Source organism: Clostridium lamae (genome assembly GCF_033043255.1).
Lineage (GTDB): Bacteria > Bacillota > Clostridia > Clostridiales > Clostridiaceae > Clostridium > Clostridium lamae.
Genome location: NZ_JASCQJ010000005.1, coordinates 1 through 57,671 on the forward strand (window position 1 = coordinate 1; position 57,671 = coordinate 57,671).

Below are 57,671 nucleotides of genomic sequence, written 5' to 3' on the forward strand. Positions count from 1 at the left end.
TAGTAATTAAATGTTATTATATATTGTAAATTTCTCTTATTATAGACAATATAATATTATTAGTAGTATAATTATATAAGTCATTACTAGGTTATATAATATTATCTTTTAGGAGCGAGTAGGATGAGTAAGATTAAGACTTTTATATTAGTAATAATAGATATTTTTATTATTAATATGGCATATTTAATAGCTATTAATATAACTTTTTTTGATAGATTTACTGAAATTGCAACTATTTATCAAAAAGATATGATAGTTGTAATATTAATCTATATAATATGTTTTGCGTTTTTCAAAATGTATAGTTCACTATGGCATTTAACAGGAACAGATGAATTTTTATTAGGTGCAGGTGGTGGAATATTAGCTGGAGCAATTGTTATTTTATATACTAGAAATTATGGTGCTACTATACCTTTAAATGTATCTGTAATTGGTACTATGTTAGTATGTATATTTACACTAGGATATAGAATTTTATATAGAGTTTATAGAAGAGCATTATTATATATGCCATATAAATATGCAAATGATCAAGAACGAGTTATGATTATTGGAGCAGGATCTGCTGGTACCATGATTATTAATGAAATGCTTTCTAGAAGAAATCTGAAATTAAATCCTATTTTATTAATTGATGATAGAGAGTTTAAACAAGGAAAGCGTATAAGCGGAATTAAGGTTGAAGGTAAGAGAGAAGATATTGTAAGATTAGCAGAAGAAAAAGAAATAGATACCATTATTTTAGCTATACCTTCTATTGATAATGAAAATAAGAGAGAAATTCTTGATATATGTAAAAAAACTAATTGTAAGGTTAAGATAATCCCAGGAATCTATGAAATAATAAGTGGAGAGGCTACAGTTAGTAAAATTAAAGATGTTGAATTAGAAGATTTATTAGGAAGAGATCCTGTGGTTTTAGATAACAAGGGAATTTCTAACTATTTAAATAATAAAGTTGTTCTAGTAACTGGAGCAGGTGGATCTATTGGTTCAGAATTATGTAGGCAAATAATTCCTTTTGGTCCAAGAAAATTAATTTTATTTGATATATATGAAAATACTGTTTATGATATTCAAAATGAACTTAAATCTAAATATCCAGATATAAATATGTCGGTTTTAATAGGGTCTATAAGAGATAAAGAAAGATTAGATGAAGTATTTAATAAATATAAAGTTGATGTAGTATTTCATGCAGCTGCACATAAGCATGTTCCTTTAATGGAAGATAGTCCAAAAGAGGCTATTAAAAATAATGTGTTTGGTACTTTAAATCTAGTAAAAACTGCTCATGAAAATAAAATAGATAGGTTAGTATTAATATCTACAGATAAAGCTGTAAATCCAACTAATATAATGGGTGCCACTAAGAGACTTTGTGAGATGATTATACAATCATATAACATTATAAGTGATACTGAGTTTGTTGCTGTGAGATTTGGTAATGTATTAGGTAGTAACGGATCTGTTATTCCATTGTTTAAGAAACAAATACAAAACGGAGGACCAGTAACTGTTACTCATAAAAATATAACTAGATATTTCATGCTTATTCCAGAAGCGGCACAATTAGTGCTTCAAGCTGGATGTTTTGCACAAGGTGGAGAAATTTTTGTTCTTGATATGGGTAAGCCTGTGAGAATTTATGATTTAGCAATAGATTTAATTAAACTATCTGGATTAGAGCCAAATAGAGATATAAAAATAAAAATTACAGGTTTAAGACCAGGTGAAAAATTATATGAAGAATTGCTTATGAGTGAAGAGGGTTTAACAAATACTGGGCATAATAAAATATATATAGGAAAGCCAACATTTGAAAGTATTGATAGCTTAAATAAGAAGTTGGAAGAACTAAGAGAATTATTAAAAGAAAATAATGATAAGTTAATAAGAAAAAAAATGAAGCAAATAGTACCAACATATAAGGAACCCTCAGAAGTAAATGAAGTAGCAATAACTAAGGAGTAAATTATAATTAATCTTATATAGAAATAGAGGATAAATAATGAGTAAAACAAATCAATTAGTAAAGAGAGTTTTTGATTTCATAATATCTTTATTTGGAATAATAATATTGTCGCCAGTATTTATAATAGTAAGTATAGTAATAAAGTTAGACTCAAAAGGAAAGGTATTATTCTTACAAAAAAGAGTTGGTAGATACGGTAAGGAATTTAATATATATAAATTTAGGACAATGGTAAGTGATGCTGAAAAGCTTGGAAAGCAAATAACTGTAGGAAGAGATAATAGGATAACTAATGTTGGAGCTTTTTTAAGGAAATTTAAAATAGATGAATTACCACAATTATTCAATGTTATTAAAGGGGATATGAGCCTAGTTGGTCCAAGACCGGAGGTGCCTAAATATGTAGAGTTATATAATGAAGAACAAAGAAAAGTATTAAGTGTTAGACCAGGTATAACAGATATGGCATCATTAAGATATAAGGATGAAAATGATATACTTGGGAAAGTGGATAATCCTGAAGAATACTATATTAATGTTATCATGAAAGATAAATTAAGTTTGAATATTGAATATATTGAAAAGTCTAACATATTTTTTGATATATATTTAATTATAAAAACAATAATAAAATGTATTTAAGTTATTTTTAGAATTTTTGAGTTAAGAAAAAATTAAGATAAAAATAATTGTATAAATACAGATAATTCCATATAATACTAAGTGTACTACACATTATAGTACACTTAGTATTTTTTTTTATTCTTTAGGAGGAATATATATGAAAAGGTCAACGTTCTTAGCTATTGCTGGTGTTATTTTAGCTTTTTTTATAGTATCTGCTTTTGGCAATAGACAAAAATTATATGAAAAGAAAGATACCTTTAATAGGCCAGAGGATGCAATAGTTAATTTCATAGGATATATAAATACATTTGAAACAGTTAAAGATGATAATGGGTATTATGATGTTCCTTCAATAGAGTTTTTAGAAAGTATATCAAAAAGGTACAGGTTATATGTAGGGCTAGATAATTCATATAAATTTATATCTGAAAGTGTACCTGTATTATTTAGCTATGAAATGAAAGAAGTAGATTATGATTCTTTAATAAATCTTAAAAATAATTATGAGGATTCTTTTAAGAATATCTCTAAATATAATAGAAGCGATAATCCGAGGGTATATAGACTAGATGGATATGGTAGCTATAATATGACTGTTAAAAAGTCTTATTCTAATGAAGATGGAACAACTAAAAATGCGTATGAAGATGAAGAGATTCCAATAACTATATATTTAATAGTTATAGATGAAGGAGAAGGGTTTGTAGTTGATTATTATTCAGTAATATATCAATAGCCTAATATAGAGGTGATTTTATGCTAAAAATAGATCCACGGGTTAGCACTCCAATTTATGAGCAAGTTATAATTGGAATTAAGGAACTTATATTTAAGGGAGTTCTTAAAGTAGGTGACAAATTACCATCTGTTAGAGAGCTTTCTATACTTCTAACTATAAATCCTAATACTGTTAGTAAAGCATATACAGAACTTGAAAAAGAAAAAATCGTTGAAGTTATAAAAGGGAAGGGAACTTTTATAAGTAATGAATATAAAAATAATATTTCCGGGGAAAAGTTAAATAAGTTAATGATAGATTTTAAAAGAATTATATTAGAAGCTAATTACTTAGGCCTAGAAGAAAAGGACTTAATTTCATTGTTAAGTCATGAATATAGGAAAATTAGGGGTGAAATATAAATGTTGGAGCTAAAAAATTATTCCTTGAACTATGGAGATTACAAGATATTAGATAATATAAATTTTTCATTAGATAAGGGAAAGGTATTAGGAATAGTTGGACCGAGTGGAGTAGGGAAAACTTCATTAATAAAAGGAATAGTTGGAATTTATAAAGGAACAGAGGGGAGTTTGATATACAATGGTGAAGAAATTTACGATAATCCAAATATTAAGAAAAAAATAGCCTTTGTTCCAGATGAGCATAATAGTTTTTATTTAATTACTTTAAGAGAAATAGTTAATTTTTATAAAGGCTTGTATCCCAATTTTAGTGAAGAAAAGTTTTATAAGATAAATAGGATATTTAAGATTCCATTAAATAAAAGGTTTTTACAGCTATCTAAAGGAATGAAGATGAGAGTCAATTTAATGATAGCCTTTTCCTTAAATGCAGAATTATTAGTTTTAGATGAACCTACTTCAGGCCTTGATCCAATTTTAAAAGAGAAGGTACTTAAGATAATATTAGAAGAAGTATCAAAGGGAGATAAATCAGTTATTATTAGTTCACATAACTTAATAGAGTTAGAAAGAATATGTGATGATATTTTGATATTAAATGAAGGAAAAGTTGAATATCATAATAGTTTAGATAATATAAAGCGTAATATTAAGAAAATACAAATAGCTTTTGACATGCCTATATATGAGGAAGATTTGAATTTCCCAGGAATATTTAATATTTCTCAAGTTGGAAGAGTATTTACTATAGTAATAGAAGACAATGAGAATGATTTTATAGAATTTGTTCAAAAATTCAATCCATTATTTGTAGAGGAAATAGATTTAAGCCTAGAAGAGGTGTTTATAAATAGAATAGAGGGGAAGGATAGCAATGAAGAAGTATTTAAATAATAATTTGTTCTATCAAGGGGATGCTAATATCTTTCTTCTATTATGCATAGTTTATGTAGCTAGTTTTATGGTTACTTTAATAATAACAGACGGATATTTTAATTGGGAAATAAAATATTATATTTATAATCAGGAAGATGTAAGATTTATATTTTCAGATGAAGGTGTATTATCTTTAATTGCTTATATATCAATTGTATATTCTATAACTGTCGGAATTTTTAAACGGAAGAAGTGGTCTACATTATTATCAGGACCATTCTCAAGAAGAGATATTAGAATAAGAGAACTAATTATAGTAGTGATTTCTGTTATCATATATATAGCAATATTTTTATCTGTAATATTAAAATATTATATTCAATATTATGACCTCTTAATATATATTGATAATTTTCCTAAAACAGTAATATTAGATGTTGTTAGAATAATTAGTATGTCGGTATTAGGAATAGGTGTTTTAGCCATACTAGATAGTATTTTTTCTAACCTATATTACTTAGTTGGAGCAGTAATAGTTAGCCTTATATATTTAGTATTTCTTACTTATGATTTCAGCCCAATACTTAGTTATCATTTCTTTGATAAAGTATATGGATTAACATATGTTTATAATGGATTAATTGAGTATCTAAGTGGTTCAACCATAGGGAATAGCATTTCTATATTGCAGATTGTAGGTATGTCAGGTTTCTTCATTTTTATAGGGATAGTTTTACTTTACATCTCAAAAATATTAACAAATAAAATGTTAGTAGAAAATATGAATGAAGGGATAATACTTGAGTTTCCTAAAAAAGTGGCAAGCTTTATGCTAATAACCTCTGGAGGTATAGTAAGTGCACCTTACATAAGTAACTTGATAGATGACATTTATTTTAAGTACTCATTAGGAGAGTATCAATTAGTAGTTATACGGTTTGTAATAATTATAGTAGTAAGTATGATATCTTATTTTGCATTTAAAAGCTTTAAGAAAGTTAAAAAAGATGAATACTATTAGGGAATGAAAAATGTAAAATGTAAAATGTAGAATTATGGAAAAAACTCCTTGCGGAGTTTCTGAAATTAATTTATTTACAGTAATTCTTTTTGAAAGATAAATACTATTATAAACAATAAAAAGGTGAATAGCACGATGAATAATGAAAAAATAGAATACTACCATTAATGTAATATTTTTATAGAGGTATAATCTATAATTAATTGATTATACAAATGTATCATAAGAACAAATTTATTGTGATGTGAGGACATAGATATTATATTCTGGCGACTTGGAGCTTGCGACGGAGCAAGCAATATATTACTTCACTATTTAGGGATTTATAAAAAGATTATCACATGAATAACTTTCATAATTCCGAATGGAATGAGGAATTATTACCTTTAGTTTAAAATAGGAAACTATCATATGAGTGCGACTTGGATAAATTCCAAGTAATAAGAAAAGCGATAATGATACTTTTATAAATTCCTTTCCTTTAGTACACGAAGAGGTAGATATTATGTTCTGGCGACTTGGAGCTTGCGACGGAGCAAGCAATATATTACTTTACTATTTAGGGATTTATAAAAAGATTATCACATGAATAACTTTCATAATTCTGAATGAAATGAGGAATTATTACCTTTAATTTAAAAATAGGAAACTATCATATGAGTGCGACTTGGATAAATTCCAAGTAATAAGAAAAGCGATAAAGATACTTTTATATAATTTAAGGAATTTATAAAATATTACCCTGTAAATAATTTTTTATAAATTCCTTTCCTTCAGCTTCAAAGTGGATATATGTAGTTTGCGTTGACTTGGAACTTGCGACGAAATTATAAATATATTATTTGTGCAGTTGGTAATTTATAGAATATTATTCCGTAAATAACTTTCATAATTCCGAATGAAACGAGGAATTATTTCCTTTATTACACGAAGAGGTAGATATTATGTTCTGGCGACTTGGAGCTTGCGACGGAGCAAAGAATATAATATCTACCTCTTATTTTTATTCTGGTTGAACTCCTTCATTATAGTTAGGAGGTAATTTAATATATCCACATATAATGGCTATTAGTGTTGGAATTACCCAACCAAAGCCCATATCTGCTAGTGGAATAAAGTTTAAATTAATACCTGGAATTGCAAATAATATTCCAAAGACTAATGATGTATAAACACCAGCTCTAATTGCTTTTATATTTTTAATATATTTTGATAAAAGTGTCGTTGCAATAAGAGTAATTGAAACTGGATAAAGTACATTTAAAATAGGTACTGATAAAACTACTATATTGTCAACTCCAAGGGTAGCAATACCTAAACTTATTATTGATATTATTATTGCATTAAGTTTAAAAGATAGCTTACCATTAGATGTTTTTTCAAAGAAGTTTGCACCTGCAGTTATTAAACCTATTGATGTAGTTAAGCAAGCAAGTCCCATTGCTATTCCAATAAGAGTAGGTCCTATATTTCCTAAAATGTTTTTAGAAATTAATATTAGTAATCCAGTCTTTCCTATTTCAGATGATGCTAAACCAACAGTTTGAGCACCTATATATGTTAATCCACCATAAACAAAGGCTAATCCTATCACTGCTATTAAACTTGATTTTAAAATCATAGTTGGCATTTCTTTACCTTTATATCCTTTAGATTTTAAAGATGTTGTTATCATTCCTGCAAATAAAAGAGCTGCTATAGCATCCATAGTTTGATAACCTTCTAATAGAGAATTAGGAAATACATTTATTGCATTAGTTTCATTAATAGTACCAATCGGCATAAATAATCCTTTAGCTATTAAAACAAAAAGTAATACCATAAGTGCAGGTGTTAAATATTTTCCAATACTATCAATTATTGATGTTTTACTTAAAACAAAGAATAAATTGATTAAAAAGTACACAGCCATAGCTACAAAAGGAGATATTCCTTGAAAAAATGGGTTAATTGCTAATTCAAAAGTAGTTGCGGCAGTTCTAGGTATAGCAAGCATAGGGCCTATAGCAATAAATAAAATTGCAGTAAGAATTACTGAAAATTTTGGACCTATCTTCCTTGAAATAGATTTAAATGTTCCATCACCCTTAGCGCATGCAAGTATTGCTAAGAGTGGTAGACCTACTCCTGTTAATATGAAACCAATAATTCCTAGAATATACTGATCTCCTATTGTATTTCCTAAATATGCAGGAAATATTAAGTTACCTGCTCCAAAAAACATAGAAAATAGAGCAAATCCGACTATAATAGAATCTTTAGTGCTTTTTTTCATCATTTCCTCCTTAGTTTTTACATATATTTTATAATTATTAAAATAAATTTAATGTTTCTATGTAAATATTAAATAATACTAAGATATATTAACATAATGATAGAGATGCTTCAATAAATATTAACTTAAATATTTGAGCAATAACCGTGATAAATATATGTATTGATTACCAATATTTTATATTGATAACTAAAGTAGTAAATTAATAAGAAGATTATATTATTACAATAAAAAATTAATGGACTTAATAAAGAGTATTATATAGAATTGTTTTATGATAAATAATATGTTACAATTAATTTGTTATATTATGTAAAATGAGTTTAGATGTGAGGGATATATATGAAAGTAAGAAAAGCAATTATACCAGCAGCGGGACTTGGGACTAGATTTTTACCCGCAACAAAGGCTCAACCAAAGGAAATGCTTCCAATAGTTGATAAGCCTACTATTCAATATATAATTGAAGAAGCTGTTGCTTCAGGTATTGAGGAAATATTAATAATCACGGGAAGAAACAAAAAGTGTATAGAAGATCACTTTGATAAATCAGTAGAACTAGAAATGGAGCTTGAAAAGAATCATAAGGATGAATTACTTGAAATGGTAAGAAATATATCAGATATGGTAGATATCCATTATATAAGGCAAAAAGAACCTAAAGGATTAGGGCACGCTATTTTATGTGCAAGAGCTTTTGTAGGTAATGAGCCTTTTGCAGTATTATTAGGGGATGATGTGGTTGATTCTCAAGTTCCTTGCTTAAAGCAATTAATGGATTGTTATAAGGAGTATAAGACATCAATATTAGGAGTTCAAACCGTAGCAAAAGAAGATGTTAATAAGTATGGTATAGTTGATGGAATTCATATAGAAGATAGAGTTTATAAAGTCAAAAAGCTAGTTGAAAAACCTGCTATAGAAGAGTCTCCAAGTAATGTGGCTATCTTAGGTAGATATATAATAACACCTCAAATATTTGATGTGTTGCAAAATACAAAGCCTGGCAAGGGTGGAGAAATACAACTTACAGATGCATTACAAACTCTAATTGAGAGTGAAGCTATGTATGCATATAACTTTGAAGGAAGAAGATACGATGTTGGAGATAAGCTTGGTTTCTTACAAGCAACTATAGAGTTTGCGTTAAAGAGAGATGAGCTAAGAGAGCCATTCATAGATTATTTAAATAGTAAAAGTTGGGAAAAATAATAGTTTCAGGTTTGGATAACTATTAATAAAATAAAAAGAGAGTTCACTTTAAGTTCGTGGATTCTCTTTTTTTGTAAAATAATATCTAATTGTTTAATAAGTTAGAAAATATTGTTGAAAAAATTGTAAAAATATTATATACTAAAATAAGTTCAAAAAATGAACAAAGGAGGGAGCTTATGGAGGGAAAATTTGAAGTCTTAAGTATTCTTATTGAAAATCCTAATTTAAGTCAAAGATCTTTATCAAAGAAGAGTGGAATTTCTTTAGGAAAGATAAATGCTATTTTAAAGGAATGTATTCAAATGAATTATCTTACTAAATGTAATGATAGTGAAGGAATTAAATATTTTGTGACAGAAAAGGGTGAATTGCATTTAAGAGAGAAGTTAGAAGAAATGAAGGATACAAAACTTATAATAAATGATAATGTTAATTATCATGTTAAGGAAGCAGTAATTCTTGCAGCTGGCAAAATAGAGGATTTTGATGTTCCTATAGCAACCTTAAAAATTAATGAAGTTACACTTATTAAAAGAACTATAGATATATTGAGGTCCAATGGAATAGAGAAAATTATTGTGGTTACTGGATATTCAGATAAGTATTTAAAGGATACTTTAAAAAATGAGAAAAATATATTCTTTGTTACTAATAATAAATACAAATGGACAGGAACTATGTATTCATTGGCTTTAGCACAAGAATATATTACTGATGATTTTGTTCTAGTCGAAAGTGATTTGATTTTTGAAAATCAAGCAATTAGTGAAGTAGTAAAGCATAAATCTAGAGATTGTATTTTAATAACTAATGAAAGTGGTTCTGGAGACGAAGCATTTGTTCAATTAAAAGATGGGTTTTTATTTAAAATGGCTAAAGATATCCATCAATTTAATAGAATTGATGGAGAGATGATAGGAATAAGTAAAATATCACGAAAGTTATATAATATGATGATAAATGAGTTTAAAAATAATATTAATCCATATTTAAATTATGAATATATGTTATTAGACATATCTAGAGATTATAAGGTATCATGTTTAAAAATAGATGATTTAATTTGGGGAGAAATCGATAATATTAAGCAATATAACTATACAAAAGATTATTTGTATAAAAGAATTAAACGAAAAGATCATGAACTAGAGGTGGGTTATATAAAAAGTATTATTAGTGAGTACATAGTTTTATCAGGAGATGAAAGTATAGATGTGATTCCAGCTGGAGGAATGACAAACAATAATTATAAAGTAACTATAGATAAAGAAGAGTATATATTGAGAGTGCCTGGTGCCGGTACTGAGAATATGATTAGTAGAAAAAATGAAATGATAAATTCTAAATTATCTGCAAGTATAGGACTAAATGTAGATGTTGTTAACTTTGATGAAAAGACTGGTATAAAAATATCAAAATTTATAAGTGGCGCAGAAACACTAACTTCTAGATCAGCTAAAAAAGAAGAAAATATGATTTTAGTTGCAGATTTATTACGAAGATTACATAATTCTAATTTAGATATAAAAAATACATTTGATGTATTTGAAGAAATTTGTAGATATGAAAATATTTTAAGAAAACATAATATTAAATATTACGATGATTATGATTTAGTTAGGTCAAAAGTAATGGATTTAAAAGATAAGATACATAATTATTCATATAAAATTGTTCCATCTCATAATGATACAGTTCCAGAAAATTTTATTAAAGATAATACGGGAAGAATGTATCTAATAGATTGGGAATATAGTGGTCTTAATGATGAAATGTGGGATTTAGCTGCATTCTCATTAGAATGTGGTTTTAATGAAGAGGATGATGAGTTATTTTTCAGATTATATTTTGAAGGAGAGATAGAAAAGAATAATAAAGTTAAAATTTTAATGAATAAAATTTTTCAGGATTTTCTATGGTCTATATGGACATTAATAAAAGAGGCAGAGGGGGATGATTTCGGAACATATGGTATAGAAAGATATAATAGAGCAAGGAAGAATATTGAAATCTTATACAAAATTATTTAAAAAACGGAGGGTATCATGAATATTGAGAAAAATAAAGGGGTTTACTATGGAGTAGTATCAGCTTTAACTTGGGGAATAGATACTGTGTTAGTTGGTATAATCTTAGGAGCAACTCCATTTATAAGCGATTCAAATGCAATGTTATTAGCACCATTAGTAAGTACATTTCTACATGACTTTTTTTCTACAATTTGGACGTTTATTTATTTAGCAGCAAAAGGACAAGTTGGTAGATTAGTTAAGTCATTTAAAACTAAAAGCGCAAGATATGTAGTGTTGGGAGCTTTGTTGGGTGGTCCAATAGGTATGACTGGATATTTATTATCAATAAAATATTTAGGTGCATCATATACGGCTTCATTTTCTTCAATATACCCAGCAGTGGGTGCTATATTAGCAGCTATAATATTAAAAGAGAAGCTTCATAAAAAAGCATATATAGGATTAGCACTAAGCATATTGGGGATAGTAGCAATGGGTTATACAAAAGGATCGGATGGGGCAAGTATTCTAGGATTTATTTTTGTTTCATTATGTATAATTGGATGGGGATCAGAAGCTGTTATTTGTGCATATGGTATGAAAGATGATGAAGTAGACTCAGAAAGCGCATTACAAATTAGACAATTAACATCAGCAGTAGTATATGGATTTATCATAATACCTATAATTAAAGCATTTCCTCTAATTATGAATACTTTACAAAATAATGTAATTTATTTAATAGCTGTTACTGCTTTATTTGGAACTATATCATATTTATGTTATTATGCAGCTATTTACAAAATTGGCGCAACGAAAGCTATGGGACTTAATATAACATATGTTGTTTGGGCTATATTATTTGATTTAATCTTATTAAAGAATCCTATATCTATTAAAACTATTATATTTGGTTCAATAATTATGATTGGATCATATTTGGTAGCTAAAGATTATAATGAATAATAAACATTAATAAAAGAGTTGTTGTAAGTGAAATTAAGTCATTTTACAACAGCTCTTTTGTAAATTTTTCATTATCTAGGAATTAATCCAATCTTCTTTTGCATTTTTCTAAGAGTTTTCATAGAAACATAGCTAGCCTTTTCAGAACCCAGCTTATATATTTCCTCTAAAGTCTTTTTATCTTTAAGGATTTCATTAACCTTATTTTGAATTGGTTCTAATTCAGATACAATAGCATCAGATACATCCTTCTTTAAATCTGCATAGCCTTTACCTTTATAATATTCTACTAGCTCTTCGGCTGTAGTTTTATTAATTGCAATTAATATATCTAATAGGTTTTTAACACCTGGTTGTTCATCAGTATAATTAATGATTCCAATACTGTCAGTTACCGCTCTAGAAACCTTCTTTCTAATTACATCAGGAGGATCCATAATTAATATATAAGCATTAGGATTATCATCTGACTTAGACATCTTTTTAGTTGGTTCTTGAAGACTCATAATCTTTGCACCTATCTTTGGAATATATGGATCAGGTATTTTGAAAGTAGGGCTATATACATTGTTAAATCTATTTGCTATATCTCTAGCTAATTCTAAATGTTGTTTTTGGTCTTGGCCAACAGGAACTAAATCAGCATTATATAGAAGGATATCAGCTGCCATTAAAACTGGATAGGTAAATAAGCCAGCCCCTATGGAATCCCCATATCTTTGAGATTTATCTTTGTATTGAGTCATTCTAGCTAGTTCACCCATATAAGAATTACATGTTAGTAACCACGCTGCTTCGCTGTGTGATGGTACATGGGATTGAATAAACAAAGTATTCTTTTTAGGATCTATACCAGCAGCGATATAAATAGCTAGAACCTCTAAAGTTCTTTGTCTTAAATCCTTTGGTTCTTGTCTAACTGTGATTGCATGTAAATCTACTACACAAAAATAACAATCAAATTCATCTTGTAGGTTAACCCAGTTTTTTATAGCACCCAGATAATTCCCTAATGTTAATTGACCAGAAGGTTGGATACCGCTAAATATAACCTTCTTTTTTTCTATATTATTTTCCAAGTTAAGCACTCCTTTCACCTGTGCATAATTAGCATAAATAACCTTTAACTATATTCTTATATTATAGATTTGGAAAATTATCATGTCAATAATAATGGAGATATGTACTAATTTGAAATAAAAAGAAGAAATCATTTTATTGTTTAAAATGATTTCTTCTTTGTGTTAGATAAAACATCTATTAATAATGTAGCAATTGATAGCAAAATAATAATATTAATTATCCAAAAAGGATATTTAAAAATAAATGTAATTAAAACTATCAAAACCAATAAAGTAAATGATATTTTTAAAAACCTCAAATTTTTACCCTCCTAATCTTTTGTTAAATATAGCATATGCAAAATTAATAAATAAATTCTGGAAAATAAATGAAATGCAAATAATAAAGACTGTATTAAGAAATCTTAATACAGTCTTCATTTAGTAATAACAGATATTATCTTCTGTTATTTTGTGCTTTTCTAGCTCTTCTACAATCAGGACATCTTACAGGATCATTGTCAAATCCTTTTTCCTTGTAGAATTCTTGTTCTCCAACTGTGAAAATAAATTCCTTTCCACAATCTTTACAAAGTATTTTCTTATCTTCCATTTTAAAAATTCCTCCTTAAAATTCATAGGTACAAACTGATAATATCTTCCTTAAGGCAATCTATGAACTTTAAGGGGACAGATGTATCGAATTTTTTCCTAATCATTTAAATATTCATCTTAATTATATCATAAAGTAATAATAATGCAAGGAATATTACAAAAATTGAGAAAAATTATTTTTTATGCTTTTCTGCTAATTTTTTTCTTCTAAATCTAAGATTATATATATTAAATACTAACAAAGGTATTACAATAAATGCTATTAGATTCACGATTTGTATATACTTAAGAATTGTATATAGATAAATATTATTCATACCCAAGAAATTTGATAAAACATACACTATAAAGGTATATATACCAATAAATAGAGGTTTATTTTTCAAGTATCTATCTAATATTATTATAATAGCATAGGTTGATAAGACATATTTTACAAAGAAACCAATAACTGTTTGAATTATGAAGAATAATTCACCCATTTCTAAAAATCCAGCGACTTCAATTCTTTGACTTAGTACAAACTCAGGATAAAATATATTGGCTGCTCTAAGAGGACCAAAAGCAGTTATAGCACCTACAAATGAAATTACTATAAAAGCAATAACGATTGTACCAGCATAGAAACTATGTTTATTGATATGTTCACTCTTATCAATAAATTTTATAAATGGTATTGCTATCATAAAGGAAGATAATCCCCCTAAAATCATTAAAGCCGTAATAAAAAACTTAGATGATATTCCAGAACCGAATACTGGCAGTAAATAGTTTATGTCTTTATATGATTGTGAAAAAATGAAAAAAGCAAACCCATTTGCTATAAATATAGATACACTTACTAGTATAAAGATTAATATTGTTCGAATACTCTTATTGAAAATAAATAGAGTTGGAGCTATGAAAAATATTAATGCATACCAAACTGGAGTATCAATAAATAAAGTTGTATGAAGTACATTAGCTTCAACAGCTGCTGCCTCTATAGAATTTATAAATAAGGCTAATATGAATATAAATAGAAAAATTAATGCAAAAGGCTTTGGTAGTGCTTTAAAATAGATTTCATTTATATCAGAAGCATTAGTAGATTTATAAATCTTAGTTATGCATAATAAACAACCAATGAAAACAATACTTGCTAATAAAGAAGAAAGCCATGTATCTCTTCCCCCTACGTCTATAAATATTGACATATAAGTTTTAACTGAAACAATGGATACACCAAGTATAAATAAAACAAAATGTTTACTAGAAATTTTTTTCATAATAAATCCCTTTCATTTGTAATTATTAAAATTTAATAAAAAGTAATTCTTTACTTTACATTCTTTTAAAAGTATTAACAAAAATCTTCAAATATATGAATAAATACTAAAATTAGTTTTTAATTACTTATATTAAGCACCTCAAATAAATAAAAAATAATTCCGAGCTCCGAGGAATTATCACCTTCAATTTGAGTAAAGGAAATTATGTTTTTCGGCGACTTGGAGCTTGCGACGGAGCAAGCAGCATAATATTTACTTTACTAGTATTAGCAAAAAAATGAATATTAAACAGTATTGGTACAAATAATACAAAGAGGTGATGTGTATGAATAATTTAGAATATATAAAGGGAAAAATGAAAAATTCCTTTGATGTAAAATATAGGCCAGTTAATACTGTGCTAGGCAAAGCAACTATAGTATTTATAGATGATTTATGTAATGCTATCATGATAAGCGAATATGTAGTAGCACCATTAAGAGAAGCAGAGGTCTTACAACCCGAAAATGGTAAATCTGCTACATTGCAAGAAATCATAGAAAATACATTAGATATAAATGCAGCAGGAATAGCAAAAGATGTAGATGATGCTATAATGCATGTATTGTCAGGAGATCCAGCAGTTGTCTTCGAAAATTATAAAGAAATAATGTTTGTAGAAACAAAAGGATTTCCAGTAAGGGGAGTTGGTACTCCAGAAACTGAATCGGTTTTAAAGGGACCGAGAGAAGGGTTTAATGAATTAATAGTTAATAATGTAGCACTAATTAGAAGGCGTATAAAAAATCCAGACTTAAAGTTTGAAGCTATAGTAGTGGGGGAGAAATCTCAAACATCTGTAGCTGTATGCTATTTAGACGGGGTTGCCCCTAAGAAGTTAATAGAAAAAATAAAAAATCAGATTAAGGATTTAGATTTAAGATTTATATTAGATACTAATTACATAGAAGATGCTTTAAAAAACAAAAAAAGTTTTTTTGATACTATTGGATATACTGAAAAGCCAGATGAGGTTTGTGCAAAACTTTTGGAAGGACGAGTAGGAGTAATAGTTGATGGAACTCCTTTTGTAATTACAGCACCATATTTCTTCTTAGAAAATTTCCAAATGCCAGATGATTACTATTTAAATAAGTATTATAGTAACTTTAACAGAATGTTAAGATGGATAGCTTTTTTTATAGCAACTTTAGTACCGGCATTATATGTAGCAGTAATAACATATCATTTTTCAATGATACCATCTTTATTTATGTTTAGATTAGCTGTTTCAAGGGCTGGGGTTCCATTTCCAACATTTATTGAAGTACTTTTAATGATGTTAGCTTTTCAATTTATAAAAGAAGCTGGACTTAGGTTGCCTCAACCAATTGGTGGTGCAATGAGTATAGTTTCAGCATTAATATTAGGTGATGCTGCAGTAAGTGCTGGAATAGCTTCAAGAATTACTATTATAGTAGTGGCATTAAGCACGTTATCTTATTTTTTAATACCAAAACTCTATGGAGCTTTATCATTCTGGGCAATAATATTAGTTTGTTTTGCTTCTGCATTTGGAATACCAGGATTTTTATCTGGAAGCTTATTAATGTTAGTACAATTAGCTGAATTAGATTCTGTAGGATATCAATTCTTATTCCCACTTGGAAGTATAAGTGAGTATAAATTCAAGGATGTAGTATTGAGAGGTCCATTACAGAGAATATCAAAAGATTTTATAAAGAGGAGAGATAAAGATGAAGAATAAGAGGGTTATAAAAGTTCTTTCCATTGCATTTCTTCCTTTATTATTAGTAGGATGTTTTAATTATAGGGATATTAATAAAGTTAGTTTTGCAACTAGTATTATTTTTGATACTGATGATTTTGGAAGAGCAGTAATTTATGTTGATAGTGTAAAGCCTTATAGAAGCACAAATGAGAGCTCAGATAAAGGGAAAAGGATAATATATAAGGGAATGGGTAAGACAGTGCTAGAAGCATTAAGAGATATAAATTTAGCATCTAGTTATGAAATTAATTATTCTCAAAATAGATCTTACATATTTACAGAGAGAGCTTCTAAGGAAGGAATAAGTAGGTTTACAGATTTAATAGATAATAACCAAGAGTTTCAAATAAAACCAGATTTATTTGTGTATTATGGTGAAGTAGATGATTTATTAAAAATTACATCAAGTGATGAAGAATACTTAGGACTGTATCTTGAGGAACTAGTTCATAAAAATACCAGGAATCCAAAAGCTATGAGAGCTAATATGAATGATTATTTGAGTAATATAATAGAATCAAATAATACTTTTATTATAGGAAGTATTGAAATCCGAGAAGATGCTCTAGATAAAAAAATACAAATAGGTGGAGGATCAGTTATTCAAGGTGGTAGACTAGTGGATAGAATAGATTCAAGGGATGCTATGAGCTATAATTTATTAATGAATAAAGTAAGTAAAGGAGTTTTAGAAATTTCTAATCCTCAAGATGAAAAAGGGTTTATAACTTTAGAGATTTTAGGTAATAATACTAATAGCAATGTAATTTATGATGGAAATTCAATAAAATTAATAAAGAATCTAGAAATTTTAGTATCTATAGCAGAGATTCAAGGAAATGCAACAATAGATAAAAATTTACTAGATTATATAAAAGTAGCAAAAGAAAAAGAAATTGAGAGTTATCTTAAAAATGCATTTGAAAAATATAAAGAAGAAGGAATAGATGTATTCGATATTGGAAGACTATTAGATGTTAAGTATTCAAAAGAATCTATAGAAAATCCTATAAGTATAACTGAATTAGAAGTAAATGTTAATATGGTTATAGAAGGAACATCAATTATAAAAAATAGTTTATAAAATATACGGAATTATGAATGCAATTAGTAAATAATGACATAAATGTATTGATATTAAAAGGAAAATAAAGTAAGATTGATTTATATAGTTCTCTAAATTCGATTCATACTATAGAGATGGGGAGGGAGTATGGACGATTACAAGTTTAAATATCAGCAGATTAAGTCAGATTTTGAAAGCTATCAAAAAATTACTGAAAGTAAAATTCAAGAGCTTAGCTCTATTAATATACAATATGAGAAGAGTTTAGATATGCTTTCGAATGTAATACTAATTAGTAACTATATAAACTCAAACTTAAGTAGTAAATACATAATACCGATGATTAATGATATGATAATCGGAGTTATAGGAGTTACTCAATGCACCATTTACTTACAAGAAAATGGAGAATTTGTTATAAAAGCTACTAATGGTACAGAAGAAAGTATAGCACTTAATGATGAATGTATAAAATATATTAATAATAATAAAACTTTTATTTTGAACTCTAAAGAACCAGTTACTAAGGATGATAAAAGTGGTGTTTCTATTCATTCAAGAATTGGAGTTCCAATTAAGTTGGAAGAAAAAATTATAGGGTATATTGTGGTTGATCATACTCATCAAAATTTCTTCACTGACTTTCATGAAATATTTTTGAATTCTTTAGCTAGCCAAATTGCTATAGCTATAGAAAATTCAATTTTATATAAAGAGATTGAAAAATCAGCTAAATGCGATTCATTAATTGGAATATATAATAGAAAGACTTTTTATCAATTAGTTAGTGAAAGAGTACAGAATGAAGATATAAAAGCATATGCAATAGTAATGATGGATTTCGATGACTTTAAAATGATAAATGATACCTTAGGTCATCAATTTGGAGATAAGGTACTAATAGATACAACTAATTTAATAAAAAGTATGTTAAGAAAAAAGGATATAATTGCTAGATATGGTGGAGAGGAAATAATCTTATATATAGATTGTACCGATGATATAGATGAAATACATGAAAGAATAAATTCTATTAGATTAGCACTAAGTAATAATTATATATCTGAAGGAAAAATAAAGAAGAATATAACGGCAAGTTTTGGTCTAGGCTTTTATCCCTATGATGGTGATACTCTAGAGACTGTAATAAATTGTGCAGATAAGTTTCTTTATAAAGCTAAACATGCTGGCAAGAATAAAGTTATGAGTTCACATTTTTTTTGGTAATAGAGATAGGGAGGCACAAAGGGTTTCTCTATCTTTTTACTTTATCATTAATTTTATTGTAAATAATATTAATGATAAAGAATATAATATATTAAAAGATGTAAAAATCTATTAAAGGAGTGGATTCCAATGATTCAAGTTTTTTGTTCAAAAAGAGGTGCAGGCAAATCTAAAAAATTAATAGAGCTTGCAAATGAACGTTCATTAAAGGCAAAAGGTGATTCAGTTTATATCGACGACGATGGAAGAAGAATGATGCAGCTAAAGGCGAAAATTAGGTTTATAGATACTAATGAGTTAGGTGTAGGAGATTGTGAAAGTTTTTATGGATTGCTTTGCGGTGTAGTATCCCAAAATTACGATGTTGAAAACGTTTATGTTGATGCTTTATCAAATATAGTAAATAGAAATATATCAGAATCTAATTTCTTGTTCAAAAAAATGAAGGAATTCTCTCAAAAATACAACTTAAATATCTTTATAAATCTAAATTGTGAATGTTTAGAAGAACTTCCAGATTTCATAAAGGAGTATGTAGCTTAGAAAGGAAATATTTAAGGTTTAAAAGCAATATTAAATAAGAAAATAATAAAGTATAACTTTATAAATATAAATAATTGATAAATTTAAGAGTGGAAAGTAAGGAAAAAATAAAATGAGAAAATGAGATATTGCAGACAGAATCTGCCTAGAGAAATCAGAATATTCTGAAAAAGCTTTTGTAATAGAGGGTAACAAGAGCTTTTTCTTTTTGTAAACTTCTATATTATAAATGAATAATAAAAAATACATTCAATAATTGATATTATTACAATAAAAAGATATACTATAATAAGTAAATATAAGAGGAGGATACGTAGAATGGCTAATGTTTTAGACGAGTTATTAGATCGTGGATACATAAAGCAATTTACTCATGAAGATGAAACAAGAGAATTGCTAGAAAAGGAGAAAATAACTTTTTATATAGGATTTGATCCGACAGCAGATAGCTTACATGTTGGGCATTTTATTGCAATGATGTTTATGGCACATATGCAAAAAGCAGGTCATAGACCAATTGCTCTTCTTGGTGGTGGAACTGCAATGGTTGGTGACCCATCTGGAAAAACTGATATGAGAACAATGCTTACTAAGGAGCAAATCGAACATAATGTAAATTCAATAAAGAAGCAAATGGAAAGATTTATAGACTTTTCAGATGATAAGGCAATTTTAGTGAACAATGCAGATTGGTTACTAAATTTAAATTATGTGGATTTCCTTAGAGAAGTAGGAGTTCATTTTTCAGTAAATAGAATGTTAACTGCAGAATGTTTCAAACAAAGATTAGAAAAGGGACTTTCTTTCTTAGAATTTAACTATATGTTAATGCAAGGATATGATTTCTACGTATTAAATCAAAAATACGGTTGTAAGATGGAATTAGGTGGAGATGACCAATGGTCAAACATGATAGCAGGTGTTGAACTAGTTAGGAGAAAGGCTCAAGGTCAAGCTATGGCTATGACTTGCACACTTTTAACTAATAGCCAAGGTCAAAAGATGGGAAAAACAGTTGGAGGAGCTTTATGGCTTGATCCAGAAAAGACTTCACCATTTGATTTCTATCAATACTGGAGAAATGTTGATGATGCAGATGTAGAAAAATGCTTAGCATTATTAACTTTTGTTCCTATGGATGAAGTAAGAGCAATATGTGCAGTAGAAGGGGCAGCAATTAACGAAGCTAAGAAGAGATTAGCTTTTGAAGTTACTAAGCTAGTTCACGGAGAAGAAGAGGCTATTAAGGCTAAATCAGCTGCTGAAGCTTTATTCTCAGGTGGAGTTGATATGAGTAATGTTCCAACTGTAACTATATCTAGAGAAAAGTTAGGTTCTACTATATTAGATATAATGGCTGAAAATAAAATAGTACCATCTAAAGCTGAAGGAAGAAGATTAATTCAACAAGGTGGATTATCTTTAAATGGTGAAAAAGTTACTGAAGTTACTAGAACTTTAGAAGAATCAGATTTGGAAGATGGATCAGCATTATTAAAAAGAGGAAAGAAAAATTACAATAAAATAGTTGTAGAATAAGAAATAGTTAATAGAGAAGGGTGAAGAGTTAAGGAGGAAACTCCTTATCGAAGTTTCTGAATTTTTATTATTCTGATTTGTTTCAAATCACTTCAATGATTCTACATTTAAATAAGGAGTTGCTGAGCAGCTCCTTATTATTATGCTTAATGACGTAAGGGTAAAGCAATTTTTACTTTTATTTCATTACCGTTTTCTATAGTAATACTTCCATTATGAGCCTTTATTATTTCATTGCATAAGAATAGACCTAAACCTGTACTATATTCATCATTAGGGGTTGTTGTTTTTATAAAAGGTTGAAAGATATTTATATAAACTTCTTCAGGGATAGGTGTCTCAGTACGATTAGAAACTTCAATATTATATATATCGTTAGTAGTGTAAGACTTAACATTAATTATAGAATCTTTGCTAGAGTATTTTATGGCATTATCTATTACATTAATTAAAACTTCTTTTATTTTATTTGTTTTAATGCAGAGTAACTCAGTAGTTATATCTGAATTTATTTTTAAATTATATTTTTCAGCTTTAATGCTCAAGTCAGAAATTGTTTGATTGATTATTTCTGAGATATCAATTTCTTCAAATATGTCATGTATAGATGATAGACCTTTAGAAATTTTTATTATTTCAAGAACTAAGGTATTTAGTCTTTCGCTTTCTGAATGAATTCTACTAATGGCACGAAATTTAAACTCTTCATCATCTACAACATTTTCTAAAATCATTTCTGAATATCCAATAATGGAAGTTAATGGAGTTTTTAGTTCGTGAGTTACAGTATCAAAAAATATCTTTCTACTTAGGGCTAGTTTTTCAACCTTGTCTCTTTCTCTTTCTATGTCTAAAAATTGTTCTTGAATCTTTGACTTCATGCTAATGAATTCTTGAGAAAGTATAGAAATCTCATCATTACCTTCTATATTTATATTAATGTCATAATTACCTTCACCTAGCTTTTTTGATGCAGAGGTCAAGGTTTCTATTGGAGTTACAATTTTATTAGTTAGTCTATAAGAAATAGCAAAGATAAATATAATTAGAGCGGTTTCAATTAAAGTTAAAACATTAGTAGCTTTATTATAGTCAATTAATAGTGGGGTATAGTCTTTGGTTAAATTAATTATTCCTATATAAGATTTATTTATTATTATTGGATAGGAAAGAATTCCAGTAAGATTATTATTGTTATACTTTATATTTACTATAGTTTTACCATCTTTAACTTCAGGTAGATTAGTTGTGAATTCAATAGGCTTTTCATATATATTTGTAGCAATTAGTTCTCCGTTAACATCTGAAATCTCTAATTTAGTTTCATAGTTTAAAGATATATATTCAATTAAGTATTTTCCTTCTTCGACTAAAGCTTTATCCTTGAAAATATAATCCCTTACCGATAGAGTGTACTTTATAGATTCTCTACTACTTTTCATAATTTCTTTTAGTGAGTTTGTAATTGAAGTTTCCATGTTATTTTTTAGTATTTCTCTAACTGAAATATTAAGAGATAGCCCCAGAAATATCATCGTTAGAGTTATTATTAGGGTGAACTTATATTTTATTTTCATATCTTACCTCATAACATATCCAACGGAAAATACTGTTTCAATTATTGATGGTTCATTAGGGATGTCCAATTTACTTCTAAGCCTTCTAATATGAATATCAACAGTTCTAACATCTCCATCATAAGAAAATTCCCAAATGTTATCTATTAATTGTTCTCTTGAAAAGACTTTATTCCTATTTTGAACAAAGAATTCAAGAAGTTCATATTCCTTAGGTTTAAGCTGTACAACATTATCATTTTTTAAGACTGTCCTATTTTTAAAATTAATTTTAATATGTTTATTTATTTCGATAAATGAGGAGTTATAAGTAGAAGAAGATTTTTCAATTCTTCTAAATACAGCTTTAATTCTACTTAAAACTTCTTTAATATGAAAGGGTTTAGTTATATAATCATCTGCTCCAAGCTCTAATCCTAAAACTTTATCTACAACATCATTTTTTGCAGTAAGAATAATTATAGGAATAGAATACTTAGAATTAATTTCTCTACATAAATCAAAACCATTTCCATCTGGTAGGTTTAAATCAAGCAAAATTAAATTAGGGAAATTTATATTAATATAGTCCTTTGCTTCTTTTAAAGAAAATGTACTATAAGGTGTATATCCCTCAGATTTTAATGCATAAAATAATATGTCATTTATAGATTTATCATCTTCAACAATAAGTATTTCATTACTCATACAATCATCCTTTCAACATAACATATATTAATTATAAGTGAAAATTTACTAATTATATACACAAAATAAATTATAGTAACATTAAAGAGTGAACAATTATTCTTTAATGTTACTATTTATAATTTAAGGAGTATATTGTCTATAGATAGAATATGCAACATTATTTTTTAATTCTATCCAGCATAAGGTTCCTCTATTTGTTATTGGCTTATCAGTGTTCATATTTAAATCACTTACATCCATATTACCTCTTAAATCAATAAAATTTCTAAAATTATCAAATGAAGCTATTATATTTATAGCGGAGTTACCAGGATAATCAGGATTTAATCCTAAAGCTTCAACAAAGTCATGGTGTAATAATTGAAAATTACAATTATTTGATACCTCATAAGTGGTTAGCTTACTATAGTTATTTCTAATATAGTATCCATTAGGTATATATTGAATACCATCATCATTAACTGGAAGGTCCACATTATCCTTAAGTGCTTCTTTTAAGGCTATTTCTCCACCTAAGTAGAATTCTACTAAATCTACATCTATAAAAGTTTTTCCATCAACAGTATAGATATCTGTAATTGAGCCTATTTGCTTGTCATAAACAGCTTCTGTTACTGTTAAAGTAACTTGAACTTTTCTACCATATTCTTCGTTATAGCCATAATATTCAAAGGTTCCTGGTGTGCTTGTATCCGCTTCAGGGTAATCCCACTTTATTGACAAAGAGATATCTTTGCCATTTATAAGTGCATTTACAGTTTGAGGGAAGTAATACTCTAAATCTTGATCAACTTTATCATTGATTTTAATAATTTCAAGTTTATCAGAGATATCTTTTGCTATTTTTTTCATGTTTTCAGTATCAACATTATTAGAAATAGCAGTTTTAGCTATAAAATAAGCATCATCATATCTATTAGCATCTAAATAGATATCTTTAATTTCTATATATAAGTCCTTATTTGATTTATCTAATTCAATAGCTTTATTATAATTAGCCATAGCTTCATTGTATTTTTTATCTAAAAGAAGTATATTTCCATTATGAATAAGCTCTTTAGATATATTTTCTTCAACTAAAATTTCATCTTCAGTATTGTTTGATACTGTAACTTTTTTAGTTGTATCTACACAGGAGAGAAGTGATGTTGTCAATATAATTATTATAAATATAAGTTCTAATTTGATGAATTTTTTCATTATTTATATCTCCTTCCCATAGTTTAAGGTGTAAACTGTCTATAAATTGAATTAACTACACCATTTTTTATTTCAATCCAACATAATGTTGATCTATCAGTTAATGTTTTGTTTTCAGAATTTGAATTTGATTCTAGAAACATTTTATTACTTTCAGTAATATATTTTTTGAACTCATCAAATGAAACAGGATTAAGCTCTTGTGAACTTCCCATAGATTCTGAATCATATCCTAAGGTTGAAAAATCCATAGCTAATAATTGGATAAGACAGTTATTTGAGACTTCATAAGTTGTCAATTCGGTGTAATTGTCTCTTATATAATAAGAGTTAGGAAAAAAATATTCTCCTTTTTCATTAATAGCAGCTCTATTATCCTTAATTGCTTCTGGTAAAACTTTTTCAAAGCCTATATAAAGTTCTACTAAATCAACATCTATATAATTTTTACCATTAGTTGAATATACGTTTTTAATACTACCTGCTTGTTTATCATAGACATTTTCAATAACTGTTAATTCAACTATTATTTTTCTACCATATTCATCGTTATATCCTTCATAAGTGAAAGTTCCTATATTGTTTGTATTAACATTTTCATTATTCCAAGTTATAGGAATAGTGAGTTCTGCATCTGAGATATTTGTTTTCATTTCTTTTGGTAATGAGTAATTAGTATTTTGATAAACAGAATTCGAAAGCTTAAAAACTTCGAATTTAGATGATATTTCTTTTAATATTAATTTCATATTTTCAATATCAACATTGTTTGAAATTGCTATTTTAATAATATTATAAGCTTCATCTAATTTGTTTATAGAAACATACTTATCTTTTATCCTTATATAGATATCTTTATTCTCTTTGTCTAATGAAATAGCTTTATTAAAGTTTTCTTTTGCAGCATCAAATTTCCCCTCATCTAAAAGTTTTTCTCCGGCAGATATAGCTTTTATAGTTTCACTTTCTTCTAAGGAAATAGTATCTTCAGTATTTTCACTTACAGTAATTTTTTTAGAGGCATTACCACAAGAGATAAGGAAAAGTGAAGTAGAAAAAATAAATATTAATAATAAATTTCGAATAAGTCCTTTTTTCATTTTTATAACCTCCCATATTTCTATAATTTAATAATACGCTGAAGAAATTTCTAAAGATAATAATGATGTTTCCAAGTTATTTCCAAAGGTACTTATATTAAGAAAGTTATAAAAGTACTCGATATTATAAGTAATTAGGAAGGTTATATGGGGTGGTAATATGCCAGGAGTATTTAATATAGGTAATAGCTATAATGTAAATAACAAGAGAATATCTAGTAAGCTTACTTTCGATATTGGGGAGAAGTTTTCGGGAAAGATAATTAAAAAAGAAGGCAGCAATGAAGTAACAATAAGATTAATAGATGGATGGGAATTTCAAGCAGAAATAGATGGAGATATGGAGTCCTTAGGTAGGGGATTTAATAGATTTCAGGTAGAAGGATTCGAAGAAGGAAAATTAAAATTGAAGCTTATATCTTCAAATGTTAAGGGTGATGAATTAGCTCAAGGAGAATTCAGTGAAATAATTTTAAAAGAGGGATTAAGCAATGAGGATATTAACTTACTTAAGGAGTTGATTAAGTTTAATATTCCACTTACTAAGGAAAATATTAAAGAGATAAAGGGATTATTTCAATTTTTAAACAGAGTCCATGAAAATACTAATGAAGTTGATGAGTTTATATCTAAATATTTATTAAGTAAAGGTATAGATGAAAATGGTGTTGAGGGTAAAAATATTAAAAATACATTGAAGGAATTTTTTTATGAGTTAAAGTCTTTATCAAAGCAAGATATTCTATTATTCTTTGAGAATAATATAGAGTTAAGTAAAGAAAATATAAAAGGATATAAGAATATTTTTAAAAGTGAAAATAGTATTTTAGATATTTTTGATAATATTACTGCCTCCTTACCAGAGCTTAAGGCTGAAGTATCAAACAAATCTATTTCATTAAAAGAAGAGCTAGATAGCAATATAAATAGCAAGGGAATAGTAATAGATAAAAATAATTTCAATGAGGTTAATACGAAGATTCAAGAAAAAAATATAAATAATAAAATAGGAAATGAGGTTTATCAAAAAACTGAAAATGCTAGTACAAAAATAAGCTTACTTTCTTTATTAAAATCTATATCTGGACAAACTGAAGATTATATTAATGTTAACCTAAAAGAAATATTAACTAATAGGCGCTTAGAATTTACGAGTGGTGATTTTGATAGAACTTTTAATCTTATCAATACATTAAAGCCAGAGGAATTTATAGAAAGTTTAAAGAGTATAATAGCTGAATTTAGGGATATAGGTGGGGCCATAGTAAGTGATAATTTTAGTGATTATGTAAGTAAGAGAAATAATGTTGCACTAGGCATTACTGAAGCTTTAGAGTTTACAAAGGGAGAAGTAGAAGTATTACTATCAAAGCTTATGGGAAAAGGAGTAACTTTAACTGAGGAAGAATTTACGAAGTTAAAGGATGGTATAAATTTAAAATATCAAGAGATTATTGATAAAGAAAAACCCAGTCAAGGAGGTGTAACTTCAAGCACTTTAGAATCTGAACGGACTAAGATTAATGATTTTACTAATAATATAGAGGTTAAATCTAATAAAGATGTAAATTTATCTACAAAGGACATTGTAAAAAATTCTATTACAAAAACTGGAGAGTTAAGTAAAGAAATAATTAATGATTTAATTACTACAATAAAAAATGATGGAAGTGCTTCAGAAAAAATATTAGATTTAATAAAAAATAACATAGATGAAATAAAACTATTTAATAAGATAAGCTCTGAATACTATTATGCAGATATTCCAATTAACATAAGGGAAACAGAATATCCTTGCAAAATAATAATTAAGGATAAGAGAAAAGATAGTAAGAAAATTGATAGTACTAATATAAAAATAGTAATTACTATAGATACTAAAAATTTAGGTGTAGTTGACAGCTATATGAAGATTTTAGATAAAAAAATAAATGTTGATTTAAAATGTGAAGAAAGATATGTTAAAATAATAGATATGGCAAAAATTAAACTAGCTTATAATATTGAATCTATGGGATTTTTAGTAGATATTAAGGTGTCTAAAAAGGAAGAGGAAGTATCTTTAGCTACATGCAGAGCTTTCTTTAATCCTGATTCTGGAACTGCTATAGATAGAAGGGTATAACTTAATACCAGGAGGGAAGGGTGTATGAATAGAAGAAAAAAAGCTGCAGCTTTAAAATATGAAGAAAATATAGTAGCACCTATAGTAACTGCTAGTGGTATGGGATATATCGCAGATAGAATAATAGAAAAAGCTGAAGAAAATTATGTTCCAATAGTGTATAATAAGGAATTGACAGATTTGCTTTGTAACGTAGATATTGGAGAAAATATACCAACAGATCTTTATGAAGCAGTAGCACATATAATTGCCTATGTAACAGATTTAGATAGAATAGTAGAAAGGTGAGTAGATAAATGGCTTTATATGCTATTTCAGATCTTCATCTTGCTTTTACAACGGATAAACCAATGGACATATTTGGAGATAAGTGGCTTAAGCATGATGAAAAGATTAAGCAAAACTGGATTAGTAAAATAACAGAAGAGGATACAGTACTTATTGCAGGAGACATATCTTGGTCTATGAAATCTAGTGATAGTAAAGTAGATTTAGATTGGATAAATGATTTACCAGGAAAGAAAATAATATCTAAGGGAAATCATGATTATTGGTGGAGCGGAATTTCTAAGTTAAACAATATGTACGATAACACTAAGTTTCTTCAAAATAACTTTTATGTATATGAAGACTATGCGATTTGTGGATCTAGAGGATGGATATTAGAAGGAAGCGATAGGTTTACAGAAAAGGACAAAAAGATATTTAATAGAGAGATCATAAGACTTAGACTATCTTTAGATAAGGCAAAGGAAGCTGGATTTGAAAAATTTATAGTAATGATTCATTACCCTCCAATTAATGATAGGAGAGAAGCTTCAGCCTTTACAGAAATATTTAAAGAATATGGAGTTGAAAAAGTAATTTATGGACATCTTCATGGACCATCATTAGCAACTGCATTTAATGGAGAAAATGAAGGAATAGATTATATTATAACTTCTTGTGACTATTTAAATTTTGATCCTATAAAAATATTATAATAAATATAGAAAAATTAATATAATAAGTATCTAAAAAAAAGAGTAGGGGGATGCCATATAAGCACTTCCTATTTTTATTTTTATATTTGTTAAAAATTTCTCGAAATATTGAAAATTATTACCTGGGGTTATTGACAATCAATTTCAATTGACTATAATTGTAATATAGAGAACATGTAAGGGGGAATATGCATGACAATATTTAGTATGAAGGTAGGACAAACTGGAACTGTAAGAGATGTAGAAGGAGATCCAAAATTGGCTAAAAGACTTAAGGCTTTAGGATGTGTGAAGGGGACGCAAGTAAAGGTTAAATTGATAGCTCCATTAGGAGATCCAATATTAATATCTTTTAGAGGATTTGATTTAGCTATTAGAAAAAAAGATGCAAAAAACATATATTTAAATGTTTAAGAGGTGGGGAATATGATAAATGTGGCATTAGTTGGTAATCCTAATACAGGAAAAACCACAGTTTTTAATGCACTAACAGGGTCTAAACAATATGTAGGGAATTGGCCAGGAGTAACTATAGATAAGAAGTATGGATTTATAAATAAAGAGATAAAGGTAGTAGATTTGCCTGGTATTTATGCAATGGACACATATTCAAATGAAGAAAAAGTATCAAGAACTTATTTGGAAAATGAAGATGTTGACTTAATAATAAATGTGGTAGATGCAACAAATCTTGAAAGAAATTTATACCTTACAACTCAATTAATGCAATTCAATAAACCAATATTAGTATTATTAAATATGATGGATATAGCCAATAAAAGAGGGATTAACATAGATACAGAAGTATTGGCGAAAAATCTTGGCGTAAGAATTCTACCGATATCAGCAAAAACTAACAAAGGTTTAGAAAACATAAGTGAAGAAATTAACAAATCGATAGAAAGTATTTCCAATTACGATGTGAAATTCAATAATGAAAATGAAGCATATTCTTATATAGCTAACCTTATAAAAGAGTCTTCTAAAGGGAGAGGAAATTCAAAGTACATAGGAGAAAAAATAGATAAGATAGTATTAAATCCAATACTAGCATATCCAGCATTTTTACTCGCATTATATATTATATTTAAATTCACATTTAATTGGTTTGGACAACCATTAGCGGATGGTTTAGATGCTTTTGTTGCGGATACCTTTACACCGATTGTAGAGGGGATAGTAGCTAATTCATCAACTTGGTTTCAATCTCTAATACTTGATGGTATAGTAGCTGGAGTTGGTGGAGTTATAGTCTTCTTTCCAATAGTATTTGCACTTTTTCTTGGAATATCATTCCTTGAGGACTCAGGATATATGTCAAGAATAGCTTTTCTAATGGATAGGATAATGAGAAAGATTGGATTATCAGGGAAGGCATTTATTCCATTAATAATGGGATTTGGATGTTCAGCGCCTGCAATAATGGCAACTAGAACTTTAGAAAGTGAAAAGGATAGAAAGATGACAGCTTTATTAGCGCCACTTGTAACATGTGGAGCTAGATTACCTGTTTATGCTTTGTTTGCTTCAATATTCTTCGCATCAAATCAAGAATTTGTAGTAATGGCACTTTATTTATTAGGAATTATCGTAGCAATTTTAGTTGGATTACTATTTAAAAATTCTTTATTTAGGAAGGATGAACAACCATTTATATTAGAGCTACCAGAATATAAATTACCTAGTTTAAAGAGCATTATATTAAATGCTTGGGATAAATCTAAGGGATTTATAGTAAGAGCAGGAACATTAATATTTGCAGTATCAATAGTAGTTTGGTTCTTAACATACTTTAATATGAATGGATTTACAGAAGAAATAAATACGAGCTTCTTAGCAAGCCTTGGTGGATTTATATCACCTATATTTAAACCATTAGGTTTTGGAGGCTGGGAAGCAGGCGTATCAATACTTACTGGACTTGCAGCAAAAGAAGTAATAATTGGAACTATGGAAATAGTATATGGAGATTTAGCTGTAGTATTACCAACTATGTTTACAGCTATAACATCTTTAAGTTTCTTAGTATTTGTATCACTTTACACACCATGTTTTGCTGTTATAAGTGTTATGAAGAAAGAATATGGAACAAAGATGATGTACTTCTCAGTTATTTATCAATTTGTACTAGCATGGATAGTTGCATATTTATTTAAGTTTGTCGCAACTCTTATTACTGGCGGCGTAACCCTTGCATATACAATAGAGTTCTTAATCTTCTTAGTAATAGTTTCTTTAGGAATATTATTTTTAATAAAATATTTTAATAAAAAAGAAGTTAGACAAGCGGTACACTTATAGAAAATGAAAAGTTAATAAAGAAGAATTAATGAAAGACTCAGCCTTGGCTGAGTCTTTTTATTTAAAAGGGAATAGACTTTTCTAATACTAGATAATATTATATCTGAACAAGTATAGAAGTGTGTTTTAAAATAATGTTGTTAATATATTAAAAGATAATATTTAACTAAAGCTATATTATTATAGTAATTATAGCTTTAAGGTTAATTAAGTTAAGTATCAAATATTATTTTTAAACATCAAACCATAGTTAGAAAAATCCTTAATTTTAACAAATACATTCTCATTTAAGAATTCTCTAAATAAATCTATTTGATTTAACTTGAAAGTTTTATATTCATTTTTAAATTCTATTATATGCCAATTCAAATAATGTTCAAGATATTTAGTTGCTACTCCTCTAAATCGAACTAACCATCTCTTTATGTTCAATGAAAAACTATGAATAAATAAGCATTTATCAGGTAATAACGAATTTAAATGTTTTATATTTTTTATATTGAAACTGTTTGTATAACGAAGATTATTTGATTCTAGTACATTAATAATGTGAGACATTGTTTCGTTTTGAATTGGTAAAAGGCTACAATTGTGTTTTGTTGAATATGCTTTAAAATATCTATCATTATATGCAGATAAGACAGCACTTTTATCAAGATTATATGAGAAGTTTGAGTTTATAGAATTAAGAGAAATACTATTTATACTAATAACCTTTGATAAGAGAGTTTTATTACTATCCATTGCACAAGCTATAAAAACTTTTTCTTTATTGATATGTTTAGCATTTTTATTACCTTTAAAGTTTTCAACCATCATTATCTTACTAACTTCTACATAGTTTTTTAAAACATTATAATAATTTTTATTTTGAGTAATAAGAATTTTATGTCTCCAGAAAAAAGAAGTAGCTAAATTAATATTAAGAATAGAGGAACATTCCCTAAGAGATTTGCCATTATTTAATAAAATAAAATATTTAATCCAAAGATCAGCAGGTTTTTTAGAATAACTAAATAATGTTTTTGTGCTTTGAGAAAAAGTTTTATTACAAATACTATTTAAACATTTGTACCTTTGAAGACCATTATATTTCCCATGTTTTATAATGTTTTCACTGTTACAATGCGGACAAGAGTGGATTTCTCTATTTTTCAATAAATCTATAATTTCTAATCTATTTTTATATTTATCAACAATATTGAGTTTTTCTTTATAAGGAATATTATCAAATTCTTGAACTGTATGAAGATACATAATTATTGTCCTCTCAATATAATAATAAGCTTATTCTTTTGGAATTCTTGACTAGAAATTAATATTTTATTCACTAACCTATTACAGAACAACATTATTTTAAAACAGACTATGAGTAGATGTTGATGTATTTAGGGTAAGTATAAATAATAATATTTTACCAATAAAAGATTATAGATAAATTTTTTGTTAATAAATAAATTGTTTTAATTTTATCTATTGAAAATTAATATCAATTAATGTATACTATCACTAGTATTTATCATATGAAAATTAATATCAATAGAAAATGAGTCGGGGGAAGATATTATGATGATTAATAAAAGGCTAATAAGTTTATGTAGCCAATCGAAAAGATACATAGGACTTACTATCCTTGCAAACTGGGTAGCAATCATATGTAACATTATTACTATTATCTTAATAGGACAATTTATTAATAAGGTTTACGTAGGTGGAGTAAACTCTATAACTATGGAATCCATATTAAAACCAGGAATTATAATACTAATACTTTTAATTACAAGATTTATTTCTAATATTTTATATGCAAAATTCTCAAATCTAGCTTCATCAGAAGCAAGAACTACTTTAAGGGAACTTGTATATAAGAAGTTACTTAAACTAGGAACAGGCTATAGCGGAGTAGAAAGTACATCTTCAATAGTTCAAGTAATGGTAGAAGGAGTTGAGCAATTAGAAATCTACTTTGGTAAGTATTTACCACAATTCTTTTATTCTTTATTAGTTCCAGTTACTTTATTTATTTTCATGAGTTTTATATCTTTTAAAGCAGCACTAGTATTTATACTTTGTGTACCTCTTATTCCAGTATCGATAATTGCAATAATGAAAATTGCTAAGAGAATTTTGAAGGATTATTGGAAAAGTTACTCAGATTTAGGTGGAAGTTTCTTAGAAAACCTTCAAGGACTTACAACTTTAAAAGTCTTTGATATGGATGAAGAAAGACATCAAAAGATGAATGTAGAAGCAGAAAAGTTTAGAAAAATTACTATGAAAGTTTTAAGTATGCAGTTAAATTCTATTACAATAATGGATATTGTTGCTTTTGGTGGTGCAGCAGCAGGAACAATAGTAGCTTTAATTCAATTTAGTAATGGAAAATTATTACCAGGAAGCTTACTTATAATAATACTTTTATCTTCAGAATTCTTTATACCATTAAGACTTTTAGGCTCTTACTTCCATATAGCAATGAATGGAATGGCAGCTTCAGATAGAATTTTTGGGATTTTAGATGCTGAAGAAAGAGTGAAAAATATTGATGAATCAATAAATGAAATCAAAGAAGATATAAATGTAAGTCTTAAGGGTGTTACTTTCAGCTATGATGGGGATAGAGAGGTATTGAGAAATATTAATATGGATATTACCCCTAAGGGAATAGTTGCAATAGTAGGAGAAAGCGGTTCAGGTAAAAGTACTATAGCATCTATAATATTAAATAATCATAAAGTTACTAAAGGAAATGTTTTAATAAACTCTATGGATATTGAAAAGGTTAATACTAACATTATATATGAAAATATAGGATTAATATCAACAAATAGTTACATTTTTAATGGAACTATATTAGACAATCTTTTAGTAGGGAAGCAGGATGCTACTGAAGAAGAAATTAAAAAAGCTTTAGAAACAGCAAGATTATATGAATTTGTACAAGGATTAAAGGATAAGTTAAATACTAATGTTGGAGAAGGTGGAAATGCCTTATCAGGAGGTCAAAAACAAAGATTAGCTTTAGCTAGAGCAATACTTGCAGATAGAAAGATGATAGTATTTGATGAGGCTACTTCAAATATTGATGTTGAAAGTGAAGAGGCTATTTGGGAAGCAATATATGATCTTTCTAAAGAAAAAACTATATTAGTAATATCACATAGATTAGCTAATGTTAAAGAAGCTAAGAAGATATATGTTATGCATAAGGGAGACTTAGTGGAAGAAGGAACTCATAATGAGTTAATGAAGCTAAAGGGATATTATAATAGCATGGTAAATAAGCAAAATGAATTAGAAGAAATTAGGGAGGTTTGTTAATATGAAAAGAAGATCAGGCTTCCAAATAATGAAACGTTTAATAGTAGAATTAAAACCACTTGCACCTATAATGTTAATTACAATATCTATGGGGGTTATAGGTTTTCTAGCTGCCATCTCAATAGCAGCCTTTGGAGCAGTTGCGCTTGGAGCTTTTATTGGAGATATTACATTTATTAGTTTTAAAGGTGCTTTAATAGTAATGATTGTATGTTCTGTATTAAGAGGATTTTTAAGATATGCTGAGCAATTATCAGGACACTATATTGCATTTAAGATCTTATATATTTTAAGAGACAAGATATTTACTGTTTTAAGAAAGCTTGCACCAGCTAAGTTAGAGGGGAAGGAAAAAGGAAACTTAATTGCTTTAATAACTTCAGATATTGAACTTTTGGAAGTGTTTTATGCTCATACAATAGCACCAATATCTATAGCAATTATTACAAATAGTATAATAGCAATAATATTATCATTAATTAATCCAATGTTCGGTGTTATATCAGCAGTATTTTATTTAATTGTTGGATTTGTAATACCATATGTTTCTTCAAGCTTTGCAAAGGAAGCTGGAGTAAAATATAGAAATATCTTTGGAGAAAGCAATAACTATGTTTTAGATTCATTAAGAGGCTTAAAGGAAGTATTATTATATAAAAATGGAGAAGAAAGACTTAAGAATATTAATAAAAATTCTATAAGACTTAATAAAAGCTTAGATAAGATAAAGGAACATGAAGGAATTATCAGAGCTACAACAGATATTACAATTATGATTGCAATATTAACTTTTGTTTTACTTGGAATGAGTAAGTTTTTATCTGGTGAAATAACATTTACAGCTGCTATAGTTGCCATAGTAATAGTAGCATCATCTTTTGGACCAGTAGTTGCATTAAGTAATCTTTCAAATACATTGCTACAAACTTTTGCTTGTGCAGAGAGAATATTTGAATTATTAGATGAAGATCCGCATGTAAAAGAAGTTGTAGGTAAAAATGATATAGTTTGTAATGATATAGTTTATAATGATGTAACTTTTGCTTATCCAAACAGAAAAGAAAGAATATTTGAAAATACAAGTTTATCTATCAAAAAAGGAGAGAAGCTTGCATTAATAGGGGAAAGTGGAATAGGAAAGAGTACATTTATTAAGCTTATAATGAGATTTTGGGATGTTAACACAGGGAATATTAAATTAGATAATATAGACATTAAAAATGTTAATACAAAATCATTAAGAAGTGCTCAAAGATTAGTAAGTCAAGAAACTTATTTATTTAATGAGTCAATAAGAGATAATATAAAGATTGGTAATAAGAATGCAAGTGAAGAAGAGGTAATAGAAGCTTCTAAAAAAGCATCTATTCATGACTTTATAGTAACACTTCCAAAGGGATATGATACTAAAGTTGGAGAACTTGGTGGAAACCTTTCTTCTGGTGAAAAACAAAGAGTTGGACTTGCTAGAGCTTTTTTAAAGGACAGTGAAGTTCTTATATTAGATGAACCTACAAGTAATTTGGATGCTTTAAATGAAGGGGAAATTTTAAAGTCAATAAATGAAAATTGTAAGGATAAAACTATAATTCTTATTTCACATAGAAAGTCTACAACTGCAATATGTGATAAAGTCTATAAATTAGAAAATAAGAAGATAGTTTAGTAAAATAAAGGGGAGGAATCCTCTTTGTTTTAGAAGAAATAGTGATAATGATTATTAAAATCTGATAGGGGGTTTCTATATGAGCAAAATAGAGAGGGAAAAAAGAACTATTGAACTTATGATAAAAATCTACTGTAAGAAGAAACATAAAAATAAGGAACTATGTGAGGAATGTAAGGAATTATTAGAATATGCTCATAAGAGATTAAGTTTTTGTAAGTTTGGAGAAGAAAAAACCACTTGTGGCAAATGCCCAATACATTGCTACAAAAAGGATATGAGGGAAAAAGTTAAGAAAGTTATGAGATTTTCAGGCCCAAGATTACTTATATATAATCCAATAGAATTATTTAGACATATGACTTATTAGTATTAGTTGTGATTTCAATATTATATAAGAAATTTAGATGTTAAATTTTAAATAAAAGGGGAGATATATAAAATGAAGTCTATAAAAAAATATTTATTTATAACAGTAGGACTTATTTGTGTAGCATTAGGAGCTATAGGAGTTATTATTCCAGTATTGCCTACCACACCATTTCTATTGTTAGCATCCTACTGCCTTGCTAGAGGATCAGAAAGATTTAATAATTGGTTTATTAATACAAAATTATATAAAAAGCATTTAGAGTCATTTGTTAAAGAAAGAGCTATGACTTTAAAAGAAAAGATAAGTCTCCTTGCTTTTGCAGATTTTATGTTAATGTTTCCGTTAATAATTTTAGATAGTTTATTTATTAAATTATTTATAGTGGCACTTATCTTATTTAAATTTTACTACTTCACTTTTAGAATTAAAACAATAAAAAAAGATGTGAAAATAATAAGAAGACTTAAAGAAGAGATATAGACGGAGGAATTTATGCAGAGATTATCATCATCATTATTTATGTTAGCACTATTAGTTTATTATTTACCTAAGATTTTTAAAATGAAAAAATCTAAGTATGTAAAAGTTCATATTGGTATTGGAGCTGTATCTATAATAGCAATGTGTTTAGCTTTTATACAAAAGTTTGGCAGTTCAGATTTTATTAAGTATTTAGGTTTTGCTTCAATTATGGTTGCAATAGGGGTATCAGGATATTATTCAACAAGTAAAAATAGATTAGGAAGAAAACTACATATAGCAAGTACTATAGGATTCTTTGTGTACTTATTTGCAGCTGTTAAACTATTATAATAAATGGTCTTTTGTGACTTTGTTACAGTCAAATATTTGTTAGTTGAGTATACTTATATCATAGTAAAAATAATTTTGATTCGGGGGAATTAAAAATGAATAATATAAAAGTATATACTACAAATACATGTCCATGGTGCACAAAAGTAAAAAATTATTTAACAAGTAAGAAGATTAGTTATGAAGAAGTGAATGTTGGATTAAATAGAGATGCCGCTATAGAAATGGTAAGTAAGAGTGGACAAATGGGTGTTCCAGTTTTAGATATTAACGGAAGTATAGTAGTTGGCTTTGATAAAATGACAATAGATTCATTACTAAATTTATAATTATTAAAATTATTTAATTAGTTGAATATAAGAAAAAGTAAGGCTACAATTAAAGTAGCTTTACTTTTTTTATTTGGGGGGACTATGGATATAAGAGATAAATTAATAAAATATTATCCTTTTTTAAGTAATTTAGATGATCAAGTATTAGATATATTGATAAGTAGAATGAGAGTAAATAGTTATGAAGTGGGTCAAAATGTCTTTAGTACAAATGTTAGTTGTATAGGATTTTCATTTATTTTAGAGGGACGATTAAGAATATATAAGATTGGTGATGATGGTAAAGAAGTTACACTTTATAGGATTGGAAAAGGAGATAGTTGTTTTAATACTATTTTGTGTGCATTAACTGATTCAGACGAAATATCTTTAGCAGATGTTGAAGAAAATGCTACCATAGCTATTTTACCTATGGACTTGTTTAAAAGACACCTATTAAATAATAATAGCTTTTTAAAGTATATGTTTAAGAATCTATATAATAAATTTGAGAATGTTGTAGAGGGATTTGAGAAAGTAACTTTCGATAGCATTGAAAATAGGATTATAGATTATTTTAATTTAAAGCTTATAGACAATAATGGGGCTAAGATTATATACACAACTCACGAGAAAATAGCGGCAGATATTGGGTCATCAAGAGAGGTGGTAAGTAGAAGCTTAAAAGGTCTTGAAAAAAGAGGTGTATTAGAACTCGGAAGAGGAAAAATTAAAATAAAAAACTGGGAGTATTAATTTCTTGACAAATGACTATTGATATCTTAAAATCTGAATATAATAATATTATTGACATTAATATAACAATTTAGAGAAGATACAAATATTTTAATGAGGTGTTATGGTGGAGAGTAATTATAAGCAATATGAGGATGTAGCAGAATTTTTGAAGGTTTTAGCTCATCCAGTAAGACTTTGTATAGTAAGAAATCTTTTGGAAAAAGGAAGTTGTAATGTGACTAATATGCATAGTTGCTTAGGTATGCCTCAATCAACTATTTCTCAACATCTTCAGAAATTGAAAAGTATAGGAATAATTAAGGGTGAAAGAAACGGATTAGAGATAGTATATGAAGTAATGGACAGAAGAACTGAAAAAATAATAAACGCCCTATTACATGAATAATGTAATAAAATACTCCTAAATGGAGTGTTTTTTTATAACATATATATTTATAAATCGTAATATAATAATATATAAATAAACATAAATAAAATTAAATAAGGAGGATTAATAGTGAGAAAAAAGGTTTTAATAGTTGGAGGAGTAGCAGGTGGTGCTTCAGCAGCGGCTAGATTAAGAAGATTAAGAGAAGATATAGATATAGTTATTTTTGAAAGAGGTGAATATATTTCTTTTGCAAATTGTGGATTGCCTTATTATGTAGGTGAAGTTATAGAAGATAGAGATGCTCTTTTGCTTCAGACACCTGAAAAAATGAGAGATAGATTTAACATAGATGTACGAGTAAAGAGCGAAGTTGTAGGAGTTAATCCAAGTGATAAAATAATAAAGGTAAAAAGTGAAGTTGGTATCTATGATGAAAGTTATGATTATCTAGTATTATCACCAGGTGCAAAGCCCATAACTCCTAATTTACCAGGAATAGATAGTGGTAAAATTTTTACGGTTAGAAATATTTCTGACATAGATAAAATAAAATCATATGTGGATAAATCATCCACTAAATCAGCAATTGTTATAGGTGGAGGATTTATCGGAATTGAAATGGCAGAGAACTTAAGGGAAAGAGATATTGATGTAACATTAATAGAAGCAGCTCCACATGTTTTAGCTCCGTTTGATTCAGAATTCTCTAATATTATAGAAAAAGAATTAAATGATAACGAGGTAAGTATTATTTTAAATAATAAAGTTGTTGCTTTTTCTGAAGAAGATAATTCAATTAATGTATTTCTTGACGATGAAAGAAAAATTAAGGCTGATATGGTTATTTCTGCTATAGGTGTAATTCCTGATACTGGATTCATAAAAGATAGTGGTATAAAGCTTGGGGAAAGAGGGCACATAGTAGTTAATGATCATATGGAAACTAATATAGAAGGAATATATGCAGCAGGAGATGCAGTGGTAGTAAAAGACTATGTAAATGGACAAGAGGCATTTATTCCACTTGCAGGACCATCAAATAAACAAGGAAGAATTATAGCAGATAATATTGCTGGATTAGATAGTACCTATAAGGGAAGTCTTGGGACTTCAATAATTAAAGTATTTGATATGGTAGCAGCTTCAACTGGTAATAATGAAAGAACATTAAATAGATATGGTATTGAATTTGATAAAGTTTATTTACATCCAATGAGCCATGCGGGTTATTATCCTAATGCAATTCCACTAAATATTAAAGTTCTTTATGATAAAGAAGGTAAGATATTAGGTGCGCAAGCACTAGGATACGATGGAGTAGATAAGTTTATAGATGTAATTGCAACATCTATAAAGTTTAGCGGAAGAATGGAAGATTTAGCAGAGCTAGATTTAGCTTATGCACCACCATTTTTATCGGCAAAATCACCGGCTAATATGGCAGGATTTATGGCAGAGAACCAAAGAAAGGGATTAGTTAAACTAATAAACATAGATGAATTAAAAGGATATGATCCAAAAAATCAAATCTTATTAGATACTAGAGATATAGAAGAAGCGGAATTAGGAAACATAGAAAATTCAATAAACATACCACTTAATGATTTAAGAAGTAATTTAGATAAATTAGATAAGAATAAAGAAATATTAGTATATTGCTCAGTAGGGCTTAGGGGATACATAGCTGCTAGATTATTAGAAGCTAATGGATTTAATGTTAAAAACTTAAATGGGGGATATAAAACTTATTCTAATTTTGATTATAAGGCAAGGGTAATAGAATTTAATAATAAGGAAGAGGATATAGTAATGAAGGAAGTTGCATTAGATAATGTTAGAGAGTTAAATGCTACAGGGCTATCATGCCCAGGGCCGTTAATGAAGGTTAAGAAAACTATAGATGGAATGTTTGATGGGGAAGTACTAAGAGTAAGAGCATCAGATCCAGGATTTTATAGAGATATAGAGGCGTGGACAACAAAAACCAATAATAGACTGATAAGTATTGAAAAGGATAAAGGAATAATTGAGGCTACAATTATGAAGTGTTCAAACCAATTATTAAACAAAGACGAAATTGATTCTAAGATGTCTCAAAACCTAGGTAAAGTAGCAAAGGTAGCACCAGTTAAGGATGGTCAGACTATGGTTGTATTTAGTGGAGACTTAGATAAGGCTATTGCTTCATTTATTATAGCAAATGGTGCAGCAGCCATGGGTAAAAAGGTTACTATGTTCTTTACTTTCTGGGGATTAAATGTACTTAGAAAATCAGAAAAAGTTAAAACTCCTAAGAACATAATAGAGAAAGCCTTTGGAATGATGATGCCAAGAGGAAGTAAAAGACTAGGACTTTCAAAAATGAACATGGGTGGCATGGGTGCTAAGATGATTAGAGGTGTCATGAAGAATAAAAACATCCAATCATTAGAAGATTTAATGGGAGCAGCAATGCAAAATGGAGTAGAAATAGTAGCTTGCACAATGTCAATGGATGTTATGGGAATTAAAAAAGAAGAATTAATAGATGGAATAAATTATGCTGGAGTTGGATATTATTTGGGTCAAGCAGATGATTCAAATATAAATTTATTCATATAGAAAATTAAGGAGCTGTTCCAAAAAAGCAGCTCCTTTTATATTCCACATTTTACGTTTTTTATATTTCACAATTATTAATAGAATAAATACCGTTATCTAATTCCTCAAGACTTCTAGTTTGAATATCCATATTAGCTGCAATTTCTTCAGAAAGAGCTGAATGTTCTTGAGAGAGAGTAGATACTCTATCCATTATTGATAGTACATTATCTTTTTCAGCAGATGCAGCAGTTAGATTTTCTATACATTCATCTATTTCTTTAACTGATTCACTAATTGAAGATTTAATATTAGTAAAACTACCTTTTGTGCTTTGTAATGTTTTTTGCTGGTTATCAACAGCAACACCACCAGTTTCCATAGCTTTAGATGCATTTAAAATATCAGACTTAATATCATCTAATATTTTAGTTATGCTTTCCACAGATTGCTTAGAATTTTCAGCTAGTTTTCTAACTTCCCCAGCAACTACAGAGAAACCTTTACCAGCTTCACCAGCTCTTGCAGCTTCAATTGCAGCATTCAAAGAAAGTAAGTTTGTTTGGCTCGCAATTTGACTAATGGAGTCAGTAATAGTATTTACAGATTCTAATTTTGAAACTAAAGAGTTCACAGTAGAACTAACAGTTTTAAAAGCTTGTTGTAAAGAATTTAAAGAGTGATCTAAATCAGTAAAAGTATTTAAACCTTCATCAGCTACTTTATCTGTATCCAAAACTGTAATTTGAACGTTAGTTATATTATAAGCTAAGTTTTCCATACGATTATTAAAGCTCTCTAATATATTTCGTGCATTATTTATTTCTTCAGCCTGTGTTAATGTAGCATTAGTTAGTGATGATAATGAGTTATTAACATCTTGAATAGCACTAGATATTCTAGAACTACTTTCACCTAACTTAACCATATCATTTTTAAAATTTTCATTAGTATTTTCTTTTTCAGTGATTTCATTAGTAGTGAATTCTTCAACAATAGTAATTTCTTCATTTTTGGACTTTACAGCTTTTTTTCTAGAAAATAAACCCATTTTTTTACCTCCTGATTTTATCTTTTCCATCTCGAGCCATTTCTTTTATTTTTTGAGAAGCACCTATAAATGTAATGTCATCTAATAAATAAATCTGAGTCTCTAGATTTTACTCTTGGAACGTTTACTTTAATAGCCAGGGTCATAAATTTCTTATTACATACTGGACAAGTTATTTCTTTAAAAATATGTTTTTATTGATTACATTATCATTATCGTTTTCATTATCTAAATCTTTAGTATTTAAACTTCTTAAAGAATTTATCATATGTTATCACCTCTAACACTAGTCCTATCTAATTATAGCATATTATAGAATAATGTGTAGATATAATAAATGTTTTTAACACTATAAGATTTTGATTACACATTATAAGTTTTTTGATATAATAATTAGGGTGAAGTTTGAAAAGGGTGATATAATATGGCAATACATGATTGGAAGGGTTTTTTTATGCCTTATGAACAGGCAGTAGAAGAATTAAAAGTGAAACTCAAGAGTATTAGAAAAGAATATAGAAAAAGAAGTGAATACTCACCAATTGAGTTTGTAACTGGCAGAGTAAAAGAACTTTCAAGTCTTTTAGAAAAAGCAAACAAATTTGAGATTCCAGTTGACAGACTTCAATATGAAATCGAAGATATAGCTGGAATAAGAATAATGTGTCAATTTGTAGATGATATAGATAATGTAGTTGAGATCTTAAGAAGAAGAAAAGATATGCAAATCCTTTATGAAAAAGACTATGTTAGAGGAGTAAAGGAAAGTGGATATAGAAGCTATCATATGGTTATAAAATATCCTGTTAATATGGCAGATGGACAGAAGGAAATATTAGCTGAGTTTCAAATAAGAACCTTAGCAATGAATTTCTGGGCTACAATTGAGCATTCATTAAATTATAAATATAAAAAACAATTACCAGATATGGTAAGAGAGAAATTAAAGAAAGCAGCAGATGCAGCCTTTGCATTAGATGAATTAATGTTAGATATAAAGGATGAAATAAAAGATGCACAAAAGCTGTTTGAAATTAAATCCGATATTATATCTAATATAATGAATAATATTTGGAATTTAAAATCGTTAGGAAAGACTCAAGAAGCTATTAGATTTGAAAGTTCATTAAACAAATTAATTGAAGACGGAGAAATAAATGAACTAAATAATCTTTTAGTTTTAGTAAAGAGAGAAGTTAAAAAGTATAGAGATTAAAATTAATAAAGAATAGAAATACAAGATAGAATTTACATGACTTAATGCTTATATCCTAGTAACGGAATGAGTAGTTATGTGAATCCTATCTTTTTTCTTTTGTACAATTAGCAAAATATACAAATAAATTATTGACAATGATAATCTTTTTCAATTATAATTGTAATCAGTTGATATAAATTATCAAGTAACGGGAGTGAGTATATGGCTAAAAAAATATTATTGATTATTACTATTTTACTATCTGTAATATCTATCTTTATTGGTGTAACAGATATAAATATTTTATCTTTAAGTTCTTCAGATATAGAAGTTCTTATGATAAGTAGATTACCTAGGCTTATAAGTATATTAGTTGCAGGGGTAGGTATGAGTATAAGTGGTGTTATTATGCAACAAATAAGTAATAATAAATTTATTTCCCCTAGCACAGCTGCAACAATAGACTCAGCAAAGTTAGGTGTATTATTTTCTTTAATTATATTTACATCAGCTAATATATTTCAAAAAATGTTTCTATCATTTGTATTTTCATTGGCAGGAACATTTATATTTATGTCTATTTTAAAGAAGATAAAAATAAAAAATGTAATTTTTATACCTTTAGTTGGTATTATGCTTGGTAATGTAATAGGATCGATAACAGATTTTTTTGCGTATAAGTACAATCTCAATCAAAGTATGGGAGCCTTTTTACAAGGAAATTTTTCAACTGTATTAAAAGGGAATTATGAAATATTGTATTTAAGCATACCACTAGTAATTATAGCTTTTTTGTATGTACATAAATTTACATTAGCTGGTATGGGAGAAGAAATGTCAGTAAGTCTTGGATTGAATTATAAGAGGGTTACTAATATAGGTGTTATAATAGTAGCTTTAATTTCCTCATTAGTTGTAATAACTGTAGGTAGTATTCCATTTGTTGGACTAGTTATACCTAATATAGTTTCTATATGGAAAGGGGACAACCTAAAGAATAATATGCCAATAGTTGCACTTCTTGGTGCAAGCTTTGTTTTAGCATGTGATATTATAAGTAGATTAATAATTGCCCCATATGAAATTCCTATAGATTTAACTATTGGAGTTATAGGAGCTGCAATATTCCTTTATTTAATATTTAGGAGGAATAAATAATGAGTAATAATAAGAAAAAAATAATTTTAATGTCAATTCTTGCAATAACATTTTTAGTACTATTCGTAGTATGGGGATTAAATGCAAAAAATTATAGGTTTAATTTATCAATAAGAATTCCGAAAGTACTGGGAATTCTTATTGCAGGAACTACTATTTCAGTAGCATCATTATTATTTCAAACAATAACAAATAATAGAATTATTACACCCAGTATTATAGGATTAGATTCTTTGTATAGTTTAGTACAAACAGTAGTAGTATTTATATTTGGCTCAACATCAGTTTTTATGGTCAATAAAACAATTAATTTTCTAGTATCAGCAGCATTGATGGTAGTTTTAGCGATGATTTTATTTAAGGTAGTTCTTAAGAAGGGAAGAAATAATATATTTTTCTTATTACTAGTAGGGACAGTTGTTGGAACACTATTTAGAAGTATGTCATCATTTATGCAAGTTCTTATAGATCCAAATGAATTTGATGCACTCCAAGCAAAGTTATTTGCTTCATTTAGTTTAGTTAATACAAAGATTTTATTAGTATCAGTAATAATACTTCTTATTATTGGATTCTTATTATACAAGGACTTTAATAACCTAGATGTTATGACTCTAGGAAGAGAAGAAGCTATTAACTTAGGAGTTAATTATGATAAATTTAGCAAAAAGATATTAGTTTTCGTTGCCATATTAGTTTCATTATCAACAGCTTTAGTGGGACCTATAACATTTTTAGGAATAATTGTAGTTAATTTAACTTATGAAATAACGAAAACTTATAAGCATTCAGTTCTACTTATTGTTGGAACTCTAATAAGTATAATAGCTTTAGTAGGAGGACAATTTTTAGTAGAAAGAGTATTTAATTTCTCTACTACTATAAGTATAATAATTAACTTTATTGGTGGAATTTACTTTATAAATCTATTATTAAGGGAGAGTAAGCTATGATTGAAATAAAAAATCTTAATAAAAGCTATGGAAGCAAAAAGGTTGTAGATAATGTTTCTTTTAATATTGAGGAAGGAAAAATTACTTCCTTTATAGGACCTAATGGAGCTGGAAAAAGTACAATATTATCTATAATGTCAAGGCTTTTAGATGCTGATTCAGGTGAAGTTTTTATAGACGGTAAAGAAATAAAGGCTTGGGATTCAAAAGAATTATCTAAGAAACTATCAATATTAAAACAAAGTAATAGTTTAAATATAAGATTAACAATAAGAGAACTTGTATCTTTCGGAAGATTTCCATATTGTGAAGGTAAGTTAAAAAAAGAAGATGAAAAGTTTGTAGACGATGCTTTAAGTTATATGAAGCTCGAAGATATTCAAGACAAATATCTTGATGAATTAAGTGGTGGACAAAAACAAAGAGCATATATAGCGATGATATTAGCACAAGATACAGATTATATTCTTTTGGACGAGCCTTTAAATAATTTAGATATGAAGCATTCAGCAGAAATGATGAGAATGCTAAGACAAATGGTTAATGATTTTGGAAAAACAATAATAATTGTAATTCATGATATTAACTTTGCATCATGTTATTCAGATACTATAGTGGCTTTGAAGGATGGTCAATTGATTAATCATACTACAACTGAACAAATGATAACAGAGAAAAATTTAAGTTGTCTTTATGATATGAATTTTAATATTAGAGAAGTTAATAATCAAAAAATATGTATCTATTTCTAAAACATTTAAATAGGGATATAAATTAAAAAATATATAAAATGGAGGAATTATTAATGAAAAAAAGATTTTTAGCAGTATTAAGTATGGTTATGTTATTACTAGTAGGAGTGGTGGGATGTAGTACAGGAAATGCTAAAACAGAAGAAACAGTTTCACAAGAAGAAAATAAAACAGTTGTTGTTACAGACCAAAATGGTGAAGTTGAAGTGCCAGTTAATCCTAAAAATGTTGTAGTATTAGATTATGGTTCATTAGATATAATGACAAAATTAGGTGTTGAACCAGTAGCATTACCAAAAGGTTCACTTCCAACATATTTAGAGAAATATAAAGATGAGAAATACGTTGATTTAGGTTCTTTAAAAGAATTTGATTTAGAAAAAATTAATGAAGTTGAACCAGACTTAATAATAATAGAAGGAAGACAATCTTCTTATATTGAAGATTTAAAGAAAATTGCTCCAGTTTTATTTTTAGGTACAGCTAATAGTGATATATTTGCTTCAGCAGAAAACAATGCTAAAGTATTAGGTCAAGTATTTGAAAAAGAAGATGGTGTAAATGCTGAATTGGAAAGTATTACTAAGAGATTAGAAGTTATTAATACAAAAGTGAAAGAGAATAATTCAACAGCTTTAATGACAATGTTTAATGAAGGCTCATTATCAGTTTATGGAACAGGTTCAAGATATGATATGGTTTATAGCAAATTAGGCTTTACAGTAGCTGACACAGCAATAGAATCTTCTACTCATGGTCAAAATATTTCATTTGAATACCTAAAAGAAAAGAATCCAGATTACTTACTTGTTTTAGATAGAGGAGCTATAACTGGAGTACAAGAATCAGTTAAGCAATCTATAGAGAATGAATTAGTAAAAACAACTAAAGCATATGAAAATGGTAATATAGTATATGTAGATCCACAAGCTTGGTATGTTGGGGGAAGTGGAATAATGGCAATAGATACTATACTTTCAAATATAGAAGAAGCATTAGATATAAAATAATTACTTACAATTAAAATAAAGGAAATTCAGTAATAACTGAATTTCCTTTTTTCTTTTTACTTAACTAAATTAAAATTTATAAGAAAAATTTAAAAAAATAAATTAATATCTCTTTACAACTAATAATTATTATTATATAATAATAATTGTCCGAAGGGAAAATATTATTTGAAATAAATTTTAATGTGGAAATCAAAATATAGGAGGGTTTAATTATGAAAAAATTTGTTTGTACAATATGTGGATATGTTTATGAAGGGGAAATGGCACCAGCTGAGTGTCCAGTTTGTAAAGCTGGAGCAGATAAGTTCATAGAACAAACAGGAGATTTAAAGTATGCAGATGAACATAGGATAGGAATTGCAAAAGGTGTAGATCCAAGAGTTGTTGAAGGATTACAATATAACTTTGTTGGAGAATGTACAGAAGTAGGAATGTATTTAGCAATGTCAAGACAAGCTGATAGAGAAGGATTCCCAGAAGTTGCAGAAGCTTATAAGAGAATAGCATTTGAAGAAGCAGAACATGCTGCAAGATTTGCAGAAATACTTGGAGAAGTAGTAGTAGCTGATACAAGAGCTAACTTACAAGCTAGAGTTGATGCAGAACATGGTGCATGTGAAGGAAAGATGGATTTAGCTAAGTTAGCTAAGGAATTAAACTTAGATGCAATTCATGATACTGTTCATGAAATGTGTAAGGATGAAGCTAGACATGGTAGAGCATTCAAAGGATTATTGGATAGATATTTTGGACAAAACTAGTTTTTAAATATTTGAAAGGGTTAGTATAATTTGTACTAACCCTTTTTTATTCATTAGAAAATTAAATTATTATTATTATTATTTAGATGAATTCAATATTTAATAATAAGCTTAATCACTTATTAACTCAGGAATAGAATCATTTTTTTTATCTATAACCATGTTATAGGATAATCCAATTAATATTAATATTCCTCCAATTATTTTTCCAATAGAAACTGTACTATAAGCATAGTAGTCTATAAAAATACCTATAGCAAGTTGCCCTATAAATACTAATAAAGAAAGAGAAAAGGAAGATACCTTAGGAGTAGTATAATTAGATAGTAAAACAACTAAAATGCTTATGGCTCCTCCTAAATATGAATATATAGGGATATCTGAGTAGTTAAGAGTACCTAAATTTACATATTCTTTGCTTAATATAAAGAAAATAAAAGCTGTTATTGATCCTGTTAAGTAATTAATAAAAGTACCTTGGAAAGTTCCTATTTCATCAGCGATTCTAGAATTAATAATCCTTGCAAGTACTACGGAAACACCTGCTAATATAGCTATCAAAATATAAATAAAAAACATAAGTCCTCCTTTTAATAAATAGCCATTACAGCTATCCCTAATACAATTAATAATAATCCAAATATTTTTTTCTTTTGAAAATAAACCTTTCTCATTTTCATTAATCCAAAGTTATCAATAATAATGGATGTAACAGTTTGTCCTAATAATCCTATAGAAATAGTTAAAGAAGCACCGAGAATACTAAAACTTAAATTATTAAATAGAACAGTAAATACACCTATAATTCCTGCGCTATATAAGATAAGCGGTATGTCTTTACTTAGTTTAATTTTATATTTTTTAAATAATAAGATTAAACTTATGATTAGAAAACCGATAATATGAATTATAAAAGTAGATGAATAATTACCTAAATGGGTTGATAGGATTCCATTTAAGCTAATCATTATGGTTATTAATATTCCAGTAAAAAGAGATAAAAAATTATACATCATATTCCTCCATAAGCTTTTTAGTATAATCTATCATAAAGGGATTAAATGTAATTATGACATATGTCATAATCAATGTAGAATATTTAAATTAAAATTTAACTAAAGGAGCTAATATGAATAAAGTAAAAGATTTAGTCTTAATAGAGAAGTATATAAAAATTCACAATATAAATAATTTATTTAGTTCAAATATTAAAGAACACTTAGAACTCCTTTTTTTCGATAGAAGAGAATTAATATTTAAGGAAGGGGAGGAGATTACGCATCTAATGTTTTTTGTAGAAGGAAAGGCAAAGGTATATATGACACTTAAAAATGGTAAGTTACTTTTGCTAGATTTCTATAAAGAGTTAGATACTTTAGGAGATTTAGAGCTAGTGACTAATGATATTTCTACTTGTAATGTAGAAGCTATAGAGCCTTGTGTATGTATAGGAATTCCAATAAAACTTATGCGGAATAATTATTCTAATGATATTAATTTACTAAATTTTTTATGTAATTCTTTAGGTGAAAAGCTTAAGAGGTCTTCTAAGAATTCAAGTATTAATTTACTATATCCATTAGAAAATAGATTAGCAAGTTATATTATTTCTATAGGAGTAAAAGAAGAAAGTAAATATTTTAAGTTCGATGAAACACTTACAATTATTTCTGAATTATTAGGAACAAGTTATAGGCATTTATTAAGAACTTTAAATAAGTTATGTGATAAAAAAATATTAAGTAGAAAAGATGATATTTATATCATACTGGATTACGAAGAGCTAAAAAATCTATCTGCAGATATATATAGATAAATTAATTTATATATATTTAACATAATTTATATAATTATAAAATTTAGATATGCTATAATATATGATATTAATTTTAATGAAAAGAGGTAAACATATGAAGATAAAGAAAATAACAGCAATTTTAGCAGCAATGGCTATAACTATAGGATTAGCTGGATGTACATCAACTGGGGCTAAATTACCAGAAGGAGATGTTAAGGTAGTAAATCAAGAAGTTCAAGGAGTTGTTGAATTATTATTACAAGCATCTGACTATGGAAATGATAAAAGTACTGTAACATCTATGGTATTACCACAAGACTCTCAATATAATATAAATTTATCTATGGAGAAGTATTCAAATGGTGAATTAGTTGAAACTAAAGAAATAGCTAATTACACTACAGATACTATTGCAAAGGATTCAATTATTCATATAGTATCAAATACAGCTAAATTGAATGATGGTGAAGCTGATAAATCAATATATTCTATTGCAGAAATAGATTCAGAAAATACAAAGGATAGCAGTAATCCAGAATATAAAGTAACCAAATATTATGATGAAGCTATAGATTTTGATTCAAAATCTGCAGTATCACAAGTAGGGAAATCGTTAGATGAGGAAGTTACAATAATTGGATTAGTAAAGTTTAAAGGGGAAGATACTGAAAAAACTGCTATTAATCTTGAGTCATATAAAGATGAAGTGGCTAAATATTCTGAAGTAACAATAATAAATGCAAAAGTAAGTAAGAAATAATTTTATTAGTTTTTATGCAAATCATTCCATAGCAAAAATTAAATTTGATATAGTGAATGTAAATCTGTATAATTGTTATGAATTATAATAAATGGAGTGAATGAGATGAGACTAAGAAAAAAGCCATGGGCTAGACCAGAATTAGAGGCATGTAATTTTTTTATAGTAAATCCAAGTGAATACAAAGGAAAGTGGAGAGAAAGCTTTAATAATGATAATCCTATATATCTAGAACTAGGATGTGGGAAGGGAACTTTCGTAGCTGTTCATGGATCAGAAAATCCAAATATAAATTATGTTGCTATAGATATTAAAGACGAAGTATTAGTACTTGCAAAAAGAAATATAGAAAAAGCATATGATGAAAAAGGATTAGAAGTTAATAATTTAAAATTAATGGCACAAGAAATATTTTTGATTAATGATGTTTTTAGTAAAGAAGACATAGTTGATAGAATATATATTAATTTCTGTAATCCGTGGCCAAAGGAAAGGCATAAAAAAAGAAGATTGACTTTTACAACTCAACTAGAAAAATATAAGGAATTTTTATCTAACGATGGAAGAATATACTTCAAGACTGATGATGATGAATTATTCGAGGAATCTTTAGAATATTTTAAAGAAACTGGTTTTGAAATAGAGTATATTACTTATGATTTACATAAAAGTGATTTTGTTGGAAATGTTAGAACAGAGCATGAAAATATGTTTAGTGAGCAAGGGATTAAAATCAAGTTTTTAATAGCAAAGAGATAACAAAAGGTGCTGCTTAATGCAGCACCTTATTTATTTTTAGTAATTTATAAAAAGATTATACTGTCAATAATTCTTCATAATTCCGAATAAAATGAGGAATTATCTCCTTTTTATAGTTTCAATTTGCATATGAATTCTACAGTATTTAAGAATATATCTAATTCTTTTATAGAGTTATATACTCCAAAGCTTGCTCTTACCATACCAGGCATGTTACAGCTATTATCTACTAAAAAGCGTTGATATTCTTTATCATCAGTTTTTAATAATCTTTTTACATAAGGATGTGCGCAAAATGCCCCTTGTCTTACAGCTATAGCTCTTAAACTAGCTAATAATCTGGCAGTCTCTGCATGATAAAGATTTTTGATATTAAATACTACTATACCTAACCTATCTTCTATATTAAAATTATCACCATAAGTTATAACTTCTTTTATAGAATTAAGACCTTTTATAGCATAGTTTAATAGTATCTTTTCATTTTTTTCAATAACATCATATCCTATACTTTCTAATTCTTTCATAGCCTGCACTAATGCAATAGCACCGAAAAAGTTAGGGCTTCCTGCTTCGTCTTTTTCAGGTGGTGGGAGTAATACTTCAGAATCATCTAAAACAGCTTCAACAGTACCTCCACCTTTAAGATCAGAATTTAGTCTTTCAAATTCTTCTTTTAGTCCAATAATTGCTCCACTACCAAAGGGAGCATACATTTTGTGAGCTGAAAATACCAAGTAATCGATCAAGCGTTCATTAAAGTCTAGTTTCTTATGAGCTACAATTTGAGCACCATCAATTATCAATTTAGCATTATATCTATGAACTAATTTAGAGATATAAGATAGATTATTTATATAACCTGTAACATTGGATGCTGCAGTGATAGTAACATATTTAACTAAACCTTTATTTTTCTCTAGTAAGTATTCTAACTCATCTAGCTTTACTCTACCATTTTCATCTACTTCAATATATTTTAAGTTACATTTTCCCCTCCAAGGCAAATCATTAGAATGATGTTCCATTCTAGTAGTAATAACAATATCACTTTTATCCTCAATTAACATATTAGAGAGTCTATTTATACCCTCAGTAGTGTTATTTACAAAAATTACAGTATATTTTTCTTTAGATGCATTAAAAAAATCTAAGATATAATCTCTTGATTCAGAATATATTTTAGTTGAATACTCTGATTTTTGACCAAGCCCTCTACCTATTGCTCCATATAATTCACAAGCTTTTATTATTCTATCAAGAACACTTTTGAATACAGGAGTTGTAGCTGCATTATCAAAATTTATTGGTATTATTTTATTGTTATCAATAATTGGTACTTTCTTATCAAGCCCTATAAATAAATCTCTAAAAGAATTATTTGTTAAATATGTCATAGCAAAACCTCCCTTTATATAATATTCAGTTAAGTATATTTAGGTGACGTAAAGTAAGGGAACTTTGTTCTAATGGAAATAAATAGAACATATATAAAGATATAGCGTATACTTATAATGAAATATTTTTTGGAGGAAATATATGTATTATAACAATATGAATAGGAAACAAGATGATGATATAAAGTTCATACCATTATATATTAGTGAACCATTTACCCAAAAAGATTCTAGTTGGTTTCCTATTATAGATATGACATTACCGGAGTTTAGTGAGGTTCCAAATGGTTTCGCATTTAATTTTGCTTCAACTATTAATACTCCTAATATAGAAGTAAATTCTTTAAAAACCTTAGATTATGTTCAAAATGATAGTATGAATCCACTAAATGGTATTAGCCTAAAGGATGGCATAAATATGCAAAATGGAATGAATATGCAGAATGGAATGAATCCACAGAACGGAATGAATCCACAGAACGGAATTTATCCTCAAGATTGGATTAATCAGCAAAATGAAATGAATCCGCAGAATGAAATGAATCCGCAGAATGGGATGAATCAACAGAATGGGATGAACCAACAGAATGGGATGAACCAACAGAATGGAATGAATATGCAAGGTGGTATGAATCAGCAAAATGGAACGGATCAGCAAAATGGAATGGATCAAGAAAATGTAAATTACCCAAAAAATGTAACGAAGCCAGATGATGGAATGAATCCACCGTATGGAATAGATCCTCAAAATGTAATTTATCCACCAAAAAATGGTAATGACAAATTTAGAATGAATAGGCAAGATGAAATTAATCTAAAACCTCAAAATTGGATAAATCCACAAAATGGAATGAATCCACAGAATGGAATGAATCCGCAAAATGGAATGAATCCACAAAATGGAATGAATATGCAAGGTGGTATTAATTCACAGAATAATATTAGTCAACAACAACAACAACAACAATTTGAACAAAATTTTGATTTAGAATTTCCATCAGAGACAATAACCGAAGACTTAGTAGACTATAATAAGGAAGAGAAATGTAAGAAGAACACTAGTAATACATCAAATACAAGTAATACAAACTTGAATACAGGAACTAAAAAAAGTAGTAATAAAGTGAATAATACTAAGGCTCAATCTAGAAATATCGATATGGATTATATTGAAGAACCAATTCATATGGAGATTCTTAGAAATTCAAATTTTGAAAATTACTTAGATAATTTTTATAGAGATGAGCATGAAGATAGGGTAATAGAAATAGATAAAATTTTTAATTCGGTAAGAAATGATGATTCCATAATAGATACTTTTAAATCATATGATATACCACAACCTATTTACGAATTGATTATTAAAAAAATAATTAATATAAGTCTAGATAATTATGAAAATAATCGAGGTGATTAATCTTGCTATTTCGCCAAAATTTACCCAATTTACAAAGTAAAATTAGATTTTTGCATGCAGTTCCAGGGGTTCCTACAGTAGATGTATATTTAAATGGAAATCAAATGGGAAAAGATTTAGCTTTTTCTGATTTAACGTGTTATGAAAATATAGCACCAGGTAGTTATGAAGTCCAACTATTTAAGACAGGTACTTATGATCAGCCATTAATAACTAGTAATATAGATATTCGTCCTAATACTAGTTTAACTGTAAATATAGTAACTTCAGGTGGAGGATTTGGTATATTAACTTTAAATGATGCATCTGGCAAAGATCAGTTGGTAAACTCTTATCTAAGATTTATTAATTTATCTCCTAATACACCATTAATATCATTATCATTACCAAATAATATGACTCTTTTCGAAAATGTTGAATATTTAGAGACTACAGGTTATTATAACCTATCACCTGCAATTTATGATTTCAGGGTTGGATTTTCAGCATTCGCAGGATTATATAAATATATTAATGATAAAACACTTAAAAACGGAAAGTTTTATACCATATATATAATAGGTTTATTGAATAAGAAACCACAAATTGGTTACTTGATTGTAGAAGATGGTGAATAATAAATAAAGTTTACAGTTATGATGACTTTAAATTGGTGGTTATAACTGTAAACTTTTTTATTATATTACTCATTGATTAATGCATCATTCAGAATCAACTATCTCATTTGTATCAGTCTCTTTTATTTTAAATATTTTTGTTCCAACTGGACACTCGTTTGCTTCTCCTTCATTTTTCGGATATGGTAATACTTGTTTAGATACGGAACCAATTTGTTTGCCTAAATCTTCCTTAGAAAGTACATCAGCCGTTAAATAATAATTGGTATTATTAAAAATCAACATATAAGCATATGAACTATTAGGCTTATTAGATGACTTTTCCTCAGAACAGCTACCTAAAGTAAATATAATAAATATGAGAATTAGTAAGGTTGCTAATTTTTTCAATTATTAAATCATCTCCCTATCTATTGAATATATTGTGCGAATATAATGCATATTAATTATATACGAATTAAAATAGTCCTAAAATAATATTTACTATTAATTTTAGATAAATAAATATCATATTACAGGTGACTTGAAGCGAATGCGACGTAAAAGTAAAAAGAATATATCTAAGTAATTGTTAAATATATAGAATACTCTCCATAATTCCGAATAAAATGAGGAATTATTACCTTTAGCTTCAGATGAATAAATATCGTGCTGCAGGTGACTTGGAGCGAATGCGACGGAACAGCAGTACGATATTTATTCATCCCTTAATGGCCATATATATGACTAAGTATAATTGTAAGAATTCCTAAAAATATTGAGAAGAGGTAGGTCTTATGATATTTATACTCTCTTGCAGTGGGAATAAGCTCAGCAAAAGAAATATAAAGCATTATGCCTGCCACTAAAGCAAATGTTATAGACAAAATTATCTCATTTATATATGGTCTTAAGAATAGGAAAGCAATAAAAGCCCCAAAAGGTTCTGCAAGGCCGGAATAAAGAGTATATTTAAATGCTTTAGCCTTACTTTTGGTAGAATAATAAATAGGCATAGCTATAGAAATGCCTTCGGGAATATTATGAAGAGATATAGCTAGAGCAATAGAAATTCCTAACGAGGTATTTTCATATCCTGAAACAAAGGTTGCAATTCCCTCAGGGAAGTTATGTATCATTAAAGCAATCATTGATACAAATCCAACTCTATAAAGTTTTTCGGGATGTGATTCATTAAGACTCCTAGGTGCCTCTGGAATAAGTTTATCAATAAGTAGAGCAATTAGCGCACCTGAAATTAGAAAAAATATAGCAAGGAAAACACCTTTTGAGCTACCATTATACTTGGTTAATGTTTCTTCTGCTGAAGCAAATAAATCAGTAAATGACACAGTAATCATAACTCCAGCAGAATAAGATAAAGCAAAAGTTATTAGTTTCTTATTTTGCATTTTAGAAAAAAACAATATAAATGCACCTAGTACAGTTGAAAGTCCTGCAATTAGTGAGAGTATTAAGGGTATTAAAGATTCATTATGTATCATAAATTATTCTCCTATAAAGTACTAAACATATACTAAATATATTTAATAAAAAAAATACTATGCAAAATTAATGAAATTTTATAATATATAATAAATAAAATTATGTGATTTGGAGAAAAATATGTTACGTTACGCTATAGAAGAAAAGATTTTAATGATTCCATTAGTAATAAAATCTTTTTTTATTAATATATTAAGTAAAAAGAATGATTATAAAACATATAAATATGGGGATAATATTAAGCAATATTATCGAGTTTTCCAGGGAGAAGAAAGTAAACCTACAATTGTATTTATTCATGGAGGAGGCTGGTGGCACGGTAGTCCTAAGACATCTAGCTCCATTGGAAAGTTTTTCAATGATCTAGGATATACAGTAGTTATTCCTGCATATAGGTTAGTTCCATTATATAAATATCCAACTCAAATAAATGATGTATTTGAAGCTGTTAAGGATTATTTATCTAAAGTAGAAAATGTTAATAATATTATTGTTATGGGTTTTTCTGCAGGTGCAGAATTGTCAACAAATTTAGTATTTAATTTAGATAAGCAAAAGGAATATAATATAGATAAAGATAGATTTAAAGGATTAATTAGTATATCAGGGGTACTTGATTTTGATAAATGTACTTCAAATTACTCAAAGATATTAATTGATAATTATATAGGTTATCAAAATGATAGAAATAGTATTAATCCTATTAATTTAATTAATAAGGATACTAATATAGATGTGCTTTGCATTCATGGAAATAAGGATCCATTAATAAACATTGAAAATTCTATTAGTTTTGTTGATAAAATAAATAGCTTTAATGGAAATGCTAGACTAGCTGTAATAAAGGGTAAGCATCATTCAGATATAGTATCTCTATTCTTAAATAAAGGAGAGAAAGGATCTAAGGAAATATTAGATTTTATTGAGGGTTATGGAGAGAATAAAAAATAGAAATTATTTATTAGACAATTTAAAGGTTTTATTAATATTCTTTGTAGTTTTTGGCCATGTCATTGAATACTATATTAAAGATAGTAGAATCTTAACAATAACATATATATTTATCTACATATTTCATATGCCACTTTTTATTTTTATTTCAGGATATTTCTCTAAGAATTTTTATAGGATGAAAAGAAAGGCAGTAAAAAATTTATTAGTACCTTATATAATA

Annotated in this window: 58 protein-coding genes (1 of these 58 running past the window's edge); 41 read left to right on the plus strand and 17 right to left on the minus strand. The window is 27.5% G+C overall.

What is annotated here, in order from left to right; all coding sequences use genetic code 11:
• Positions 1-123 precede the first annotated feature (123 nt).
• From QK892_RS04030 to QK892_RS04055, 6 genes are all read left to right on the plus strand, one after another.
• Positions 124-1,980, plus strand: coding sequence for a polysaccharide biosynthesis protein (locus QK892_RS04030; RefSeq protein ID WP_317272246.1), 1,857 nt, complete (start codon positions 124-126; stop codon positions 1,978-1,980).
• Between the two features lie 37 nt (positions 1,981-2,017).
• On the plus strand, positions 2,018-2,623 hold the full coding sequence (locus tag QK892_RS04035; RefSeq protein WP_317272247.1) for a sugar transferase: 606 nt from the start codon (positions 2,018-2,020) through the stop codon (positions 2,621-2,623).
• A gap of 139 nt (positions 2,624-2,762) precedes the next feature.
• Positions 2,763-3,344 carry a hypothetical protein gene (locus QK892_RS04040; RefSeq protein WP_317272248.1) on the plus strand — a complete coding sequence of 194 codons (582 nt, stop codon included), beginning with the start codon at positions 2,763-2,765 and terminating at the stop codon, positions 3,342-3,344.
• Between the two features lie 20 nt (positions 3,345-3,364).
• Positions 3,365-3,748, plus strand: coding sequence for a GntR family transcriptional regulator (locus QK892_RS04045; RefSeq protein ID WP_317272249.1), 384 nt, complete (start codon positions 3,365-3,367; stop codon positions 3,746-3,748).
• The gene (locus tag QK892_RS04050) at positions 3,749-4,645 is read left to right on the plus strand and encodes an ABC transporter ATP-binding protein (RefSeq protein ID WP_317272250.1); all 897 of its coding nucleotides are present in this window, start codon (positions 3,749-3,751) and stop codon (positions 4,643-4,645) included.
• The gene (locus QK892_RS04055) at positions 4,626-5,648 is read left to right on the plus strand and encodes a hypothetical protein (RefSeq protein ID WP_317272251.1); all 1,023 of its coding nucleotides are present in this window, start codon (positions 4,626-4,628) and stop codon (positions 5,646-5,648) included. The genes QK892_RS04050 and QK892_RS04055 overlap by 20 nt, the downstream gene beginning before the upstream one ends.
• Positions 5,649-6,651: 1,003 nt before the next feature.
• On the opposite strand, the gene brnQ is transcribed toward QK892_RS04055, so the two are convergent.
• Positions 6,652-7,923 (minus strand): branched-chain amino acid transport system II carrier protein, encoded by a 1,272-nt coding sequence (gene brnQ / locus QK892_RS04060; RefSeq protein WP_317272252.1) that lies wholly within the window; start codon positions 7,921-7,923, stop codon positions 6,652-6,654.
• Positions 7,924-8,265: 342 nt separating this feature from the next.
• Here brnQ and galU point away from each other — a divergent pair, with 342 nt between their 5' ends.
• The 3 genes from galU to QK892_RS04075 all read left to right on the plus strand — a co-directional run bounded on the left by galU (position 8,266) and on the right by QK892_RS04075 (position 12,116).
• Positions 8,266-9,135, plus strand: a complete 870-nt coding sequence (gene galU, locus QK892_RS04065; RefSeq protein ID WP_317272253.1) for a UTP--glucose-1-phosphate uridylyltransferase GalU — start codon at positions 8,266-8,268, stop codon at positions 9,133-9,135.
• A gap of 179 nt (positions 9,136-9,314) precedes the next feature.
• Positions 9,315-11,168, plus strand: a complete 1,854-nt coding sequence (locus tag QK892_RS04070) for a winged helix-turn-helix transcriptional regulator (protein ID WP_317272254.1) — start codon at positions 9,315-9,317, stop codon at positions 11,166-11,168.
• Positions 11,169-11,183: 15 nt separating this feature from the next.
• Complete coding sequence (locus QK892_RS04075) at positions 11,184-12,116, plus strand: DMT family transporter (protein WP_317272255.1); 933 nt, start codon at positions 11,184-11,186, stop codon at positions 12,114-12,116.
• Positions 12,117-12,187: 71 nt separating this feature from the next.
• Here QK892_RS04075 and trpS read toward each other — a convergent pair whose 3' ends face one another.
• The 4 genes from trpS to QK892_RS04095 all read right to left on the minus strand — a co-directional run bounded on the left by trpS (position 12,188) and on the right by QK892_RS04095 (position 15,060).
• The gene (trpS, locus tag QK892_RS04080) at positions 12,188-13,195 is read right to left on the minus strand and encodes a tryptophan--tRNA ligase (RefSeq protein WP_317272256.1); all 1,008 of its coding nucleotides are present in this window, start codon (positions 13,193-13,195) and stop codon (positions 12,188-12,190) included.
• A gap of 143 nt (positions 13,196-13,338) precedes the next feature.
• On the minus strand, positions 13,339-13,497 hold the full coding sequence (locus QK892_RS04085) for a hypothetical protein (protein ID WP_317272257.1): 159 nt from the start codon (positions 13,495-13,497) through the stop codon (positions 13,339-13,341).
• Between the two features lie 137 nt (positions 13,498-13,634).
• Positions 13,635-13,790 carry a zinc-ribbon domain-containing protein gene (locus QK892_RS04090; protein ID WP_317272258.1) on the minus strand — a complete coding sequence of 52 codons (156 nt, stop codon included), beginning with the start codon at positions 13,788-13,790 and terminating at the stop codon, positions 13,635-13,637.
• Between the two features lie 175 nt (positions 13,791-13,965).
• Positions 13,966-15,060 (minus strand): GerAB/ArcD/ProY family transporter, encoded by a 1,095-nt coding sequence (locus tag QK892_RS04095; RefSeq protein ID WP_317272259.1) that lies wholly within the window; start codon positions 15,058-15,060, stop codon positions 13,966-13,968.
• A gap of 328 nt (positions 15,061-15,388) precedes the next feature.
• Between QK892_RS04095 and QK892_RS04100 the strand changes: the two genes are divergently transcribed.
• From QK892_RS04100 to tyrS, 5 genes are all read left to right on the plus strand, one after another.
• Positions 15,389-16,810: a spore germination protein gene (locus QK892_RS04100; protein WP_317272260.1), complete on the plus strand. Its 1,422-nt coding sequence runs from the start codon at positions 15,389-15,391 to the stop codon at positions 16,808-16,810.
• On the plus strand, positions 16,800-17,918 hold the full coding sequence (locus tag QK892_RS04105; RefSeq protein WP_317272261.1) for a Ger(x)C family spore germination protein: 1,119 nt from the start codon (positions 16,800-16,802) through the stop codon (positions 17,916-17,918). The genes QK892_RS04100 and QK892_RS04105 overlap by 11 nt, the downstream gene beginning before the upstream one ends.
• A 129-nt stretch (positions 17,919-18,047) precedes the next feature.
• Positions 18,048-19,127 carry a sensor domain-containing diguanylate cyclase gene (locus tag QK892_RS04110; RefSeq protein ID WP_317272262.1) on the plus strand — a complete coding sequence of 360 codons (1,080 nt, stop codon included), beginning with the start codon at positions 18,048-18,050 and terminating at the stop codon, positions 19,125-19,127.
• Positions 19,128-19,256: 129 nt separating this feature from the next.
• Entirely contained in the window at positions 19,257-19,670 is a 414-nt protein-coding gene (locus QK892_RS04115; RefSeq protein ID WP_317272263.1) for a hypothetical protein, read from the plus strand.
• A gap of 318 nt (positions 19,671-19,988) precedes the next feature.
• Positions 19,989-21,209 carry a tyrosine--tRNA ligase gene (tyrS, locus tag QK892_RS04120; protein WP_317272264.1) on the plus strand — a complete coding sequence of 407 codons (1,221 nt, stop codon included), beginning with the start codon at positions 19,989-19,991 and terminating at the stop codon, positions 21,207-21,209.
• A 146-nt stretch (positions 21,210-21,355) separates the two neighbouring features.
• On the opposite strand, the gene QK892_RS04125 is transcribed toward tyrS, so the two are convergent.
• The 4 genes from QK892_RS04125 to QK892_RS04140 all read right to left on the minus strand — a co-directional run bounded on the left by QK892_RS04125 (position 21,356) and on the right by QK892_RS04140 (position 25,776).
• Entirely contained in the window at positions 21,356-22,786 is a 1,431-nt protein-coding gene (locus tag QK892_RS04125) for a HAMP domain-containing sensor histidine kinase (protein ID WP_317272265.1), read from the minus strand.
• Between the two features lie 3 nt (positions 22,787-22,789).
• Complete coding sequence (locus QK892_RS04130) at positions 22,790-23,473, minus strand: response regulator transcription factor (RefSeq protein WP_317272266.1); 684 nt, start codon at positions 23,471-23,473, stop codon at positions 22,790-22,792.
• 123 nt (positions 23,474-23,596) lie between these two features.
• On the minus strand, positions 23,597-24,676 hold the full coding sequence (locus tag QK892_RS04135; protein ID WP_317272267.1) for a tetratricopeptide repeat protein: 1,080 nt from the start codon (positions 24,674-24,676) through the stop codon (positions 23,597-23,599).
• A gap of 23 nt (positions 24,677-24,699) precedes the next feature.
• Positions 24,700-25,776, minus strand: coding sequence for a tetratricopeptide repeat protein (locus tag QK892_RS04140; protein ID WP_317272268.1), 1,077 nt, complete (start codon positions 25,774-25,776; stop codon positions 24,700-24,702).
• Positions 25,777-25,936: 160 nt separating this feature from the next.
• On the opposite strand from QK892_RS04140, the gene QK892_RS04145 reads away from it, so the two are divergent.
• From QK892_RS04145 to feoB, 5 genes are all read left to right on the plus strand, one after another.
• Positions 25,937-27,901 (plus strand): hypothetical protein, encoded by a 1,965-nt coding sequence (locus QK892_RS04145; RefSeq protein WP_317272269.1) that lies wholly within the window; start codon positions 25,937-25,939, stop codon positions 27,899-27,901.
• A 24-nt stretch (positions 27,902-27,925) separates the two neighbouring features.
• Positions 27,926-28,189, plus strand: a complete 264-nt coding sequence (locus tag QK892_RS04150) for an EscU/YscU/HrcU family type III secretion system export apparatus switch protein (RefSeq protein WP_317272270.1) — start codon at positions 27,926-27,928, stop codon at positions 28,187-28,189.
• Positions 28,190-28,197: 8 nt separating this feature from the next.
• Positions 28,198-28,884, plus strand: a complete 687-nt coding sequence (locus tag QK892_RS04155; protein WP_317272271.1) for a metallophosphoesterase — start codon at positions 28,198-28,200, stop codon at positions 28,882-28,884.
• A 192-nt stretch (positions 28,885-29,076) separates the two neighbouring features.
• Positions 29,077-29,298 (plus strand): FeoA family protein, encoded by a 222-nt coding sequence (locus tag QK892_RS04160; protein WP_317272272.1) that lies wholly within the window; start codon positions 29,077-29,079, stop codon positions 29,296-29,298.
• 12 nt (positions 29,299-29,310) lie between these two features.
• Complete coding sequence (gene feoB, locus QK892_RS04165) at positions 29,311-31,185, plus strand: ferrous iron transport protein B (protein ID WP_317272273.1); 1,875 nt, start codon at positions 29,311-29,313, stop codon at positions 31,183-31,185.
• Between the two features lie 219 nt (positions 31,186-31,404).
• Here feoB and QK892_RS04170 read toward each other — a convergent pair whose 3' ends face one another.
• Positions 31,405-32,442: an IS1/IS1595 family N-terminal zinc-binding domain-containing protein gene (locus QK892_RS04170; protein ID WP_317272274.1), complete on the minus strand. Its 1,038-nt coding sequence runs from the start codon at positions 32,440-32,442 to the stop codon at positions 31,405-31,407.
• A gap of 309 nt (positions 32,443-32,751) precedes the next feature.
• On the opposite strand from QK892_RS04170, the gene QK892_RS04175 reads away from it, so the two are divergent.
• The 9 genes from QK892_RS04175 to QK892_RS04215 all read left to right on the plus strand — a co-directional run bounded on the left by QK892_RS04175 (position 32,752) and on the right by QK892_RS04215 (position 41,399).
• On the plus strand, positions 32,752-34,506 hold the full coding sequence (locus QK892_RS04175) for an ABC transporter ATP-binding protein/permease (protein WP_317272275.1): 1,755 nt from the start codon (positions 32,752-32,754) through the stop codon (positions 34,504-34,506).
• 1 nt (position 34,507) lies between these two features.
• Positions 34,508-36,172: an ABC transporter ATP-binding protein gene (locus QK892_RS04180; protein WP_317272276.1), complete on the plus strand. Its 1,665-nt coding sequence runs from the start codon at positions 34,508-34,510 to the stop codon at positions 36,170-36,172.
• Between the two features lie 79 nt (positions 36,173-36,251).
• On the plus strand, positions 36,252-36,542 hold the full coding sequence (locus tag QK892_RS04185) for a nitrous oxide-stimulated promoter family protein (RefSeq protein WP_317272277.1): 291 nt from the start codon (positions 36,252-36,254) through the stop codon (positions 36,540-36,542).
• A 72-nt stretch (positions 36,543-36,614) separates the two neighbouring features.
• On the plus strand, positions 36,615-37,025 hold the full coding sequence (locus QK892_RS04190) for a YbaN family protein (protein WP_317272278.1): 411 nt from the start codon (positions 36,615-36,617) through the stop codon (positions 37,023-37,025).
• A 12-nt stretch (positions 37,026-37,037) separates the two neighbouring features.
• Positions 37,038-37,358, plus strand: coding sequence for a hypothetical protein (locus QK892_RS04195; RefSeq protein WP_317272279.1), 321 nt, complete (start codon positions 37,038-37,040; stop codon positions 37,356-37,358).
• Between the two features lie 95 nt (positions 37,359-37,453).
• Entirely contained in the window at positions 37,454-37,687 is a 234-nt protein-coding gene (locus QK892_RS04200) for a glutaredoxin domain-containing protein (protein WP_317272280.1), read from the plus strand.
• An 84-nt stretch (positions 37,688-37,771) separates the two neighbouring features.
• The gene (locus tag QK892_RS04205) at positions 37,772-38,425 is read left to right on the plus strand and encodes a Crp/Fnr family transcriptional regulator (protein ID WP_317272281.1); all 654 of its coding nucleotides are present in this window, start codon (positions 37,772-37,774) and stop codon (positions 38,423-38,425) included.
• 106 nt (positions 38,426-38,531) lie between these two features.
• Positions 38,532-38,813 (plus strand): ArsR/SmtB family transcription factor, encoded by a 282-nt coding sequence (locus QK892_RS04210; RefSeq protein ID WP_317272385.1) that lies wholly within the window; start codon positions 38,532-38,534, stop codon positions 38,811-38,813.
• A 111-nt stretch (positions 38,814-38,924) separates the two neighbouring features.
• Positions 38,925-41,399, plus strand: coding sequence for a DsrE/DsrF/DrsH-like family protein (locus tag QK892_RS04215; RefSeq protein WP_317272282.1), 2,475 nt, complete (start codon positions 38,925-38,927; stop codon positions 41,397-41,399).
• A gap of 58 nt (positions 41,400-41,457) precedes the next feature.
• On the opposite strand, the gene QK892_RS04220 is transcribed toward QK892_RS04215, so the two are convergent.
• Together QK892_RS04220 and QK892_RS18410 are read right to left on the minus strand one after the other, a co-directional pair.
• Positions 41,458-42,429: a methyl-accepting chemotaxis protein gene (locus QK892_RS04220; protein WP_317272283.1), complete on the minus strand. Its 972-nt coding sequence runs from the start codon at positions 42,427-42,429 to the stop codon at positions 41,458-41,460.
• Positions 42,430-42,506: 77 nt separating this feature from the next.
• Entirely contained in the window at positions 42,507-42,575 is a 69-nt protein-coding gene (locus QK892_RS18410; protein ID WP_394855003.1) for a hypothetical protein, read from the minus strand.
• Positions 42,576-42,853: 278 nt separating this feature from the next.
• On the opposite strand from QK892_RS18410, the gene QK892_RS04225 reads away from it, so the two are divergent.
• The 6 genes from QK892_RS04225 (at position 42,854) to QK892_RS04250 (ending at position 48,264) form a co-directional block, all read left to right on the plus strand.
• A complete protein-coding gene (locus QK892_RS04225) occupies positions 42,854-43,645 on the plus strand; it encodes a GTP pyrophosphokinase (RefSeq protein ID WP_317272284.1) in 792 nt (263 codons plus the stop codon).
• A 204-nt stretch (positions 43,646-43,849) separates the two neighbouring features.
• The gene (locus QK892_RS04230) at positions 43,850-44,785 is read left to right on the plus strand and encodes an ABC transporter permease (protein WP_317272285.1); all 936 of its coding nucleotides are present in this window, start codon (positions 43,850-43,852) and stop codon (positions 44,783-44,785) included.
• The gene (locus QK892_RS04235) at positions 44,785-45,738 is read left to right on the plus strand and encodes an iron chelate uptake ABC transporter family permease subunit (protein ID WP_317272286.1); all 954 of its coding nucleotides are present in this window, start codon (positions 44,785-44,787) and stop codon (positions 45,736-45,738) included. The genes QK892_RS04230 and QK892_RS04235 overlap by 1 nt, the downstream gene beginning before the upstream one ends.
• Positions 45,735-46,490, plus strand: coding sequence for an iron ABC transporter ATP-binding protein (locus tag QK892_RS04240; protein ID WP_317272287.1), 756 nt, complete (start codon positions 45,735-45,737; stop codon positions 46,488-46,490). Before QK892_RS04235 ends, QK892_RS04240 begins: the two co-directional genes overlap by 4 nt.
• A gap of 53 nt (positions 46,491-46,543) precedes the next feature.
• On the plus strand, positions 46,544-47,500 hold the full coding sequence (locus QK892_RS04245; protein ID WP_317272288.1) for a siderophore ABC transporter substrate-binding protein: 957 nt from the start codon (positions 46,544-46,546) through the stop codon (positions 47,498-47,500).
• 215 nt (positions 47,501-47,715) lie between these two features.
• Entirely contained in the window at positions 47,716-48,264 is a 549-nt protein-coding gene (locus QK892_RS04250) for an NADH peroxidase (RefSeq protein WP_317272289.1), read from the plus strand.
• A gap of 111 nt (positions 48,265-48,375) precedes the next feature.
• Here QK892_RS04250 and QK892_RS04255 read toward each other — a convergent pair whose 3' ends face one another.
• Positions 48,376-48,843, minus strand: coding sequence for a DMT family transporter (locus tag QK892_RS04255; protein ID WP_317272290.1), 468 nt, complete (start codon positions 48,841-48,843; stop codon positions 48,376-48,378).
• Positions 48,844-48,854: 11 nt separating this feature from the next.
• Positions 48,855-49,277: a DMT family transporter gene (locus QK892_RS04260; protein WP_317272291.1), complete on the minus strand. Its 423-nt coding sequence runs from the start codon at positions 49,275-49,277 to the stop codon at positions 48,855-48,857.
• A gap of 116 nt (positions 49,278-49,393) precedes the next feature.
• Between QK892_RS04260 and QK892_RS04265 the strand changes: the two genes are divergently transcribed.
• From QK892_RS04265 to trmB, 3 genes are all read left to right on the plus strand, one after another.
• The gene (locus QK892_RS04265; RefSeq protein WP_317272292.1) at positions 49,394-50,080 is read left to right on the plus strand and encodes a cyclic nucleotide-binding domain-containing protein; all 687 of its coding nucleotides are present in this window, start codon (positions 49,394-49,396) and stop codon (positions 50,078-50,080) included.
• A gap of 94 nt (positions 50,081-50,174) precedes the next feature.
• Entirely contained in the window at positions 50,175-50,822 is a 648-nt protein-coding gene (locus QK892_RS04270; RefSeq protein WP_317272293.1) for a hypothetical protein, read from the plus strand.
• Positions 50,823-50,927: 105 nt separating this feature from the next.
• The gene (gene trmB / locus QK892_RS04275; RefSeq protein ID WP_317272294.1) at positions 50,928-51,581 is read left to right on the plus strand and encodes a tRNA (guanosine(46)-N7)-methyltransferase TrmB; all 654 of its coding nucleotides are present in this window, start codon (positions 50,928-50,930) and stop codon (positions 51,579-51,581) included.
• 110 nt (positions 51,582-51,691) lie between these two features.
• Here trmB and QK892_RS04280 read toward each other — a convergent pair whose 3' ends face one another.
• Entirely contained in the window at positions 51,692-52,978 is a 1,287-nt protein-coding gene (locus QK892_RS04280) for an aminotransferase class V-fold PLP-dependent enzyme (RefSeq protein WP_317272295.1), read from the minus strand.
• Positions 52,979-53,120: 142 nt separating this feature from the next.
• Here QK892_RS04280 and QK892_RS04285 point away from each other — a divergent pair, with 142 nt between their 5' ends.
• Together QK892_RS04285 and QK892_RS04290 are read left to right on the plus strand one after the other, a co-directional pair.
• Positions 53,121-54,395, plus strand: coding sequence for a hypothetical protein (locus tag QK892_RS04285; protein WP_317272296.1), 1,275 nt, complete (start codon positions 53,121-53,123; stop codon positions 54,393-54,395).
• Positions 54,396-54,397: 2 nt separating this feature from the next.
• The gene (locus QK892_RS04290) at positions 54,398-55,012 is read left to right on the plus strand and encodes a DUF4397 domain-containing protein (protein ID WP_317272297.1); all 615 of its coding nucleotides are present in this window, start codon (positions 54,398-54,400) and stop codon (positions 55,010-55,012) included.
• A gap of 84 nt (positions 55,013-55,096) precedes the next feature.
• Here QK892_RS04290 and QK892_RS04295 read toward each other — a convergent pair whose 3' ends face one another.
• Both QK892_RS04295 and zupT read right to left on the minus strand, forming a co-directional pair.
• Positions 55,097-55,402 (minus strand): hypothetical protein, encoded by a 306-nt coding sequence (locus tag QK892_RS04295; RefSeq protein WP_317272298.1) that lies wholly within the window; start codon positions 55,400-55,402, stop codon positions 55,097-55,099.
• Between the two features lie 317 nt (positions 55,403-55,719).
• Complete coding sequence (gene zupT, locus QK892_RS04300) at positions 55,720-56,496, minus strand: zinc transporter ZupT (protein WP_317272299.1); 777 nt, start codon at positions 56,494-56,496, stop codon at positions 55,720-55,722.
• A gap of 121 nt (positions 56,497-56,617) precedes the next feature.
• Between zupT and QK892_RS04305 the strand changes: the two genes are divergently transcribed.
• Together QK892_RS04305 and QK892_RS04310 are read left to right on the plus strand one after the other, a co-directional pair.
• Entirely contained in the window at positions 56,618-57,448 is an 831-nt protein-coding gene (locus QK892_RS04305; protein WP_317272300.1) for an alpha/beta hydrolase, read from the plus strand.
• Positions 57,429-57,671: the 5' portion of an acyltransferase family protein gene (locus tag QK892_RS04310; RefSeq protein WP_317272301.1), read on the plus strand. The gene runs 771 nt beyond the window's last position; 243 of the gene's 1,014 nt are visible here — the first part of the coding sequence; it begins with the start codon at positions 57,429-57,431; its stop codon lies off the right edge, out of view. The genes QK892_RS04305 and QK892_RS04310 overlap by 20 nt, the downstream gene beginning before the upstream one ends.

Bases quoted from the DNA above. Each gene is read 5' to 3' on its own strand.
- QK892_RS04240 (WP_317272287.1), top strand. From the start codon at position 45,735: ATGATTGAAATAAAAAATCTTAATAAAAGCTATGGAAGCAAAAAGGTT.
- feoB (WP_317272273.1), top strand. From the start codon at position 29,311: ATGATAAATGTGGCATTAGTTGGTAATCCTAATACAGGAAAAACCACA.
- QK892_RS04035 (WP_317272247.1), top strand. From the start codon at position 2,018: ATGAGTAAAACAAATCAATTAGTAAAGAGAGTTTTTGATTTCATAATA.
- QK892_RS04185 (WP_317272277.1), top strand. From the start codon at position 36,252: ATGAGCAAAATAGAGAGGGAAAAAAGAACTATTGAACTTATGATAAAA.
- QK892_RS04155 (WP_317272271.1), top strand. From the start codon at position 28,198: ATGGCTTTATATGCTATTTCAGATCTTCATCTTGCTTTTACAACGGAT.
- QK892_RS04090 (WP_317272258.1), bottom strand. From the start codon at position 13,790: ATGGAAGATAAGAAAATACTTTGTAAAGATTGTGGAAAGGAATTTATT.
- QK892_RS04255 (WP_317272290.1), bottom strand. From the start codon at position 48,843: ATGTTTTTTATTTATATTTTGATAGCTATATTAGCAGGTGTTTCCGTA.
- QK892_RS04095 (WP_317272259.1), bottom strand. From the start codon at position 15,060: ATGAAAAAAATTTCTAGTAAACATTTTGTTTTATTTATACTTGGTGTA.
- trmB (WP_317272294.1), top strand. From the start codon at position 50,928: ATGAGACTAAGAAAAAAGCCATGGGCTAGACCAGAATTAGAGGCATGT.
- QK892_RS04265 (WP_317272292.1), top strand. From the start codon at position 49,394: ATGAATAAAGTAAAAGATTTAGTCTTAATAGAGAAGTATATAAAAATT.
- QK892_RS04235 (WP_317272286.1), top strand. From the start codon at position 44,785: ATGAGTAATAATAAGAAAAAAATAATTTTAATGTCAATTCTTGCAATA.
- QK892_RS04180 (WP_317272276.1), top strand. From the start codon at position 34,508: ATGAAAAGAAGATCAGGCTTCCAAATAATGAAACGTTTAATAGTAGAA.
- QK892_RS04220 (WP_317272283.1), bottom strand. From the start codon at position 42,429: ATGGGTTTATTTTCTAGAAAAAAAGCTGTAAAGTCCAAAAATGAAGAA.
- QK892_RS04110 (WP_317272262.1), top strand. From the start codon at position 18,048: ATGGACGATTACAAGTTTAAATATCAGCAGATTAAGTCAGATTTTGAA.
- QK892_RS04250 (WP_317272289.1), top strand. From the start codon at position 47,716: ATGAAAAAATTTGTTTGTACAATATGTGGATATGTTTATGAAGGGGAA.
- QK892_RS04245 (WP_317272288.1), top strand. From the start codon at position 46,544: ATGAAAAAAAGATTTTTAGCAGTATTAAGTATGGTTATGTTATTACTA.
- QK892_RS04190 (WP_317272278.1), top strand. From the start codon at position 36,615: ATGAAGTCTATAAAAAAATATTTATTTATAACAGTAGGACTTATTTGT.
- QK892_RS04270 (WP_317272293.1), top strand. From the start codon at position 50,175: ATGAAGATAAAGAAAATAACAGCAATTTTAGCAGCAATGGCTATAACT.
- tyrS (WP_317272264.1), top strand. From the start codon at position 19,989: ATGGCTAATGTTTTAGACGAGTTATTAGATCGTGGATACATAAAGCAA.
- QK892_RS04225 (WP_317272284.1), top strand. From the start codon at position 42,854: ATGGCAATACATGATTGGAAGGGTTTTTTTATGCCTTATGAACAGGCA.
- brnQ (WP_317272252.1), bottom strand. From the start codon at position 7,923: ATGAAAAAAAGCACTAAAGATTCTATTATAGTCGGATTTGCTCTATTT.
- QK892_RS04305 (WP_317272300.1), top strand. From the start codon at position 56,618: ATGTTACGTTACGCTATAGAAGAAAAGATTTTAATGATTCCATTAGTA.
- QK892_RS04055 (WP_317272251.1), top strand. From the start codon at position 4,626: ATGAAGAAGTATTTAAATAATAATTTGTTCTATCAAGGGGATGCTAAT.
- QK892_RS04050 (WP_317272250.1), top strand. From the start codon at position 3,749: ATGTTGGAGCTAAAAAATTATTCCTTGAACTATGGAGATTACAAGATA.
- QK892_RS04125 (WP_317272265.1), bottom strand. From the start codon at position 22,786: ATGAAAATAAAATATAAGTTCACCCTAATAATAACTCTAACGATGATA.
- QK892_RS04100 (WP_317272260.1), top strand. From the start codon at position 15,389: ATGAATAATTTAGAATATATAAAGGGAAAAATGAAAAATTCCTTTGAT.
- QK892_RS04170 (WP_317272274.1), bottom strand. From the start codon at position 32,442: ATGTATCTTCATACAGTTCAAGAATTTGATAATATTCCTTATAAAGAA.
- QK892_RS04030 (WP_317272246.1), top strand. From the start codon at position 124: ATGAGTAAGATTAAGACTTTTATATTAGTAATAATAGATATTTTTATT.
- QK892_RS04070 (WP_317272254.1), top strand. From the start codon at position 9,315: ATGGAGGGAAAATTTGAAGTCTTAAGTATTCTTATTGAAAATCCTAAT.
- QK892_RS04175 (WP_317272275.1), top strand. From the start codon at position 32,752: ATGATGATTAATAAAAGGCTAATAAGTTTATGTAGCCAATCGAAAAGA.
- QK892_RS04285 (WP_317272296.1), top strand. From the start codon at position 53,121: ATGTATTATAACAATATGAATAGGAAACAAGATGATGATATAAAGTTC.
- zupT (WP_317272299.1), bottom strand. From the start codon at position 56,496: ATGATACATAATGAATCTTTAATACCCTTAATACTCTCACTAATTGCA.
- QK892_RS04195 (WP_317272279.1), top strand. From the start codon at position 37,038: ATGCAGAGATTATCATCATCATTATTTATGTTAGCACTATTAGTTTAT.
- QK892_RS04160 (WP_317272272.1), top strand. From the start codon at position 29,077: ATGACAATATTTAGTATGAAGGTAGGACAAACTGGAACTGTAAGAGAT.
- QK892_RS04045 (WP_317272249.1), top strand. From the start codon at position 3,365: ATGCTAAAAATAGATCCACGGGTTAGCACTCCAATTTATGAGCAAGTT.
- QK892_RS04075 (WP_317272255.1), top strand. From the start codon at position 11,184: ATGAATATTGAGAAAAATAAAGGGGTTTACTATGGAGTAGTATCAGCT.
- galU (WP_317272253.1), top strand. From the start codon at position 8,266: ATGAAAGTAAGAAAAGCAATTATACCAGCAGCGGGACTTGGGACTAGA.
- QK892_RS04260 (WP_317272291.1), bottom strand. From the start codon at position 49,277: ATGTATAATTTTTTATCTCTTTTTACTGGAATATTAATAACCATAATG.
- QK892_RS04135 (WP_317272267.1), bottom strand. From the start codon at position 24,676: ATGAAAAAATTCATCAAATTAGAACTTATATTTATAATAATTATATTG.
- QK892_RS04130 (WP_317272266.1), bottom strand. From the start codon at position 23,473: ATGAGTAATGAAATACTTATTGTTGAAGATGATAAATCTATAAATGAC.
- QK892_RS04115 (WP_317272263.1), top strand. From the start codon at position 19,257: ATGATTCAAGTTTTTTGTTCAAAAAGAGGTGCAGGCAAATCTAAAAAA.
- QK892_RS04280 (WP_317272295.1), bottom strand. From the start codon at position 52,978: ATGACATATTTAACAAATAATTCTTTTAGAGATTTATTTATAGGGCTT.
- QK892_RS04150 (WP_317272270.1), top strand. From the start codon at position 27,926: ATGAATAGAAGAAAAAAAGCTGCAGCTTTAAAATATGAAGAAAATATA.
- QK892_RS04040 (WP_317272248.1), top strand. From the start codon at position 2,763: ATGAAAAGGTCAACGTTCTTAGCTATTGCTGGTGTTATTTTAGCTTTT.
- QK892_RS04105 (WP_317272261.1), top strand. From the start codon at position 16,800: ATGAAGAATAAGAGGGTTATAAAAGTTCTTTCCATTGCATTTCTTCCT.
- QK892_RS04230 (WP_317272285.1), top strand. From the start codon at position 43,850: ATGGCTAAAAAAATATTATTGATTATTACTATTTTACTATCTGTAATA.
- QK892_RS04200 (WP_317272280.1), top strand. From the start codon at position 37,454: ATGAATAATATAAAAGTATATACTACAAATACATGTCCATGGTGCACA.
- QK892_RS04145 (WP_317272269.1), top strand. From the start codon at position 25,937: ATGCCAGGAGTATTTAATATAGGTAATAGCTATAATGTAAATAACAAG.
- QK892_RS04140 (WP_317272268.1), bottom strand. From the start codon at position 25,776: ATGAAAAAAGGACTTATTCGAAATTTATTATTAATATTTATTTTTTCT.
- QK892_RS04205 (WP_317272281.1), top strand. From the start codon at position 37,772: ATGGATATAAGAGATAAATTAATAAAATATTATCCTTTTTTAAGTAAT.